General features: G+C 38.7%; 58 protein-coding genes (1 of these 58 cut by a window edge). 33 read left to right on the top strand and 25 right to left on the bottom strand.

What is annotated here, in order from left to right:
* Window positions 1-513, bottom strand: the start of a protein-coding gene (gene sbcB / locus K5Q58_RS12125; RefSeq protein WP_220754193.1) for an exodeoxyribonuclease I. It extends 900 nt beyond the left edge of the window; the window shows 513 of its 1,413 coding nt (coding positions 1-513); it begins with the start codon at window positions 511-513; the stop codon falls past the left edge of the window.
* A 632-nt stretch (window positions 514-1,145) separates the two neighbouring features.
* Between sbcB and K5Q58_RS12120 the strand changes: the two genes are divergently transcribed.
* The 4 genes from K5Q58_RS12120 (at window position 1,146) to K5Q58_RS12105 (ending at window position 5,338) form a co-directional block, all read left to right on the top strand.
* Window positions 1,146-2,738 (top strand): DUF1566 domain-containing protein, encoded by a 1,593-nt coding sequence (locus tag K5Q58_RS12120; RefSeq protein WP_259651330.1) that lies wholly within the window; start codon window positions 1,146-1,148, stop codon window positions 2,736-2,738.
* A gap of 238 nt (window positions 2,739-2,976) precedes the next feature.
* Window positions 2,977-3,864, top strand: coding sequence for a hypothetical protein (locus K5Q58_RS12115; RefSeq protein ID WP_220754192.1), 888 nt, complete (start codon window positions 2,977-2,979; stop codon window positions 3,862-3,864).
* Between the two features lie 98 nt (window positions 3,865-3,962).
* Complete coding sequence (gene rlmA / locus K5Q58_RS12110; protein WP_220754191.1) at window positions 3,963-4,853, top strand: 23S rRNA (guanine(745)-N(1))-methyltransferase; 891 nt, start codon at window positions 3,963-3,965, stop codon at window positions 4,851-4,853.
* A 278-nt stretch (window positions 4,854-5,131) separates the two neighbouring features.
* Complete coding sequence (locus K5Q58_RS12105) at window positions 5,132-5,338, top strand: cold-shock protein (protein WP_012155714.1); 207 nt, start codon at window positions 5,132-5,134, stop codon at window positions 5,336-5,338.
* 550 nt (window positions 5,339-5,888) lie between these two features.
* Here K5Q58_RS12105 and K5Q58_RS12100 read toward each other — a convergent pair.
* The 4 genes from K5Q58_RS12100 to K5Q58_RS12085 all read right to left on the bottom strand — a co-directional run bounded on the left by K5Q58_RS12100 (window position 5,889) and on the right by K5Q58_RS12085 (window position 9,311).
* Complete coding sequence (locus K5Q58_RS12100) at window positions 5,889-6,791, bottom strand: ABC transporter ATP-binding protein (RefSeq protein WP_220754190.1); 903 nt, start codon at window positions 6,789-6,791, stop codon at window positions 5,889-5,891.
* On the bottom strand, window positions 6,788-7,621 hold the full coding sequence (locus tag K5Q58_RS12095; RefSeq protein WP_220754189.1) for an ABC transporter permease: 834 nt from the start codon (window positions 7,619-7,621) through the stop codon (window positions 6,788-6,790). The genes K5Q58_RS12100 and K5Q58_RS12095 overlap by 4 nt, the downstream gene beginning before the upstream one ends.
* Before the next feature lie 109 nt (window positions 7,622-7,730).
* A complete protein-coding gene (locus K5Q58_RS12090) occupies window positions 7,731-8,399 on the bottom strand; it encodes a YceH family protein (protein WP_220754188.1) in 669 nt (222 codons plus the stop codon).
* A 78-nt stretch (window positions 8,400-8,477) separates the two neighbouring features.
* Window positions 8,478-9,311: a S1 RNA-binding domain-containing protein gene (locus tag K5Q58_RS12085; protein WP_220754187.1), complete on the bottom strand. Its 834-nt coding sequence runs from the start codon at window positions 9,309-9,311 to the stop codon at window positions 8,478-8,480.
* 579 nt (window positions 9,312-9,890) lie between these two features.
* Between K5Q58_RS12085 and speE the strand changes: the two genes are divergently transcribed.
* The 11 genes from speE (at window position 9,891) to K5Q58_RS12030 (ending at window position 20,096) form a co-directional block, all read left to right on the top strand.
* On the top strand, window positions 9,891-10,769 hold the full coding sequence (speE, locus tag K5Q58_RS12080) for a polyamine aminopropyltransferase (protein ID WP_220754186.1): 879 nt from the start codon (window positions 9,891-9,893) through the stop codon (window positions 10,767-10,769).
* A 26-nt stretch (window positions 10,770-10,795) separates the two neighbouring features.
* Window positions 10,796-12,709, top strand: a complete 1,914-nt coding sequence (gene speA, locus K5Q58_RS12075) for a biosynthetic arginine decarboxylase (protein ID WP_220754185.1) — start codon at window positions 10,796-10,798, stop codon at window positions 12,707-12,709.
* Between the two features lie 53 nt (window positions 12,710-12,762).
* Window positions 12,763-13,692 (top strand): adenosylmethionine decarboxylase, encoded by a 930-nt coding sequence (locus tag K5Q58_RS12070; RefSeq protein WP_220754184.1) that lies wholly within the window; start codon window positions 12,763-12,765, stop codon window positions 13,690-13,692.
* Between the two features lie 31 nt (window positions 13,693-13,723).
* Window positions 13,724-14,656 (top strand): agmatinase, encoded by a 933-nt coding sequence (gene speB, locus K5Q58_RS12065; protein WP_220754183.1) that lies wholly within the window; start codon window positions 13,724-13,726, stop codon window positions 14,654-14,656.
* A gap of 156 nt (window positions 14,657-14,812) precedes the next feature.
* Window positions 14,813-15,451, top strand: a complete 639-nt coding sequence (gene pdxH, locus K5Q58_RS12060) for a pyridoxamine 5'-phosphate oxidase (protein ID WP_220754182.1) — start codon at window positions 14,813-14,815, stop codon at window positions 15,449-15,451.
* 45 nt (window positions 15,452-15,496) lie between these two features.
* Complete coding sequence (locus K5Q58_RS12055; RefSeq protein ID WP_220754181.1) at window positions 15,497-15,946, top strand: YaiI/YqxD family protein; 450 nt, start codon at window positions 15,497-15,499, stop codon at window positions 15,944-15,946.
* Window positions 15,947-16,079: 133 nt separating this feature from the next.
* Window positions 16,080-16,670, top strand: coding sequence for a YceI family protein (locus tag K5Q58_RS12050; protein WP_220754180.1), 591 nt, complete (start codon window positions 16,080-16,082; stop codon window positions 16,668-16,670).
* A gap of 79 nt (window positions 16,671-16,749) precedes the next feature.
* Window positions 16,750-17,100 carry a DUF3802 family protein gene (locus K5Q58_RS12045; RefSeq protein ID WP_220754179.1) on the top strand — a complete coding sequence of 117 codons (351 nt, stop codon included), beginning with the start codon at window positions 16,750-16,752 and terminating at the stop codon, window positions 17,098-17,100.
* Between the two features lie 46 nt (window positions 17,101-17,146).
* Window positions 17,147-18,025, top strand: coding sequence for a RimK/LysX family protein (locus K5Q58_RS12040; protein WP_220754178.1), 879 nt, complete (start codon window positions 17,147-17,149; stop codon window positions 18,023-18,025).
* A gap of 347 nt (window positions 18,026-18,372) precedes the next feature.
* Entirely contained in the window at window positions 18,373-19,260 is an 888-nt protein-coding gene (gene galU / locus K5Q58_RS12035) for a UTP--glucose-1-phosphate uridylyltransferase GalU (RefSeq protein ID WP_220754177.1), read from the top strand.
* Window positions 19,261-19,397: 137 nt separating this feature from the next.
* Complete coding sequence (locus K5Q58_RS12030) at window positions 19,398-20,096, top strand: pseudouridine synthase (RefSeq protein ID WP_220754176.1); 699 nt, start codon at window positions 19,398-19,400, stop codon at window positions 20,094-20,096.
* A gap of 90 nt (window positions 20,097-20,186) precedes the next feature.
* Here the strand turns inward: K5Q58_RS12030 and hppD are convergent, their stop codons facing one another.
* Entirely contained in the window at window positions 20,187-21,227 is a 1,041-nt protein-coding gene (hppD, locus tag K5Q58_RS12025) for a 4-hydroxyphenylpyruvate dioxygenase (RefSeq protein ID WP_220754175.1), read from the bottom strand.
* A gap of 81 nt (window positions 21,228-21,308) precedes the next feature.
* Window positions 21,309-22,469: a homogentisate 1,2-dioxygenase gene (locus tag K5Q58_RS12020; protein WP_220754174.1), complete on the bottom strand. Its 1,161-nt coding sequence runs from the start codon at window positions 22,467-22,469 to the stop codon at window positions 21,309-21,311.
* 237 nt (window positions 22,470-22,706) lie between these two features.
* Between K5Q58_RS12020 and K5Q58_RS12015 the strand changes: the two genes are divergently transcribed.
* Together K5Q58_RS12015 and K5Q58_RS12010 are read left to right on the top strand one after the other, a co-directional pair.
* Window positions 22,707-23,618, top strand: coding sequence for a LysR family transcriptional regulator (locus tag K5Q58_RS12015; RefSeq protein WP_220754173.1), 912 nt, complete (start codon window positions 22,707-22,709; stop codon window positions 23,616-23,618).
* 1 nt (window position 23,619) lies between these two features.
* Window positions 23,620-24,078 (top strand): EVE domain-containing protein, encoded by a 459-nt coding sequence (locus tag K5Q58_RS12010; protein WP_220754172.1) that lies wholly within the window; start codon window positions 23,620-23,622, stop codon window positions 24,076-24,078.
* 129 nt (window positions 24,079-24,207) lie between these two features.
* Here K5Q58_RS12010 and K5Q58_RS12005 read toward each other — a convergent pair whose 3' ends face one another.
* A complete protein-coding gene (locus tag K5Q58_RS12005) occupies window positions 24,208-24,621 on the bottom strand; it encodes a YccF domain-containing protein (RefSeq protein WP_220754171.1) in 414 nt (137 codons plus the stop codon).
* A gap of 293 nt (window positions 24,622-24,914) precedes the next feature.
* On the opposite strand from K5Q58_RS12005, the gene K5Q58_RS12000 reads away from it, so the two are divergent.
* Window positions 24,915-25,928 (top strand): 1-aminocyclopropane-1-carboxylate deaminase/D-cysteine desulfhydrase, encoded by a 1,014-nt coding sequence (locus K5Q58_RS12000; protein ID WP_220754170.1) that lies wholly within the window; start codon window positions 24,915-24,917, stop codon window positions 25,926-25,928.
* Window positions 25,929-26,128: 200 nt separating this feature from the next.
* Here K5Q58_RS12000 and K5Q58_RS11995 read toward each other — a convergent pair whose 3' ends face one another.
* From K5Q58_RS11995 to K5Q58_RS11975, 5 genes are all read right to left on the bottom strand, one after another.
* Complete coding sequence (locus K5Q58_RS11995; RefSeq protein ID WP_220754169.1) at window positions 26,129-26,302, bottom strand: hypothetical protein; 174 nt, start codon at window positions 26,300-26,302, stop codon at window positions 26,129-26,131.
* A gap of 535 nt (window positions 26,303-26,837) precedes the next feature.
* Entirely contained in the window at window positions 26,838-27,533 is a 696-nt protein-coding gene (locus K5Q58_RS11990; RefSeq protein ID WP_220754168.1) for a ChrR family anti-sigma-E factor, read from the bottom strand.
* The gene (locus K5Q58_RS11985; RefSeq protein ID WP_374758502.1) at window positions 27,526-28,104 is read right to left on the bottom strand and encodes a sigma-70 family RNA polymerase sigma factor; all 579 of its coding nucleotides are present in this window, start codon (window positions 28,102-28,104) and stop codon (window positions 27,526-27,528) included. The genes K5Q58_RS11990 and K5Q58_RS11985 overlap by 8 nt, the downstream gene beginning before the upstream one ends.
* Window positions 28,105-28,478: 374 nt before the next feature.
* Window positions 28,479-29,027: an LON peptidase substrate-binding domain-containing protein gene (locus K5Q58_RS11980; RefSeq protein WP_220754166.1), complete on the bottom strand. Its 549-nt coding sequence runs from the start codon at window positions 29,025-29,027 to the stop codon at window positions 28,479-28,481.
* A 102-nt stretch (window positions 29,028-29,129) separates the two neighbouring features.
* Window positions 29,130-29,666: a lipocalin family protein gene (locus tag K5Q58_RS11975; protein WP_220754165.1), complete on the bottom strand. Its 537-nt coding sequence runs from the start codon at window positions 29,664-29,666 to the stop codon at window positions 29,130-29,132.
* Window positions 29,667-29,968: 302 nt separating this feature from the next.
* On the opposite strand from K5Q58_RS11975, the gene K5Q58_RS11970 reads away from it, so the two are divergent.
* The gene (locus K5Q58_RS11970; protein WP_220754164.1) at window positions 29,969-30,910 is read left to right on the top strand and encodes a chemotaxis protein CheV; all 942 of its coding nucleotides are present in this window, start codon (window positions 29,969-29,971) and stop codon (window positions 30,908-30,910) included.
* Window positions 30,911-30,997: 87 nt separating this feature from the next.
* Here the strand turns inward: K5Q58_RS11970 and K5Q58_RS11965 are convergent, their stop codons facing one another.
* Together K5Q58_RS11965 and K5Q58_RS11960 are read right to left on the bottom strand one after the other, a co-directional pair.
* Window positions 30,998-31,639, bottom strand: a complete 642-nt coding sequence (locus K5Q58_RS11965; protein ID WP_220754163.1) for a hypothetical protein — start codon at window positions 31,637-31,639, stop codon at window positions 30,998-31,000.
* 151 nt (window positions 31,640-31,790) lie between these two features.
* A complete protein-coding gene (locus K5Q58_RS11960) occupies window positions 31,791-32,150 on the bottom strand; it encodes a DUF2750 domain-containing protein (protein WP_220754162.1) in 360 nt (119 codons plus the stop codon).
* Window positions 32,151-32,368: 218 nt separating this feature from the next.
* Here K5Q58_RS11960 and K5Q58_RS11955 point away from each other — a divergent pair, with 218 nt between their 5' ends.
* The 3 genes from K5Q58_RS11955 to K5Q58_RS11945 all read left to right on the top strand — a co-directional run bounded on the left by K5Q58_RS11955 (window position 32,369) and on the right by K5Q58_RS11945 (window position 34,599).
* The gene (locus K5Q58_RS11955) at window positions 32,369-33,583 is read left to right on the top strand and encodes a lytic murein transglycosylase (protein ID WP_220754161.1); all 1,215 of its coding nucleotides are present in this window, start codon (window positions 32,369-32,371) and stop codon (window positions 33,581-33,583) included.
* A gap of 167 nt (window positions 33,584-33,750) precedes the next feature.
* Window positions 33,751-34,233 (top strand): peptidylprolyl isomerase, encoded by a 483-nt coding sequence (locus tag K5Q58_RS11950; protein WP_220754160.1) that lies wholly within the window; start codon window positions 33,751-33,753, stop codon window positions 34,231-34,233.
* Window positions 34,234-34,371: 138 nt separating this feature from the next.
* Window positions 34,372-34,599, top strand: a complete 228-nt coding sequence (locus tag K5Q58_RS11945; RefSeq protein ID WP_220754159.1) for a DUF3389 family protein — start codon at window positions 34,372-34,374, stop codon at window positions 34,597-34,599.
* A 25-nt stretch (window positions 34,600-34,624) separates the two neighbouring features.
* Here K5Q58_RS11945 and K5Q58_RS11940 read toward each other — a convergent pair whose 3' ends face one another.
* Window positions 34,625-35,629, bottom strand: a complete 1,005-nt coding sequence (locus K5Q58_RS11940) for a glutathione S-transferase family protein (protein ID WP_220754158.1) — start codon at window positions 35,627-35,629, stop codon at window positions 34,625-34,627.
* Window positions 35,630-36,109: 480 nt separating this feature from the next.
* Between K5Q58_RS11940 and ushA (K5Q58_RS11935) the strand changes: the two genes are divergently transcribed.
* The 4 genes from ushA (K5Q58_RS11935) to K5Q58_RS11920 all read left to right on the top strand — a co-directional run bounded on the left by ushA (K5Q58_RS11935) (window position 36,110) and on the right by K5Q58_RS11920 (window position 41,483).
* A complete protein-coding gene (ushA, locus tag K5Q58_RS11935; RefSeq protein ID WP_220754157.1) occupies window positions 36,110-37,822 on the top strand; it encodes a bifunctional UDP-sugar hydrolase/5'-nucleotidase UshA in 1,713 nt (570 codons plus the stop codon).
* A gap of 152 nt (window positions 37,823-37,974) precedes the next feature.
* Window positions 37,975-38,655, top strand: coding sequence for an alpha/beta hydrolase (locus K5Q58_RS11930; RefSeq protein WP_220754156.1), 681 nt, complete (start codon window positions 37,975-37,977; stop codon window positions 38,653-38,655).
* A gap of 337 nt (window positions 38,656-38,992) precedes the next feature.
* Window positions 38,993-40,696 carry a bifunctional UDP-sugar hydrolase/5'-nucleotidase UshA gene (gene ushA, locus K5Q58_RS11925; protein WP_220754155.1) on the top strand — a complete coding sequence of 568 codons (1,704 nt, stop codon included), beginning with the start codon at window positions 38,993-38,995 and terminating at the stop codon, window positions 40,694-40,696.
* Between the two features lie 325 nt (window positions 40,697-41,021).
* A complete protein-coding gene (locus K5Q58_RS11920) occupies window positions 41,022-41,483 on the top strand; it encodes an Hsp20 family protein (protein ID WP_220754154.1) in 462 nt (153 codons plus the stop codon).
* A gap of 206 nt (window positions 41,484-41,689) precedes the next feature.
* Here K5Q58_RS11920 and soxR read toward each other — a convergent pair whose 3' ends face one another.
* Window positions 41,690-42,145 (bottom strand): redox-sensitive transcriptional activator SoxR, encoded by a 456-nt coding sequence (gene soxR / locus K5Q58_RS11915; RefSeq protein ID WP_220754153.1) that lies wholly within the window; start codon window positions 42,143-42,145, stop codon window positions 41,690-41,692.
* Window positions 42,146-42,355: 210 nt separating this feature from the next.
* On the opposite strand from soxR, the gene K5Q58_RS11910 reads away from it, so the two are divergent.
* From K5Q58_RS11910 to K5Q58_RS11900, 3 genes are all read left to right on the top strand, one after another.
* Window positions 42,356-42,547 carry a hypothetical protein gene (locus tag K5Q58_RS11910; protein WP_220754152.1) on the top strand — a complete coding sequence of 64 codons (192 nt, stop codon included), beginning with the start codon at window positions 42,356-42,358 and terminating at the stop codon, window positions 42,545-42,547.
* A 90-nt stretch (window positions 42,548-42,637) separates the two neighbouring features.
* Complete coding sequence (locus K5Q58_RS11905; RefSeq protein WP_220754151.1) at window positions 42,638-43,054, top strand: VOC family protein; 417 nt, start codon at window positions 42,638-42,640, stop codon at window positions 43,052-43,054.
* Between the two features lie 90 nt (window positions 43,055-43,144).
* Window positions 43,145-43,558: a VOC family protein gene (locus K5Q58_RS11900; RefSeq protein WP_220754150.1), complete on the top strand. Its 414-nt coding sequence runs from the start codon at window positions 43,145-43,147 to the stop codon at window positions 43,556-43,558.
* A 139-nt stretch (window positions 43,559-43,697) separates the two neighbouring features.
* Here K5Q58_RS11900 and K5Q58_RS11895 read toward each other — a convergent pair whose 3' ends face one another.
* The 7 genes from K5Q58_RS11895 to K5Q58_RS11865 form a co-directional block, all read right to left on the bottom strand.
* Window positions 43,698-45,140 (bottom strand): DEAD/DEAH box helicase, encoded by a 1,443-nt coding sequence (locus tag K5Q58_RS11895; protein WP_220754149.1) that lies wholly within the window; start codon window positions 45,138-45,140, stop codon window positions 43,698-43,700.
* A gap of 205 nt (window positions 45,141-45,345) precedes the next feature.
* The gene (gene ilvN / locus K5Q58_RS11890) at window positions 45,346-45,840 is read right to left on the bottom strand and encodes an acetolactate synthase small subunit (protein ID WP_220754148.1); all 495 of its coding nucleotides are present in this window, start codon (window positions 45,838-45,840) and stop codon (window positions 45,346-45,348) included.
* Window positions 45,840-47,558, bottom strand: a complete 1,719-nt coding sequence (locus K5Q58_RS11885) for an acetolactate synthase 3 large subunit (RefSeq protein ID WP_220754147.1) — start codon at window positions 47,556-47,558, stop codon at window positions 45,840-45,842. The genes ilvN and K5Q58_RS11885 overlap by 1 nt, the downstream gene beginning before the upstream one ends.
* 410 nt (window positions 47,559-47,968) lie before the next feature.
* Entirely contained in the window at window positions 47,969-49,606 is a 1,638-nt protein-coding gene (locus tag K5Q58_RS11880; RefSeq protein ID WP_220754146.1) for a GGDEF domain-containing protein, read from the bottom strand.
* 3 nt (window positions 49,607-49,609) lie between these two features.
* Window positions 49,610-50,170 (bottom strand): cytochrome P460 family protein, encoded by a 561-nt coding sequence (locus K5Q58_RS11875; protein ID WP_220754145.1) that lies wholly within the window; start codon window positions 50,168-50,170, stop codon window positions 49,610-49,612.
* A 45-nt stretch (window positions 50,171-50,215) separates the two neighbouring features.
* On the bottom strand, window positions 50,216-50,866 hold the full coding sequence (locus K5Q58_RS11870; protein WP_220754144.1) for a hypothetical protein: 651 nt from the start codon (window positions 50,864-50,866) through the stop codon (window positions 50,216-50,218).
* The gene (locus K5Q58_RS11865) at window positions 50,857-51,834 is read right to left on the bottom strand and encodes a cytochrome-c peroxidase (RefSeq protein WP_220754143.1); all 978 of its coding nucleotides are present in this window, start codon (window positions 51,832-51,834) and stop codon (window positions 50,857-50,859) included. The genes K5Q58_RS11870 and K5Q58_RS11865 overlap by 10 nt, the downstream gene beginning before the upstream one ends.
* A gap of 16 nt (window positions 51,835-51,850) precedes the next feature.
* On the opposite strand from K5Q58_RS11865, the gene K5Q58_RS11860 reads away from it, so the two are divergent.
* Window positions 51,851-51,997: a hypothetical protein gene (locus K5Q58_RS11860; protein ID WP_156003252.1), complete on the top strand. Its 147-nt coding sequence runs from the start codon at window positions 51,851-51,853 to the stop codon at window positions 51,995-51,997.
* A 436-nt stretch (window positions 51,998-52,433) separates the two neighbouring features.
* Here the strand turns inward: K5Q58_RS11860 and K5Q58_RS11855 are convergent, their stop codons facing one another.
* Window positions 52,434-53,594: a Bcr/CflA family efflux MFS transporter gene (locus tag K5Q58_RS11855; protein ID WP_055023416.1), complete on the bottom strand. Its 1,161-nt coding sequence runs from the start codon at window positions 53,592-53,594 to the stop codon at window positions 52,434-52,436.
* A gap of 299 nt (window positions 53,595-53,893) precedes the next feature.
* On the opposite strand from K5Q58_RS11855, the gene K5Q58_RS11850 reads away from it, so the two are divergent.
* From K5Q58_RS11850 to K5Q58_RS11840, 3 genes are all read left to right on the top strand, one after another.
* Window positions 53,894-55,792 (top strand): choice-of-anchor I family protein, encoded by a 1,899-nt coding sequence (locus tag K5Q58_RS11850; RefSeq protein WP_220754142.1) that lies wholly within the window; start codon window positions 53,894-53,896, stop codon window positions 55,790-55,792.
* 256 nt (window positions 55,793-56,048) lie between these two features.
* Complete coding sequence (locus K5Q58_RS11845) at window positions 56,049-56,687, top strand: GNAT family N-acetyltransferase (RefSeq protein WP_080915900.1); 639 nt, start codon at window positions 56,049-56,051, stop codon at window positions 56,685-56,687.
* A gap of 85 nt (window positions 56,688-56,772) precedes the next feature.
* On the top strand, window positions 56,773-57,177 hold the full coding sequence (locus K5Q58_RS11840; protein ID WP_259651329.1) for a hypothetical protein: 405 nt from the start codon (window positions 56,773-56,775) through the stop codon (window positions 57,175-57,177).
* Window position 57,178: the final 1 nt, after the last annotated feature.

Here is a 57,178-nt window from a genome sequence, read left to right as displayed (position 1 = left end):
GTTTGCCTGTGTAAGGTGCTCTAGCTTAAAGCTAGGCGAGCCATCTTCTTTTAACGGCCAATTGATGCCTTCTGGTCTGAATGCATAACAAGCTCTTACTAAGTCAATGATATCCCAACGGCTATTACCGTTTTGCCATTCACGAGCATAAGGATCGATAAAGTTACGATAAAAACCATAACGACTTACTTCATCATCAAATCTTAATGAGTTATAACCAACGACACAGGTATTAGGTTGAGTAAATATTGCGTTAATACGCCCCATAAACTCAGTCTCAGCCATCCCTTTTTGGTTAGCAAGCTGTGGCGTTATACCAGTCACTAAAATGGCTTCCGGGGCAGGCAAGTAGTCTGTTGATTGCTTGCAATAAAAGTTTTCAGGTTCACCGATGATATTAAGATCTAAATCAGTTCGAATGCCTGCAAACTGAGACGGTCGGTCTTTTGCTGGGCTAACACCAAAGGTCTCATAATCGTGCCAGAAGAGTGTTGGTTGGTTATTTTTATTCATAACTGCTTTGGGTTATCCGTTACTTATTAAGGTTTGAGTCATTAACAGGCATTCAATCTTAAACACTATCTTGCGTATTGAATGGGTTTAAGTGCGTATATAAAATTGAGTTTAACTGATAGTAAACTTAAAAAGCACTGATTAAAATATGATAAACCTTTTGTAGAGCCATATCGAGGTTCTATAGGGTTAAGCGCTCAAACAAACAACATGATGTGACTTTTTTACAACGAGATAGATATGAATTAAATCTCGTTGTCATCAATATTGCCTACTGATTACTGAAGCCCATAAAACGTTCAATTTATCGTTTAACTTTACCTAACATATCAGCTCATACTGCAACCTAGATATCATTTCGTTCAGGCACTATTTGCTGGCCACAAAAAGAGTAAATTTTCATTTAAATGGCAAATCAATATTGTTAATTATCTCTATATCTCTATTTGCATCTATTTAATTCTATGAAAACGCAGATTTATCGCAGAAAAAGGCGCTGGTGTAAGGTTTTGTAAAACTAATAGTCACACTTGATTAACTTAGTATATTGGTCAAATAACTCTGTGATTCTTTATATATTAGTTATTTACAATAGGTACAAGTATTTCAACCCCGAAGAGGTAAACACCCTAATGGCAATATATGGAAAATTGAAGTCAGAACATTCATTGGCTATTACAGCAGTACTGATTTCAGCATGTTTGATGGCGGGGTGCGGTGGTTCAGATGACTCATCTGATAATGACCCAAATGATACAGTCACCCCAAGTAATAATATACCTGTAGCTGATGCGGGTTCTGATCAAATGGTTATTACCGGTTCGCTTGTGCAGCTCGACGGTCATTTAAGTTCTGATATTGACGGAGATACGCTCAGCTACCAATGGACAATCGATTCTGCGCCAGATGATTCTGTCACCCTAACAGATGCGCAAAATGTGATGGCTTCTTTTACAGCGAGCATTGATGGTGATTATGTTATTTCGTTAATCGTGAATGATGGTTCTGACAATAGCGTTGCCGACAGTATTATTGTCAGTAGTCAATCAAGCACTGTGACAGAGACTCTATACTCTATTGTCGATACTCATCAAAGCATTTGTTATAGCTCATCCTCGGGTGACGAAAATAAGTGCGATGGCAAAGGTTATGATGCTGATTACAATGGTCATCAACCTGATTACACATTGAGTAATGATGGCTTAATAGTGACAGATAATGTCACCGGATTAATCTGGCAACAAAGTTCAGATATCAACGAGGATGGTTTATTAAATTACGATGATAAATTGTTTCAGCCAGATGCTGTCGAGCACTGTGACAACCTGACATTAGCGGGGCGAAGTGATTGGCGTTTACCTAGTGTTAAAGAAGCATATTCACTTATTTTATTTAGCGGCAAAGACGCAAGTGATTATCAAGGGACTGACACTTCAACCTTAGTGCCTTTTATTGATCAAGTCTTTGATTGGGCTTTTGGAGATTTGGATTCAGGTGTTGATCGCATCATTGATGGTCAATATGCATCAACCACCTTATATCAAAGTACCACAATGAATGGCGATGCAACCATGTTCGGCGTTAACTATGTTGATGGACGAATTAAAGGTTACCCAAGCGATACCAAACCATTTTATGTTCGATGTGTTGCAGGAAACGAAGACTACGGACTAAATGATTTTGAAGTTCTAACTTCAGATACTGTAAGCGACCTTGCCACGGAATTAATGTGGCAAACAAGTGATAGTGATTCAAGCAATTGGGATGATGCAGTATCCCAATGTGAAACCGCGACAACAGCGTCTTTTAGTGATTGGCGTTTACCTAATGCAAAAGAACTTCAAAGCCTAGTGGATTATTCTATCTCACCAGATACCCATAGTAGTGCAGCAATTGATGCCGTATTTGATAGCAGTTCGTTTACTAATGAAGCTGGTGTAAAAGATTGGGGTTATTACTGGAGCTCAACGACACATGTGTCTAACAGTGGCGATGGAAGTAATGCTGTGTATGTGTCATTTGGTCGAGCTTTAGGCTATATGCAAAGTACCATTTTAGATGTACATGGCGCAGGTTCTCAGCGTAGTAACGATAAAGTCGATGTGATAACAGAACCCGGAGCACAATCAGCGACAGGTAGCGAAGGGGAGTTTTATTACAAAGGCCCTCAAGGCGATATATTACGTCTCAATAATAAAGTGAGATGTGTGCGAGATACTGAATAATTTAATTCGTAAATTCAACAGAGAACATTGTTTTTATTTGCTCGGCCTATCGAAGTCTATTTGGTCATTATACAAGCAAATGAGAACTCACCGGACTGAAGATATATATAAAGATTGATTATCTCGATGTTGTATTTTGGTTTAATAAATATGCAGTAAATCTAATGTAATGCAGTTAATAAGATGACGTAATTAAATTTGCTGGTTACAATCTAGAAAGGTATTCAGGAGTTCAAAAATGTACAATCATTTATTTAGTCAACCAGTTAAGTATCAAATCAATCAGGGGCAAACCTTATTGATTGCACTTGCAGAAGACGTGAGTGATTTTATTTTATTACCTGCATTAAGCCAGCCATTAGCAGAAATTATCATCTGCGAGTCTCATTGCGCCCAATCTGCGAGTTTTATTTTAACCTGCCAACCATTTTTTAAAGTTGAAGTGTTAGATGAGCGCCTTAACTTTCCTGCTGCCATTGACCCTGCAGTTATTGATGAAGCTGAAATTGAATCTGACACTGAATCAAGTCCTCAGGCTATAAATTTCACGTTTAACCGAGCCTTAGGCCAAGGGTTTCGTCTATACGCCAAAATAGGCATTGCACCAAGGATTTCTGCTCAGTCATTAAGAAAAGGTGTTGGTTTATCATTTGATGTTAAAAACTTATCGCAAAACTTGGTTAGCGTCAGTTACCAGCATTCAGTATGTGAATCGGTGAACCTTGAACAAGACTTGCGCCTGAACCAAGAGCCAAAAGAGCTTATGATGGCCAAAGCGATCCTTGCCAGAAACTTTGATTATGAAGAGCCACCTGCCACGTTAGCATTAAATATTAGCGAGATTGAACAGGTAAGGGCGGATATCAATTTGTATTTATCACAAACGCATCATAAAGTTCATGCGGTCATTGCTGCTCAACTGCTGAAACTCGATAATTTACTCAACCACAAACAACAGTGGCTACTGAGAACTTATAGTCAGTCTCAACAGCGAACCAATTACGCTACAGCAGCCAATGAGCTATCGAAAGATGTTGAAGATTTGCAGCGTAAATTAGAGTGCTTTACTTTATTAGCGCCAGCGGATGTGAGCCTAATGGTAGATAAGTTGACTGAAGAAACCTGACATTTCCCCGTTCATTGCGTAAAATCCTTGCCAATTCGTTTTAAGCAACTCTTTAATTAGAGTTCAACCATGCCTTTTATTATATATAGAGTTATTTGATGCAATATATTTGTCCTATATGCCGTACTTCTTTGTCACTTAATAATGCTAAGTCTTGGCAGTGTGAGAATCGTCATCAGTTTGATTGTGCAAAAGAAGGCTATGTCAATTTGCTACCGGTTCAAAAGAAAAACTCAAAAGATCCTGGTGATAATAAAACCATGATGTTTGCGAGACGGGAGTTTTTAAATAAAGGTTATTATCAAAAGCTCAGTGATAGAGTCAACGAACTCGCGATTCAATTCAGTTATTCAGAGGCTAAAACTACACAGCAAAAAATATTAGATATTGGCTGCGGTGAGGGCTATTACAGTCATCGTTTATTCAAAGCAATTATGGATAACGCTACGGCAAAGGGTGATGTTACCGTTGATACAAGTGCCGATGAACGCTCTGGACAGGGTATTGGATGTCACTTGCAAGGATTAGATATTTCTAAATCAGCGATTAAATACGCATCTAAACGATATTCTGATTTAGATTTTTGTGTTGCGAGTGCATATGAAATGCCATTTGCCGATGGTTTGTTCGACTTGTCCATGCGTATTTATGCGCCTTCTAAACTTGAAGAATTGCAAAGAGTGATTAAAAAAGGCGGCATTTTAATTACGGTTTCGCCTGGTCCAATGCATCATTTTGCCATGAAAAAAATCATCTACAGTGAACCTAAACCCCATGATGAGCCAAAAGCTGAGCTTGAGGGCTTTAATTGTTTGCATCAAGAAAGATTACAGTACCCATTAGAGTTATCAGACCCTATTGATATTGAAAACTTTTTAAATATGACACCGTATGCATGGAAACTAACTCAAGAGCAAAAAGCCCAAATTGCAGATCAAGGACTTAGCTGCGAATTAGACTTTAGTATTGAAATTCATCAACGTAATTGATTTGTCATCTAAATTTGCTATTTTACTTTTTGAATCTGATATTTAGTTTTTAGTTGTTATCTCATTCGCGAATTTTAAGCGTGGTAATAACTAATTGAATTAAAATGTTGATGTTAGTTGACATCCCCGTAGAAAGGTTCATAATCTATCGGGCTTGAAGGTTGGGCTTAGTTTATGTGTTTCAATACGACCAGTTTCGTCCTGTGAACATAAGTAAAACCGGCATTTTCAGCTCTACCGCCGTTAAGGCTTTATTTTTTATATACAGGATTTATATCATGTCTCAAGTTACTGGTGTTGTTAAGTGGTTCAACTCTGACAAAGGTTTCGGATTTATCGAGCAAGAGTCTGGTCCAGACGTATTCGTTCACTTCCGTGCTATCAACTCAGACGGTTTCAAAACTCTTGACGAAGGTCAAAAAGTTCAGTTCACTGTTACTCAAGGTCAGAAAGGACCTCAAGCTGAGAACGTAACTGTAGTTTAATTATTCCTAGCTTCGGCTAGATAATTAAATAAAACTGTAGTCTTTGACTACAGTTTTTTTTTGCCTTTAAAAAAGTTTCGATAAATACTTTAGTAAAACCTCTACCAACTCCTGCAGCTGTTCTGTCGTCCAATAACGCTCCATAAATTCAAAGTACCCCCTTAATAAAGCCTATACTGCGGTGTTTCCTACTATACGACGCTGAAACGGGTTATATGCCATGCTTATAAGCGTTAGTTATATGTGTTAGTTATGTGCGGTGGTTATAGAAATAGGCACTATCTGGCTAAGGCTCTCTATAAAATCAGCTAAAGTTAAAACTATATAGAGTTGGCTTAAGGTTTTTCAATTAAAGGGCGGAGGCGGCATTAGTTGAGAGTCATTGACCACTATTTATTTGTTAGCTTGCTATAGGCTTAGCTTGCTTAGTATCACGTTTATTCAATAGAAAATTCCAATAAAAAGCCCAGTAATAATACTGGGCCTTTAAACATTCTCTAACTTTTATGTCGAAACCATCTATCGCTGAATACTAGATAGCGAGCAACATTTAGTTGGAGAATAAGGTTTCTTCTAAACTTCTGCCTTTCATAATGGCTTTATATTGCCAGCCTTGTTCGCTAAATAACGCAAGCAGTGACGATTCCAGATTAAAACTATGATCAATGTGATGTTCAATAATGATTTGTTCGTCATTATTAATTTTAACATTGATGATTTTCGGCATGCTTTTCACTTTATCACTGAGTAATTGAATATCAGATTGCTGCATAGTGAGGGTTAAGAAGGCTGTTTCAGCATCAGCTTTCATTGAAACGGATTGTTGCAGCTGGCCTTGCTCAAGATATAACACCTGATCACAAAGTTTTTCTAACTCTTCTAAGTTATGTGAGCTAATGACAAAAGTAGTGGTAGCGGATAAATTCTTTACGATTTGACGGATCTTTTTGGCGTTAGCTGGGTCGAGGCCTGCTGTAGGCTCATCCAGCAATACTAATTTAGGTGAGCCCATCAACGCCTGAGCAATAGAAACACGCTTGCTCATACCATGGCTTAAGCTTTTGGGAAGCATTAAAGCTGACGAGGTCAGATCGACTAAATCTAAAACTCTTAAAGCCTCTTGTTTTGCTTGTTTGCCCGTCATGCCTTGCAACTTTCCAAAAAAGGTCAGTTGCGACACTATGGTAAAGTTTGGATCGAGCGCTGCATCTTGAGGTAAAGCTGATACTAAATTTTGTAGTTTTTGACTGCCAGGCTGTTCACCCAAAATGGTAATGTCACCGGCACTTGGATGAATATAACCACACAACAAACTAAATAGGGTTGTTTTACCTGCACCGTTAGGTCCCACAAGAGCAATAGGTGCACCAGTATCTAAAGATAAATTAATATTAGATAACGCAGCTTTGGCGCCGTATTGCTTCGATACGCCTTCACAAGTAATTAGCTTCATAGTGCACTCCGTTGCATGTAAATACGACCTGCAATTAATACTGCGAGCGTTTGAATCAAAGGAATGGGAGCGTACATCAACGAGCCTAAGCCTTGGGTATTTATCATCAGAGATAATTGCGAACCAGGCAGCACCCAGCTTAAAAATGACATTGCGGGTATTTGGCTATTAATGAGCATAATTAAAATACCACTAACTGCCCACAGAATGACTGCATAAATACTCGCTTGTCTAGCACTGTTGGCATACCAAGATAATACTGCCATTACCGCGGTATAAGGCAGTAATGCGATAAACACATTAATGAACACAGAAAAGCCACTTAATAGTGCATCAGCAAATAAGCTGGCATCTCGACTCAGTACCATTAGGATCGTGGCGATAATTGTCAGTAATAGTAAACAAGATTGAATCAGCATCTGACCTAAGAAGCGGCCAAAGAAAATACTATCGCGACTGACTCTTAATGTCAGAAACCTGAATGAACCACGGTGTTTATCTGAACTAAATTGGTCGGCGGTAATAAAGATGCTAAACATGGGGAACACATAAAGTGCAATACACCAAAAGACAGCAAACTCGGCGACTTTCCAGCTAAAAAGCTGGCTTAACGCATCTGGCCCATATATGCCTTGGACCAACTCTTTAAATCCTGGTTCTAGCATGTATACCGATGCACTTTGCACTGGATATAGCAAGATAATTGCCCAAAGGAGCGAGAATGCGATTAACGCCGCAATCCCTTTAGTATTGGTAAATCGCTTACTCAGTTCGTAACTGGCAATCAGCCAAGTCTGACGAAGTGAGGAAGAGCGAGGAGATGAGTCCATAAATAAAAAATATCCTTGAGAAAACGATGATGTGTCCGCCATCATACTTGATAGCGGACTCGATGAAGATTAATTTTTGTTAAGTCTGTGTTAACTTGAACATTAATGGTTAATCAAGAAGTTGTTCAAGCTCAGATAAACGCTGGGTTAAATCACTGACTTGAGCTTCTAGTGTATCAACTCGCTCAAGTAATGCATTCGTTGCCTCATTATTCACTGATTTACTTATCGGAGCGGCGCTGACTTCAAATTGAGTACTACCTTGCTCTAGAAATTGTTTATCTGAAAATAGTTGCGCATAACGGCTATCCCGACGGTTAGCTTCACGGGGTAATTGCACCACTAGAGGTTCATCGCGAGACGCTAAAGATTGTAATGCGGCTTCAACTTGCTGCGGACTATCAAATTCATGTAATCGATTGCAGCGTGTTTTCAATTCACCAGGGGTCTGTGGGCCACGAAGTAACAATACAATAAGCACTGCAAGTTGCTCACTAGAAAACTGAAGATCACTAAATTCGGTGTTACAAAAACGATGTTTGTATTTGACGACTCGACTGCCAAATCCTGTTTGCTCACTGATCAATCTTTTCTTGGTGAGATCATCTATGAGTGATTGTGTTTCTTGGTCAGTGAGACTCATAACGGGTTCACGGCTACTTTTTTGATTACACGCCATGGTTAAGGAATTGATTGAAAGAGGGTATTGCTCGGGGGTAGTAATTTCTTTTTCTAATAAACAGCCGATAATACGGGCTTCTTGATTGCTAAGTTCCATAAATTACTCCAAATAAAAAAGCATGGTTTGTTATAACAGAACCATGCTTTTTATCAAATAATTCAGGCTGGATGCAGTTTATTTAAGCAATCTGATGCCATCGTCTTGGATACTAATTTGTCCACCTTTGAATAAGCCACCAATACTTCGCTTGAAAGCTTTTTTACTCATGGCTAATTGATCATAAATAATAGCTGAGTCAGTCTTGTCATTCAGTGGCAAGAAGCCACCTGCACGGTGTAATTTGTTGATGATGGTTTCAGCATTTCTGTCTAAGTTCTTTTGATCGGCTTTTTGTAAAATCAAATCCACTTTGCCATCATCACGAACTTGTTTGATGTAACCTTTAATAGATTGACCGAAACTCAAACGCTGGAAAACTTCATTTTGGAACAATACGCCCCAATGAGCGTTATTGATAATGGCTTTAAAGCCTAAATCTGTGCTGCCACCAATGATTAAGTCGACTTCTTGTCCTGCTTCGTAATCAGCTGGCGTCTTATCTAAAAACTTATCGACTTTTGATGAAGCCATAATACGTTCATCTACATGGTTAGCATGAACATAAACTAGGTATGACTTACCTTCTTCGATGCTTCTATGTTGCTCACCGAAAGGAAGTAATAAATCTTTATCTAAGCCCCAATCTAAAAAAGCGCCAAAAGGACCTGTCGCGATTGCTTTTAAATAAGCGAACTCACCGACTTGAGCGTAAGGTTTTTGGGTCGTCGCAATAACAATATCTTCAGAATCAAGATAAAGAAATACATCAACCATATCGCCAACTTGGCAGTTTTTAGGGACGAACTTATTAGGTAGTAATACTTGACCTAGTTCTTGCGCATTCACATAAATGCCAAAACTGACTTGTTTAACGACTTCTAGGGAGTGACTCTTTCCGATTTGTATCATTTGCGGCTCTATTTAACTAAAGATAAGGAGAAAACTGGGTAATTATATACGCAATATCGATGCTTGTAACTGTGCTTATTTCTGCGTTTGATACTTGAGATAATAATCTCAAGCTTAAAAGCTTAGTTTGAAAATGGCTAGGTTAATAAACTATCTCAATTGAGCACAAATTATTTGCCAGAACTGTCTGGTTTTTAACAAAAAAAACATAACATTGCTGTTGCAGTTAAATAATGAATTAAATTTATACTAAAATTGCTTTTTCATCCTTGCATTATCACGGTTTGCAGGGTTTAATTGCGCCGCTTTTTTAATTGAACCAACGAATCCTAATATTCGTGATTTTAGATAAAAAGAACAGATTATATAGTTGGGTTGTGAGTGACCCCTTGCTTTTATGAAGTAAGGTTACAGATACTCGATTAAAACCATAGAAGCATTGATTGAATTCTGTCTAAATAGCATTGGCTCGAATTATGAGTTTTACTATAAAAAACAGTACAAGCTTAATGATTCACGTTTTTAACTTACATCTACGCTGTGACGGTCATCGAATTTATGGCAGCGTTGGACTTTGACATGCTAAACAAATCAAATATTTATTACGAAACATTGCATACCGGCTACGGTCAGTATTTTGAAGTTGAACAAGTTCTGTTTGAACAAAAAACAGAGCAGTGGCATTTAAGTATTTTTGAAAATACTAATTTTGGCCGAGTAATGGCACTTAATGGCGCTATTCAAACAACTGAAAAAGATGAATTTGTTTATCATGAAATGATGACTCACGTACCTATCCTTGCGCATGGCAGTGCTAAAAAAGTACTTATCATCGGTGGTGGTGACGGTGGAATGCTACGACAGGTATTAAAACATCAATCTATAGAGCAGGTTACTATGGTTGAAATCGATGCTAATGTAGTTGAAATGTGTAAAACCTATTTCCCTCAACATTCACAAGGTGCATTTGAAGATGCACGTGTTAATTTAGTGATTGATGATGGGATGCATTTTATTGAACATTGCCAGCAGCAGTTTGATGTGATTATTTCTGACTGCACCGATCCTGTGGGGCCTGGTGAAGTGTTGTTCAGCTCGGCATTTTATGAAAATTGCACTCGCAGTTTAACAGACAATGGTATTTTTGTCGCTCAAAATGGGGTGGCATTTATGCAACCCCAAGAGCTGCAAGATACAGTAAGGCGCATGAGTCCTTATGTAAAAGACTGCTGGTTTTATAATGCTGCAGTACCTACATATATTGGTGGCACAATGGCTTTTGCATGGGCGACTAATGATTTAACGGCTCGCGAGCAAGATTTAACGACATTAAAGCAACGTTTTGAACAGGCTAATATCAGCACTCGTTACTATACGCCTGCTTTACACATGGCAAGCTTTGCATTGCCTGCATTTGTTGAAAGTGCAGTAAAAGACGCTCAAAGCGTTTCTGCATAATCGGCTGAATAGACGGAATGAAGAATATGAAAGATTGGTCTATCGAAAACGCACGTTCTAGCTATAACGTAACGCATTGGAGCCAACAATACTTTGGCATTGATGATAGTGGTGAAGTCACAGTGACCCCAGACCCAAGTAAGCCAGATTGCACCATTGGCTTAAATGAGCTTGCCAAAGATATGGTTAAAGCCGGCGTTGCTTTACCTGTGCTTGTGCGCTTCCCGCAGATTTTACATCGCAGAGTCGAAAACCTTTGTGATGCATTTAATGAAGCTATTCAGAAGTACGAATATCAGAACGATTACTTATTGGTTTACCCAATTAAAGTGAATCAACAACAAACGGTTGTTGAAGAGATTTTAGCAAGTCAAAAGTCTAAAGAAGTCCCGCAGTTGGGCTTAGAAGCAGGTAGTAAGCCTGAATTGATGGCCGTTCTTGCCATGGCTCAAAAAGCCAGTTCAGTGATTGTTTGTAACGGTTATAAAGACAAAGAATATGTACGCTTAGCTTTGATTGGTGAAAAACTTGGCCATAAAGTCTATATCGTTATTGAGAAGATTTCTGAGTTAAAACTGATTCTTCAAGAGTCTGAAAAGTTAGGCGTTACACCACGTTTAGGCCTTCGTACTCGCCTTGCATTTCAAGGTAAGGGGAAATGGCAAGCAAGTGGTGGCGAGAAGTCAAAGTTTGGCTTATCAGCAGCGCAGGTTTTAAAAGTCCTTAATGAATTAAAACAGCTCGACATGATGAGTTCTTTGCAATTAATTCATTTCCACTTAGGCTCGCAAATCGCCAATATCCGCGATATTCGCCAAGGTGTAAGTGAAGCAGGGCGCTTTTACTGTGAGTTACGCAAGTTAGGGGCATTGATTGATACCTTTGATGTTGGTGGCGGCTTAGCCGTAGATTACGACGGCACGCGAAGCCAAAGCAATAACTCAATGAATTACGGCTTAACTGAATACGCTAATAACATTGTCAGCGTGTTGAGTGATATTTGTAATGAATATGAGCAACCAATGCCGCGGATTATTTCTGAGTCTGGTCGTCATTTAACCGCTCACCATGCGGTATTAATTACCGATGTGATTGGCACTGAATCTTATAAACCAGAAGACATTCAGCCACCTGAAGAAGATGCGCCACAACTATTACACAACATGTGGGAGTCGTGGACGGATATGAGTGAACGTCCAGATAATCGCGCGATTATTGAGATTTATCATGACACTCAAAGTGATATTGCTGAAGCGCATTCGTTGTTCTCTGTAGGCCAATTGACCTTGATGCAACGTGCTTGGGCTGAGCAAACCAATTTACGAGTTTGCTATGCATTAAAAAGCTTATTAAGTAATAACAACCGATTCCATCGACCTATTATTGATGAGTTAAATGAGAAGTTAGCGGATAAGTTTTTTGTCAACTTTTCATTGTTCCAATCAATTCCTGATGCATGGGGGATTGATCAAGTGTTCCCAGTATTGCCGTTAAGTGGTTTGGACAAACCGCCTGAAAGACGAGCTGTTATGCTGGATATCACTTGTGATTCTGATGGTATTGTTGACCAGTACGTTGATGGACAAGGTATCGAAACCACGTTGCCAGTGCCAGCTTGGACTCCAGAGAGCCCTTATTTAATCGGCTTTTTCATGGTTGGTGCTTACCAAGAGATCTTGGGTGATATGCATAACTTGTTTGGTGACACTAATTCAGCCGTCGTCCGTGTTGAAGAAAACGGTTTACCTAATATTGAATCAGTATTAGCTGGTGATACGGTTGCCGATGTACTTCGTTATGTAAACTTAGATGCTGTGGCATTTATGCGAACCTATGAAGAATTGGTGAATCAGCATATTGCTGAAGAAGAAAGAACCTCGATTTTGGAAGAGTTACAGTTAGGTCTAAAGGGTTACACCTATTTAGAAGATTTCTCGTAAAAAGTGTGTCAGCAGAGCCACATGAGTGGCTCCGCGTTTTTAGGTTTTGAAATATGTTTTTTGAAGGTTCGGAAAAAAAGATTGAAGTCATACTCGCTGACTCATCTAAAAAACTTCGCAGTTTTGGTCAACCCTTTTGGGCTGATATTGTGGCTTGCGCTAACGCTGAAATCCTCTCGTCAATCAGTAATGAATATTGCGACGCTTATTTATTGAGTGAATCGAGTTTATTTGTGTGGGATGACCGTTTTGTCATGCTTACCTGTGGCACAACCACACTTGCTGATGCGGTGATGTCGTTTATTGCTCATGTTGGTGAAGAAGCTATAGGCTTTGCCAGTTATCAGCGTAAGAACGAATATTTATCTCACCTGCAGTCGAGTTCGTTTCAAGATGATTTGAAAAAAATTCGTCAAACTATTACGGGTAATGCGTATCGCATTGGTCATTTAGACTCGCACCATCATTATATGTTCAGTTCTAAAAAGCCATTTATAGCCCCAGTAACGGACGTGACGAATGAGCTATTGATGTACCACATTAATGGTGAAGCAGCAGATTATTTGCGTGGTGTGAATCAATCTTCCCAAGGGATCCGTGATTTATTAGCACTATCAGAGTTATTCCCTGACTTTATTGTGGATGATTTTTTGTTTGAACCGTTTGGTTACTCAATAAACGGCATTAAAGGGCAGGAGTACTTTACGATTCATATTACCCCTCAAGAAAAAAGTTCTTATGTGAGCTTAGAAACTAACGTGAACTTAACTAATCACCCAGTCGATATTTACTCAAGATTATTAAGTAGCCTAAACCCTGGAAGTTGGGATGTCATTGGTTTTAATTCACCTAAAAACACTGAAGGGTTCCCTGCACATTTGTGTTTAGGCAGCTGCTCGCTTGCAACTGAACAAGGGTACGATGTCAACTTTAGTCATTATCAGCAACTTTGTCATGAAGTACTGATACCAGAATATTTGTAGTTATTGGCGTTCAGCCTTTACGGAGATTTTTATGAGCACTTTTGCTGAAAAAGCAGATTATTCATTGTATTCCAATGCATTTGGTTACTTACGTCAGCCACTTAACTTTAAGCCGATAGAAACAGACGCTGATGTAGTTGTGATTGGTTTGCCATTTGATATGGCGACAACAGGTCGCTCAGGTGGTCGTATGGGGCCTGATGCTATCCGCCGCGCTTCTGTTAACCTTGCTTGGGAAGAAACCCGCTGGCCGTGGGATTTCTCCATCAGCGAAACCATCAATATTGTCGATGCTGGCGATTTAGTGTTTGATTGCGGGGATCAAGAAGATTTCACTACAAGACTAGAAGGCTTTGCTACTCGAATCCTTGATAGTGACAAAGCATTATTAAGTTTTGGAGGCGATCACTTTGTCACTTTGCCATTACTGCGCGCACATTATAAAAAATACGGCAAAATGGCGTTATTACATTTTGACGCCCATACAGACACTTACAGTCAGGGCAGCAAGTATGATCATGGAACCATGTTTTTCCATGCGCCAAATGAAGGCTTAATAGCACCAGAAAACTCGATTCAGGTGGGTATTCGCACAGAATACAATACTGCAGAGCATGCTTTTAAAGTCATTGATGCCGCAACAGCCAATGATTTAACCGCGGCGCAAATTGTTGAGCAAATTAAAGCCCGTGTCGGTGATATGCCATTATACGTGACCTTTGACATTGATTGTTTAGACCCTGCTTATGCACCAGGTACAGGCACGCCAGTATGCGGCGGTTTAACCAGTGATAAAGCCATGAAAATCATCCGTGGTCTTCGTGGGATGAATATCGTGGGTATGGATGTAGTTGAAGTCGCTCCAGCTTACGATTCTGCAGATATTACAGCGCTTGCAGGTGCTACTTTAGGTCTTGAGTTGCTACACGTGTGGGCGGAAGGCAAAGGCTTAGTTAAAAAGTAATTTTAGCTGTGAGCTTTTAATAAAAAACCAACGATTATCGTTGGTTTTTTAATACCTTCTTTTTGCAATTAGCGCTTATAAGCATAATTATCAGCGATGTCATGATCATATATCAGTAACTGTGAGTATAATGACAGTAATTGAAGAGGTATCTAAATGAATGATTTAACTGATATCCGCCGTGAATATACTCAAGGTGGATTGCGACGAAATGATTTACCAAATAATCCAATGGACTTATTTACATTATGGATTGAGCAGGCAAAACAAGCTGAATTAACTGATCCAACCGCGATGTGTGTTGCCACTGTCGATGAGCATGGTCAGCCGTTCCAACGTATAGTACTCCTGAAAAAGTTTGATGATGACGGTTTTGTTTTTTTTACAAACTTAGAAAGCCGAAAAGCCACCCAGTTGGCAAACAATGCTAAAACCAGTTTATTGTTTCCTTGGCACCCTTTAGAAAGGCAAGTTGCCGTCACTGGCGAAGCTGAGCCATTATCTATGATAGAAGTGACTAAATACTTTATGAGCCGCCCAAAGGACAGCCAAATAGCTGCATGGGTATCGAAGCAGTCGAGCAAAATAAGTGCTCGCCAAGCTCTAGAAGGCAAGTTTAATGAAATGAAAAGCAAATTTGCTAAAGGTGAAGTGCCATTACCGAAATTTTGGGGTGGTTACCGAATAAAGGCCGAAAGCATTGAGTTTTGGCAAGGTGGTGAGCGTAGACTTCATGACCGCTTTATATATCAAAAAGCACCATCTGGTTGGAATATTGATCGTTTAGCGCCGTAATTGCATTGATTATATCGCTACAACACAAAGCTATTGAGAATATGAATGAGTAAAACAATTTGGGTCGATGCTGATGCATGTCCAAACCCTGTAAAAGAAATGCTATTTCGCGCAGCTGATAGAAAATCCATACCATTAATTTTGGTGGCGAATCAGCTTATTCGTGTGCCTGCTTCACCGAACATCTCAGTTGTTCGAGTGAGCTCAGGATTTGATGAAGCCGATAATTATATTGTGGAGCAGTTACATAGTGGTGACTTAGTGATAACCGGTGATATCCCATTAGCCTCTGACGCTATTGAAAAGGGCGCGATGGTCTTTAACCCTCGTGGTGATATTTATACTAATGATAATATAAAGCAGCGTTTAACTATGCGTGACTTTATGGAAGAGTTAAGAAGTAGTGGTGTGCATACCGCAGGACCTAATAGCTTTTCACAAGCGGACAAACATGCGTTTGCTCAAGCGCTTGATAAATGGCTAAGTCGTTTATAGCTGTTGTAGTAATTTAATGTTTAGCTGATACTCAGTTGCCATAAAGGATAATTAACTCGAAGTGGGGATAGTCTCCGAGTTAATAAATTTTAATCTATAATTTAACTGTTTTTATTCACAAAAGGGATTAATGATGAAAAAATGGCTCGCAGTATTACCTATAGCGTTACTGTCTACTTCTTTATTATCTTCAGCTGTTTTTGCAGCCGATTGGCAAGTTAAGCAGGGACACTCAAAAGTCAGTTTTATATCAGTGAAAAAAGGCGACATTGCTGAAGTTCATGACTTTAAGAAAGTAAGTGGCAGTTTAACCCCAGAGGGAGCGTTTAATTTATCGATTGATTTAGTGAGCGTCGATACCGGTGTTGAAATTCGTGATGAGCGAATGCAGACAATGCTTTTTGAGGTAGCTAAATTTCCCGAGTTAACGTTATCAGCGGTCGTTAACCCTAAGTTATTGGCAGATTTGAGCGTGGGTTCAACGTTAGTTACTCAAATTGATGGCACCATTGATTTGCACGGTAAAAGTCGGTTAAAAACATTTGATGTGCTAGTGGCAAAATTATCGGATAAAAAAATGGTGGTAAGCAGTATGTCGCCAGTGATTATTCAAGCCAACGACTTTGATTTAGTAGAAGGTGTGAATAAGCTCCGAGAAGTAGCTGGTTTAAGTAGCATTAGTTTAGCGGTTCCAGTGTCTTTTGTGCTTACTTTGTCGCAATAGAACAGTGTGTTAAGAATATTAAATTAGAAAATTCACAAGTGGCTTTTGTCAATCAAAAGCCACCTAATTAGGGGACATAATGGTCACTGATAAAGATGGCTATATTCATTTAATTCAATACCTAACTGAACATCTTGGCCTATTTGAAGCTTCTGAAGATAACAGCATTAATAGCCAAACAGTTATGGAATTATTTGAAGATCAACTATCAGCTCAAATAATTATGGTTTGTGGTCAAAACCCAAATTTGTCTTTCGCACAGCGTAATAAAGTCATCCGAGAGATTGATGCCATTGTGTATGATTTGGAAGAGATTTTAGCAAGTGTTGCCAGTCATAATGCGACACCAGAGCAAAGTGTCTTTATCACTGAATTTTCTGGGTTAATCAAAAACTTATTCGATAAAGAAATCGAACAAATTCTTAGATAAACTTCCTTCTAAACACCTTCATTCATTATATTTTTAGGATTATTGCATGTTCAAAACAATCGTTACTGCCACCTTATTCAGCTGCATTTCATTTTCGAGTATTGCTGCTGAAAAAGAAGTGTTAGGCCAAACTGAAATGATGTCTGTCAGTGCAAATGGAATTGTATTTGAAGCGAGAATGGATACGGGTGCAGTAAACTCATCTCTACACGCATTAGATATTAAAGTAGAAGGCGGTAGTGCTAAAAAAATGAAAGATAACATTGGTAAAAATGTATCTTTTACTACTTTCAATGAAAAAGGTGACAAAGAAACTGTTACTGCGGAAATTATCGGTACTTCCACTGTGAGTAATTCTCAAGGCACTGAAACCCGTTATGCAGTTAAATTGCCCATCACTTTCGGTGACAGCACCCGTAAAGTGAAAGTTAATTTGAAAAATAGAACCACAATGGATTACAAGTTACTTATTGGTCGTAACTGGCTTAAAGGCAAATATGTTGTTGATGTGTCTGAAAAGAAGTTTATCGGACCAACCGCAGGGATAAGCATTGTGGAGTCAGGGTTAATATTTGATACCCGCATCGATACTGGCGCGGTTGAAAACTCTTTGCATGCAGTGAATTTGCGAATTAATGATGAAGATAAAGCCAACATGGAAAACAATGTTGGTAAAGACGTCACGTTCACAACCATGAACGAAAAAGGCGAAACAGTTGACGTCACAGCCCGTATCCATAGCACATCGTTAATTCGTAATGCACAAGGTAGTGAAATCCGTTATATGGTGACATTGACCATTGGTGAGCCTGGTGAAGAGTTTAAAGTTGATGTGAACCTGCGTGATCGCAGTAAAATGACCTACAAATTACTCATCGGACGTAATTGGTTGCAGGGACATTATATTGTTGATGTGAACATGTAGTTCACTAATACTAATGAAATTAAGAAAACCGCATTATTGCGGTTTTTTTCATTTTAGTCGTCATTTACATAACGGCTAGGCTGGTTTAAAGTCGATTTTTCACAAGCATGTGATGGTGTTAAAAATTTGAATAAACTCAGCTCTTTCCAATTAGACTGAATATTCATCAATATGAGTGTTATTAAAACTGTATTTATTCGAGAAAATTGAATCGAGGTATTTCGAGTGTAGGTTAATTTAACTTTTGTGAATTTTGTTTTTGTTATCAACATACAAGCTGCTATTCTTTAAAGTAGTTTGCGTGAATGTTCATGCTGAAAGGCGCCGTTAGGGCTAATGGAGTTTATATGAAAGTTGTTATACCAGTCGCGGGTTTAGGTACAAGGATGTTACCAGCGACAAAAGCAATCCCGAAAGAAATGTTGCCTATTGTTGATAAACCGCTTATTCAGTACATTGTTGATGAATGTGTTAGTGCTGGTATTACTGAAATTGTTTTAGTAACTCATGCAAGTAAGAATGCCATTGAAAATCATTTCGATAAATCGTATGAGCTCGAATCTACTTTAGAGCAGCGTGTTAAGCGTCAGTTATTACATGAAGTACAATCTATATGCCCTAAAAATGTCACTATCATGCAAGTTCGCCAAGGTGAAGCGAAAGGCTTAGGCCATGCAATTTTATGTGCGAAGCCTTGCATAGGCGATAGCCCTTTTGCTGTAGTGCTTCCGGATGTGATTTTAGATGGTCACACAGCTGATCAACGTACTGAAAACTTATCTACTATGATTAGCCGATACAATGAAACAGGTGCCAGCCAAATCATGGTGGCGCCAGTGGATGAAAAAGATGTGAACAAATACGGTATTGCAGATTGTAATGGCGAAACTATTTTGCCTGGTTTCTCTTCAGCTATTGTTAAGATGGTGGAAAAACCTAAAATAGAAGAGGCTCCATCAAATCTTGCTGTAGTGGGCCGCTATGTTCTTTCTGAAAAAATTTGGGGCTTATTAGCTAAAACACCACCAGGAGCTGGCAATGAAATTCAATTAACTGATGCTATCGATATGTTGATTGAGTCAGACTCTGTTGAAGCCTTTAATATGTCAGGTAAGTCCCATGACTGCGGTGATAAATTAGGCTATATGAAAGCGTTTGTTGAGTACGGCTTACGAGACCCTAAATTAGGCGCCGATTTTTTAAAAGAAATTAAAAAATCATTAGCTGAATTTTAGAAAAGTAAAATTGATGGAGTAAGCTCAGTCTGGGCTTAATTTCAATATTATATTTACTTAAACGAACACATAACAAGGGTGGCTTAATTGCCATCTTTTTATTACCATTCTCGGCTTATCGATTGTTTAAGGCTGAAATGACAGAATTTATTGCCCCACCTTGTAAAGAAAAAATTTCAATTCTATATCAGGATGAGTATATCTTGCTGATCAATAAGCCAAGTGGCTTATTGAGTTTATCTGGTAAAAACCCATTGAATAAAGATTCTGTTCACTTCAGACTTGTCCAAGATTTTCCCACTGCTACTTTAGTGCATCGATTAGATTTTGGCACGTCAGGTATCATGCTGGTGGCGCTTAATAAATCGGTCAATGGCTTATTAACCAAACAGTTTCAAGAAAAAACGATTGTTAAGTACTATCATGCGACTTTGTATGGGCATGCTTCAAAAGCATTGGAAGATTCCGCTGTGATAAATGCAGCTATTAGCAAAGATACTGAAAATTTTCCTTTTATGAAAATCTGTCCTGAAACTGGCAAAACAGCCTTATCTGAAATTGAAATCATTGAACGAACGTATTTACAGGCGTTTGCTGATGGCAAATCTAACTTAACTCCTGTCACTAGAGTGAGATTTAAACCGATTACTGGGCGAACACATCAATTAAGAATTCACAGTCAGTATATTGGTCATCCTATTCTGGGCTGCGATTTATATTGCAATGAGGACTCACAGGCGCTCGCACCAAGACTGTTACTTCATGCAAGTAACTTAAGCTTTACCCATCCAGTGACATTTGAGCCTTTTGAAATCAAGTGCGAAGTGCCGTTTTAATTTTTAGAAATATGATTGTAGTAAATTAAAGCCCGTTACTTGTTTAAGTAACGGGCTTTTTTGTTTTTACTAAGCGGCAAATATTAAGGTTTACAGTACGCCACGCTTCATTTGATCACGTTCTATAGATTCAAATAATGCTTTAAAGTTACCTTCACCAAAACCTAGGTTATTCTTACGTTGAATGATTTCAATAAAGATTGGACCAAATAGGTTTTTAGTGAAAATTTGAAGTAAGTAACCATCGTCATCACCATCAACTAAAATTTGATGATGCTTGATACGATCTCGATCTTCTGTCACTTGTGGTAACTTATCGAAAATCGTGTCGTAGTATTCAGGGATAATATCCAAGGTCTTGATTGCTGTGCCTTCCATTGCATCAAGAGAGCCAACAATATCACGGCTTCTAAATGCTAAATGCTGAACGCCAGGGCCATTGTATTCACCTAAGTATTCATCAATTTGGTTGTTATTGTTGCCTTTACCTTCGTTAATCGGAATGCAGAAACTACCGTCTGGTGAACGAAGTGCATAAGAAACTAGTGCTGTTTGTGCACCGCTGATGTCGAAATAACGAACTTCAGTAAAGGCAAAAATGTCTTTATAAAAGTTAGCCCATTTTTCCATAGTGCCTTTATAAACATTGTTGGTTAGGTGATCGACTTCCATAAAGCCTTTCTCTTCAACAATCATTGGCTCTGCTAAGTCTTCAAAATCATTTTTATAGATATTTTGCGCATCACCAAACACATCAATAAAGTAAATTAAGCTGTCACCAATACCATAAATTGCAGGGTAGGCCATATCTTTTGCTGCATCATCAGCTGGCTTTGCTCCACGCGCTACCGCTTCGTTAAAGGCAAATTCAGCATCTTCAACACGCCAACCCATTGAGCAGATTGCTGGGCCGTGAGATTTAGCGAAATCTGCTGAGAATCCTTGCTTAGATTTATTCAGTAAGAAATTAATATCGTTTTGCTTGTAGTAAACAATATCGTTCGCTTTTGCTTTTTTAAGCATAGAAAAACCAAAGTCAATAAACACTTGATGCATAAAATCAGTGTCTGGGCTGGCAAATTCTGTAAATTCAATGCCTAAAAGACCAAGTGGGTTTGTTTCGCTCGCCATTGTGTTTTCCTTAATTTTATTTGCTTTGAGCGTCACTCTTTGGTGACGTTTTAATCGGTTAAAGCTGAATCAAAATACTGCTTATGATTCAATCCATGAACGGTTGTAGTCATCACTCATGCAGTTTCTAACATGAGTGGTTAAATTGAGTGGCGCAAAGGTGTCTACCATTACGGCATATTCATAGGTTTCTGTTTTGCCTATCGATGCTTCAGTTTTCCCTGGTTGTGGGCCATGAGGGACGCCTTTTTGATGGAGTGTCATATAACCAGCTTCAATACCCGTTCGACTCATGAAGTCACCATCGACGTAATACAGGACTTCATCACTATCGATATTATTATGGTAGTAAGGTGCAGGTATTGACTCAGGGTGGAAGTCATAAAGACGAGGCACAAAGTTACACACAACAAAATTGTTTGCAGTAAATACAATATGATCAGAAGGAGGTAAATGAATTTTCCCTACTTTAGGCGCATATTCTGTGATGTTAAATGCCCACGGATAAACACATCCGTCCCAGCCAACAAGATCAAAAGGGTGCCATTCAAGCGTGGTGACTTGATATTTGTCACCAAACTTGCTGACAAGATGGAACTCACCTTGTTCAACAATTGCTTCTGTTAAGGTTGGAGTTCTAAAATCTCGCTCGCAGTAGGGTGCTGATTCGAGCATCTGGCCATATTCATTACGAAAATGTTTTGGCACCTCAACCATTGAAAATGACTCGATAATAAATAAACGAACATTTTCGTAGTCGTTAAATTTAAGCTGATAAGTCGTACCACGAGGGATCACTAAATAATCCCATTGTTTAACGTCTAGTTCGCCATACTCACTGAGTAATTTACCTTCACCTTGATGCACAAATACGATTTCATCAGCGTATGCATTACGATAGAACTTAGCAGTATCTGTAGTGACTTTGGCGGTGTACATCGCCACATCACTGTTAAAAAAAATCTTATTCCGTGCACTGAAAAAGTTACCTTCACAGTCAGCTTGGCGAGAGTCGAGTTTATAGTTTTGAATTAATGTATCTTGCCAAGCCTTACCGTGCTCTAGTGAGTATGGAGCGACTTCTAACGCCTTCGTTGGCATATTATGGTGATATTTATTGGAGTAAATATTTGAAAAACCGTGGGTCGAAAATAACTCTTCACGGTACAACTCGCCTGACTCTTTCTTAAAAGCGATATGACGTTTAGCAGGTATCTGACCTTGCTGAACATAAAAAGGCATACTGACTCCTTAACCCTATTTACTCATTTATAAGCCTTGATTAGCTTGTTGCACGATTATTGTTAGTGTTTCTAGCGCAAAAGAATCAAATACTTTGTGATCTAGTTATCAATTTAGTTGCTAGAATGAACAAAAAAAAGAATAATAAACCACTTAACTCAATCAGATTTTTTGATGGTATCGATTTGTTTACAATAGTGTCACGGCAATTGGACAGAGCCTAAGCGTGAGGGATATATGAAAATTGATGTAGAAGCCTTTAATGTTCTGCAAGTACTTGTAGAAGAAGGTAGTTTTGCTAAAGCATCTGAGCGTTTGCATAAGGCTCAATCAGCCGTAAGTTACCAAGTGAAAAAGCTTGAGCAGCACTTAGGGGTACAATTATTTAACCGCGAGCAATATCGAGCCGAATTAACTCCAGAAGGAAAGGTTATCTTAGCTGAAGGCCAACGGTTACTGCAGCATTTATCCAATATTGAACACTTAGCGAGTCGCTTTAGTGAAGGGTGGGAGCCAAAGCTTGAATTAGTCATAGATGGTGCACTCCCAATGGAGCCTATTATGACTGCGCTGCAACGAATGTCTGAACATAATGTGCCGACTAAAGTACAGTTGAATATGGAGTTTTTAGGCGGAGTTCAACATCGATTTGAACGAGATAAAGCGGATTTGATGTTAGTTAAAGATTATACCGCCGCACCATATTTCTCTGCTAAACAGTTGCCCACTGTAACAAGCCTATTAGTATGTGCAGCGAAGCATCCGTTAGCCACTAAGCAATCAATCAGTTTAACTGAATTACAACAGCATGTTGAACTCACCATTGAAGACTCAGCACCGACTCAGCAGCGAGATGAGCTACAATTTGGCGGTGATAAAGTGTTTTACTTGTCAGGTTTTATCATGAAAAAAAATGCGTTATTAAAAGGGTTAGGCTTTGGCTGGATGCCGGCGTTTCTAATTAATGAAGAACTTGCTGCAAATCAGTTAGCGCTTGTAGATTTTGTTGGTGGTCATCGGTTTCGTTTTACGCCGCAACTTGTTTCAACACTAGAGCGACCTCTTGGTAGAGCAGGGCAGTTATTTACTGATTTAATTTTAGAAGAATTCGCATTATTTGATAAACTGCGCCAAATAGAGGGAGCATGATATGGCTTTTTGGTTAATGAAGTCTGAGCCAGATGAGTTCAGTATTGATGATTTAGCACATTGCGAAAATCAAACAGAAACTTGGGATGGGATCAGAAATTATCAGGCTCGTAATTTTTTACGGGATAAAGTAGATCTTGGCGATATTGTGTTTTTTTATCACTCTAGCTGTAAAGTGCCAGGCATTGTGGGTTTAGCCACTGTGTCGTCAGCGCCATTTATTGATCAAAGTGCTTTTGATCAAGCTTCAACTTACTTTGATGCGAATTCCTCTATTGATAACCCACGCTGGGTGGCTGTAGATTTGACTTTTAAAGCTAAATTTAGCCGTATTATAACGCTGACAGAGTTAAAAGCAGATCCTAATCTAGCTGAAATGGTGCTCGTCAGTAAAGGAGCAAGACTTAGTGTACAACCGGTTACTCAGCAAGAGTTTGATTACATATTGTCCCTTGAGTAAATGCATTAATATTGTCATTGATATTTAAAACTAAGTGATTAAAAGTGTATAAAAAAGGAACTCAATTGATTTCCTTTTTCGTTATTATCTAGCTATCAGCTTAATACTAACCACTTTATGTTATATCGGTTAATAGCTTTCTTTAGCTACAATGGTTTGACCAATAGGCGTAAGACTTAATAGTGCTAGTTTTACATGCTGTATCGCAAATGGGATACCTATAATGGTAACAAAACAGGCTAATGCATGGGTCAGATGGCCAATGGCTAACCATATTCCGCAGAATAGAAACCAAATCACATTACCCACCATACCTAATGGGCCTGTACCAAAGTCTTCAATTCCTGAAAGGTGTTTACGGTTTACATTTTCTTGACCAAATGGCCAAAATGCCATTTCACCAATAACGAAACATGCGCGACCAAAAGGAATACCAATAATACTGATAAAACATAAGATGCCCGCAAGCCACCAAGCAAGCCCCATCACAAAACCACCCATGATGAACCATGCAATATTAAATATTAATCTCAACACTGACATTGATAATCCCTTAATTTCGATTGAATTGATTATTAACCTAATCGTTAACTTATATACTGATAAGCGAGAAATATGCCAACTATAGAGAAGGAGTGTTTGAAATTACCGGTTTTTAATCGTAAGCTTCTGATTGTAAGACGTAAAATGTGTGTTTGGTGTTGGGGTTTTAAAGGCGGGTTAAGTTTTTAACACTATGTAAGTTCTGAGTGTAAAAGTTAGATATAGCGGTTTTCACTAAATATTAGGTAAAATACTCCTTTAAAGTTTTTAAATAAATTAACAAGTGAAAAGTTATGTTTGCTGCAACTCCTGTCGAGTCGATGATGTTTGCCGGTCGAGAAATATTTGTTAAAAGAGATGACCTTATTCACCCTGATTTTAGTGGTAATAAAGCGCGGAAGTTTCAATATTTTTTAGCTAATGATTTCCCTCACATCAGTAAAGTAGTGGGTTATGGCTCAGCCCAAGCCAATTCGCTCCATTCACTCGCTGTGCTGGCTAAAATGCGTGGTTGGCAACTCGATTATTATGTTGATCATATTGCTGATTACTTAAAGCAAAATCCTCAAGGCAATTACCTTGCTGCATTAAATAATGGCGCCAATATCATAGAGAAATCTGCGATAGACAAGCTGCAGGCTAAAGACTTTGAAAGTGCCACTGACTTTAAAAATGTTAGCATCTCTGATTATATTAATGTAGATCAAAACTTATCACTGGAAGAATATGTGGTGAGTTTATCTAAAAACGCATTGGCAAATGAGTTGTACATTCCTGAAGGCGGCCGCTGTGAGTATGCCTCTGTTGGACTTGAGCAACTTGGTAAGCAAATTTTAGATTGGGCGCAGCTGCACAATTGTATTGAATTAAATCTATTTCTGCCCTCAGGTACTGGTACTACCGCTTTATTCCTCCAGCGTTTCTTTATCAAGCAGGCAAGTAATAACAAGCCTAAAGTGAATGTACTGACATGTAGCTGTGTGGGCGGTGACGAATATTTAAAGCTGCAATTTAATCAGTTGACTGATAATAGTGCCTATCACCCAACAATAATTTCAAATGGCATTAAATATCATTTCGGTAAATTGAATCGGCAATGCTACGAAATGTGGCAACGAGCGTGTGAAACCGGAATTGAATTTGAACTGCTATACGACCCTGTGGGTTTTATTATGCTAGAACATTTTCTGATAAGCCCAGCAAGAGAGCCACAAATTGACAGTTCATTGCCATTGATGTATTTGCATCAAGGTGGACAACTGGGTAACCCAAGTATGTTGGCTAGATATAAACGAAAGTATGGTTGATTGAGCGTCCGTTGAAACTAGATTAAAGGGTATTTGAGAAGAATAAAAGTGAAGTATTAATATAAAGGGATTGAAAGAGGAAGGTTCTTTTCATATTGCTCAGTTCTAATAAACGTCCGGTATAGTGTGAGATGAAATACCGAGAAGCGATGTTTATTGAGTAACTGAGCAAATGAATAACGCAAGCGTTATAGAAAGTGTTACTTGTCAGCCGTAATCAACCATTTCATAAATTTTAACGCTTCTGTGCGCTTTGAAAAAGTTGTTTTAGTTTTACCTTGGCTGTCAGTAAAAGCTATTGAGTTTTTGTTTGATGATATTGAATTTACAGGGAAATTAACTGTAATTTCGTGACCATTAATGTTGTATGACATATGCCACACTCCTTGTTTGAAATTTCACCTTATGGTGAGTAAGTAATAACAATAATTATCCTTAAGCAGTTGTGTTGCGTAAGTTTGTGCTTATTGAAGCTAATGTGTGTGCTTAAGTTAGTTGTGCTCATTACACTTACAAGTAGGCTTATAGATTAATTTTTTTAATCGCCAACATACTTGCTTTGAATAGTTGAACATAGGCATATGACAAACTAATGACAATGTTTAACTTTGCAGGATGACTTGTAGTGTGGGTTTACAGTTGCGGTTATAACTAACAGAAGGGTAAACGAATAAATACAAGTTAACTTAATAACATAAAGGATAATATGCGTATATTTTTTATATAGCAATACATTTTTTTCAAAATAAAACAGTTTCAGACGAAAAGGTGAGCTAAATAGCTTTTTTTTGCATGTTAATTCACCAAAAAGTGTAAAGTCAGCGCAATAATTACCAGAACGACGGATTTTTTAGGTCCTTATTATCGGTTATTAATACACTGACAATACTTTAGTAGGTGTTTATTGAATTAATAAATCAATTCACCAATTGGGTTGAGTAATTTACTGATCCCTTTAGTGAAGTACAGTGGCGCATCCACAACGGTGTAACACAGGCAACCTTCAATCGTTTTAGGGCTGTGCTCATGTTCACTATTAAGCACCATAAAATCACCTGCGGTATAAGTGTTATATTCGTCACTAAACTCACCTGCAAGCAATAAGGTTAACTCTTCACCCTTGTGGCTGTGCTGCGGGATCTCGCCATTTTCAGCAATGTGTAATAAACTTGCCCTGGCTTTGTTTTCACCGGTATCTAGACGTAGGCGACTAACTTTACCAATTCCTTGCCATTGGTTAGCCACTTGCTGTCTAAAGGCGCGGGGTAACCTATAGTCTTGTCCTTTAACTGTAATATTGATTTTAGAGACAGTCGAATTTGTTTGTTGTGAGCTGTCTGCAACATCTAACTTGTCGTCCGTCATCATATCAGCCAGTAAGGCCTCTAAGTCTGAATCTAATTCAGCGTTGATTTGGCTATCATCTGAACTAATTGCCGATAAGGTAAAATTATCTTCAGTCGCTGCTAAGGTAAGCGAGGCTAACTTGGCTGCACATTCTGAACACAACTCACAATGTGCCGAAACTGCGATCGATAGCGACAGTGGTAATTCGCCTTGGGCATGGAGAGTTAGCAAATCTTGATTTGGGTGATATTTAATCATAATGTTTCTCCATGAAGCCTTTTAACTTTTCTAATCCAAGTCTTAGTCTTGATTTTACGGTACCTATTGGTACTTTTAATTTATCTGCCAGCTCTTGTTGAGTCAGTTCCTGCATGTAGATCCCTTGAACAACTTGCTTTTGTAATGGGGGGAGGTCATCAACATGTTTAAGTAAAGTGGCTGACAGCTTAAAGTCGTTTTCTGTTTCATCACTTTCATCAGATTCAAACAAAGGCCATATATCATCGCCAAAAGCGTCTTCACGGTTATTTTGTACTTTACGCAGCATATCAAAGCACTGATTTCTCATTACCGTAAACACCCAAGTGCTTACAGCAGCTTTGTCAGCATTATATAAATGGGCTTTGGTCCATACGCGCGTCATGGTTTCTTGAACCAGATCCATCGCTAGGCCTTGTTGACTTAATCTTTGCACGCCAAATGCTCGAATCTTTGGGGAGAAGTGTGCGAACAACTTCGCAAAGGCGGCCTTGCTACGCTGATTAGCAACTTGGTGCATTAATTCGGCAAGATATTGAGCTTCGTTGTCACTGGTATCTTCTGATTTCATAGCACTATGTTTTGCATTATTATTTTTAGATAACATGCCTTTATCATAGCGATTTTTTATAGGTTGTGATTGAAAATTTTCCATTTATTTTCGCTCGCATTGTCAAAAGAAGTCTCAAAAGAGAAAGCTTCAAGAAAGTCTTAACATTTTTGATTGTAACGTCATGTGCAAACAGCTTTGACTCACAACATCAATATGTCACTTATTGATTGATACGCGGCGGTTTGAGAAAAAGATCATAATGATTGGAGATTTATAAGAATATAGTTAGATTATCGATATGCTGTAATTATTCTTTGTCGATTTTAGTTCAATTTTTTATGAATTAGCTGAGTTAAGGCTGCCATTTATATAAGTAAAAATTAACAGCATCATTATTTAATGATGCTGGAGATTAAGTTTTGGGTCATTTCATGATTATGGCTGTTGATGCACTGGTATTTTTCTTCAGCTGAAATAGGCATAATTTCTAACCATCGCTGACAGACCCAAGAAATATTATCAAAATCACTTTCATTGTAGTGAGATAAATGTGTTGGGTATTGTTCGAGCAATTGTTGTAACGTTTCACTTAGATATTGTTGATGTGGCACAATGTTACTGCTTGGCCAGTCAGGGATTAAACTGACATTACCACGTTTAAGTCCATCGTCTTCAATCAAAATATCATTAACTTTAAAACGTTGTTGACCTTGAATGCTTACCCCAAGCAATCCGTCATCTAACATCTCAAAATCTATAATGTGTACCCAAGTACCAATCGGCATAAGCTCGTTATTACTGTTTAACATACATAAACCAAATCCATCACCAGATTTAAGCGATTCAGTGACTAAACGTTTATAGCGTGGTTCAAAAATCCTTAATTGCGTAAAGCCTTGAGGCAATAAACAAATTGAAAGAGGAAATAAGGGTAAAATCATAACTGCACCTATATGATGGAAGGCTCAAATATCGAGACAAGGTTTAAAATTAAATCAACTATGTATACGAGGTTTAGCCACGCTATGATCACTATTTACAATTTAGTTTTGTTTTACCCAAATCAGTTGTTCTTGCTCAATGCCTAATTGCTCCATTTTACTGATAAAACGTTGTTTAATATCAGTAGATAGTGTGTTGTTACGTGCAAGTATCCATGCGTATTCATTATTAGGGCCGATAACCAATGATGCTAGGTAATCACCTTGTTCATCTGATACTAAGTCATGAATTTGATACGCACCGTAAAATGGACCAAAGAAAGACACTTTTAAACGGCCAATATTATCTGACTCGATAAAGTAGGCTTTACCCTCGGCTTGCTGCCAACCAGATTTATCTTCTGAGTAACCTTTATTTATCACGACTACTTTGTCGCCTTCTACAGAGTAATTAGCAGTGACTTGGCTTAAACCTCGTTCGAATGAGTGATCTAAACGGGCGATTTCATGCCATGTTCCTAGGTAATTATCTAATTTAAAGTCGTTAACCACTTCAACTTTAGTGTCAAGCATAGTGCAGGCACTGGTGGATAAAAGTAATAAGGCTGAAGCGATGATTTTTATTGGTTGTTTGAGCATCTTATTTCCTTCAAAGCAGTTCATTAATAATTGGCTATCTAGATTAGTAAATTAAGATGTAGATAGTAACATTTCTTAAGTAAGCCAAAGAATCTGATATGGTTACATTTTTAATCTAATAACTAATGATACGTGGAACTCAGCCGATAAGATCTGTATTAAAAGAGGATTGTTGAATTTGTATGCTATCTGGCAATGTTTTCAACAATTGGCTGAATATTTTAGATAAAGGCTGCAGTTTTTGGGTCTAAACCATCTTATAATTTGATGAGAATCGATGTTGAGTTAACTGAGAAATAATAATGAAGAAAGTTCTTGATACTGTAGATCAACGCACTCAGTTAGTGGGTGAAAACCGGTTGGAATTACTACTGTTCAAAATAAGTGCAACTCAATTATTTGCGATTAATGTATTTAAAGTAAAAGAAGTCGTTAAGTTACCGCCTCTAAGCGCCTTACCAGGCAGTAATAATAATGTCAGTGGTGTTGCCAATATCCGCGGCATGTCTATTCCGGTAATTAACCTCAGAGGGGCTATTGGCTTTAGTCCTATGCCTGTATCTGAAGACTGTAACTTGATTATTACTGAGTATAACCGCAGTGTGCAGGGTTTTTTAGTGGGTAAGGTTGAGCATATTGTTAATATGACATGGAGCGACATTATGCCACCGCCTAAATCTGCTGGGGCAAATAACTATCTGACGGCCATCACTAAGCTGCAAGATAATAATGTTGAGCGTTTGGTTTCTATTATCGATGTTGAAAAAGTATTAGCTGAAATTATTGATTATGATATTAGCTTATCTGATGGCGTGTTAGATGAACATTTAGCCGAGCATATGCCTGGTAAAAAAGTGCTTATTGTTGATGACTCATCTACAGCTAGGAAGCAGGTTAGGGATACGCTCAGTCAATTAGGTATTGAAATTATTGAAGCTTCAGATGGATTACAAGCTTTGAACCTATTGCAGCGTTGGGCTGATGAAGGCAAAGACGTGGCTTCTGAGTTATTAATGATGATTACCGATGCAGAAATGCCAGAAATGGATGGTTATAAATTAACGTCAGAAATTAGAGCAGATAAGCGTATGGCGTCGTTATTCATTACGCTTAATACATCGCTCAGTGGCAGTTTTAACCATGCGATGGTTGAGAAGGTCGGTTGTGATGAGTTCATTTCTAAATTCCAGCCAGACTTATTAGTAGGTGTGGTTCAAACACGCTTAAAAGCCTTATTAGGCTAACCCTGTTAATCTTTAATAGGCTAACGACTCAATGATTAGCCTATTAAGTTTCAAGAATATCGTTTTCAGATTTATGATTATTGTTGGTTATTGTTCAAATTCCTCATGCACTTGCTGCAGTAATAACTTTTGATGTTCCTTAGTGATGCCAATGTTCATTCGACATAATCTAATGGCATAGGCAAACTTTTCTTTACCAACAATGTTTAGTATCTCGCATAACAGGTGCTTATTCAGTGAAAGCGTGTCGCAATAATGATTTATCGCTTTTGTGAGGGAATTAAAAGTGAGTCCATCGAACTCAAATTGAGCGCTGTAACCTTGCTCTATATCCACAGCATTAAGTACCAATGGCCAACCTCTAGCATTAATCCGGCCCTTAGCGATGTTGTACATCATCCAAGCGCTTTCTTTAAAGCCTGAAAGAATTCGGCAATCAAAACCTGATTCTTCAAGTTCTTCCTCAGTCCAATTAATCCCTATGGCTAAATCTTTGTGGTAAATCCGCATTAAGTCATCTTTAACGGCATCTCGGCAATCCCAAATTGATGTGAGCAAGTTCTTTTTAGCTAAACGTGCACATTCCGTGCAAGCAGGTAAGGTCAGTGAAGGGTGCGGCGTACTTGGTTTGGCGTAATAACTGAATACATCATTTGACGGCTCGGCGCAAAACCAGCATTGATGGCGGAGATCAAAAGGGATTTCAACTAATGGGGGTAAATGATTCACAAAAGACCTTTAATCAATTAGTACTTAATAAATATGATTCAATAAAAAAGCTGCCGAGTTTCGCAATAGATACGATTCCTCAATGCAGCTTTATTTCAAACAGTCGTTTTATACTCACATTGATTACTTAAAATCAATGTATTCTAACCAATTATTCAGCTTCTACGTCAACTAATTCTTTAGCTAAAACGATAGGGTCGACTTCGATACACTCTTCATCAGCTATCCAATCTAAACCGACTAAAACACCATCTTCGTTTAAGTCACCAACCCAGTATTCTAAAAACTCATTTAGGCTGATTTTAACGGCTTTGTATTCAGCCCACTCTTCAGTGCAATGGCTTGACGCAGCAGATTCTGTTGACCATAAAGGCATAACATCAGTTTCTTCAAATTCAGAAGAGTCACATACAACCCAACCTTCGCCCGTTTCATCCGCTAAGCCCCATAGGACTTGATGTTCTTTAACGTTCTCAATAAAGCTTGTAACAGCAGGGGTTTGTTCAATCATGATTAGTCTCTTTGATGAATTCAATTAACATAACGATTATACGGTAACTCTAATCAATACAAAACACTATTAAGCTAATGTGACAAGATCAATTTAAACATGAACTGAAATTAACCTTATAAACACATATTTTCAATATTTAAGACTTAAAGCCTCTTGTTTCCTGAATCGCTATCAGTCACGATGTGAACAGTCATTATTTGTAGAAGTATTCATTTATGGTGAGTGTTAAAGTGTCCCCAGTTTTAAAGTCAGTGTTATTACTTTCTAGTTGCTTTGTAAGTCTTCAATCTATTGCAGCGCCTGACAATTTTTCTCAATGTGTTGATAACCTTAAAATCAAAGCTCGTAGTGAAGGTTTATCTGAACAAACCATTAATACTAGCGTTGCTAGTCTCAAATTTATTCCTCGCGTCATAGAACTCGATAATCAGCAGCCTGAATTTAGCCAAACTTTCGGTAATTATTTTAATAAGCGTGTTACAGACTGGCGCGTCAAAGAAGGGCGCCGTTTATTGGCAGAAAACCGTGAGTTATTAGACAAGTTAACAATTAAGTATGGTGTTCCTGGGCAATATATTATTTCCTTTTGGGGTCTAGAAACCAATTTCGGTGGCTACAAAGGGAAAATGTCAGTGCTCAACTCTTTAGCCACATTAGCGTGCGATCCTCGACGTAGTGATTACTTTACTAATGAGTTAATGCAGGCATTGAAACTTAAAGAAAAGTATCAGTTCGATGATGCCACTATGGTGGGGTCTTGGGCTGGCGCTATGGGGCATACTCAATTTATGCCAACTAATTATGCCAAATATGCCGTTGATGGTGACGGTGATGGTAAAGTTGATTTGTGGAATAGTACAGCAGATGCTTTAACCTCGGCAGCTAACTTTTTACAACAATTAGGTTGGAAGCCCAACGAGCGTTGGGGGCGAGAAGTAAGCCTACCTGAAAATTACGATTACCAATATTTAGGCCGTAAACATCCGCAATCGTTAACCAAGTGGTCAGAACTTAATATCACTCAAACAAGTGGTAAAGCGCTGTCTACGCCAGATATGAATGCGTCATTGTATGTGCCGTCTGGTCATACGGGGCCTGCTTTTTTAGGGTATGACAATTTTGACGTAATTATGCGTTGGAATCGTTCAGAGTTTTATGCCATTGCCGTCGGGCATTTAGCTGACCGAATCAATGGTGCTGCGCCACTGGCAGTAAGTGCCCCAGAGCATGGTATGTTTAACCGTAGCGATATTAAAGTCATGCAAGCAAAACTGAATGAGTTAGGTTTTGATGTTGGCAAACCAGATGGCGTTTTAGGGCGTAATTCGATTGCTGGTGTGCAAGCTTTTCAGCGCAGTAAAGACCTTGTTGCTGATGGTTTTCCAGATGAAAAAACCTTTACCGCTCTGGGTATGACATTAAATGAGTAAGTAAGGGGATAATCAAAAATCTGACTCGATAGCGGTTAACCTCTCCCTCAAGCTCTTTATTGTAGATTCACAGCAATGCCGATTTAATACGGCTTTTGCTGGCAGCTTGTTAGACGATTTGTTAAGCTGCGGCAATTATTGAAATCGAAGTAAATTAAGGACATTCGATGACAGCTCAAGATAATATGGTAGTACGTTTCAACTACACGCTTCGTGATGAAAAAGGCGAAGTAATTGAGACTAATGAAGGTGGATCACCTATTGCTTACTTACATGGCCATGACAACATGATGCCAGGTATTGAAGATGCGATTACAGGCAAAGAAGCGGGCGCTAAGTTTAGCGTGACACCTCCAGCTGCTGCTACTTACGGCGAACGTATGGAAGCAGCTGAGCAGCGCGTTTCTGTTAAGCACCTGCAAGGCGCTAAAGTATGGAAAGCGGGTATGCCTGCAATTGTTAACACTGAACAAGGCCAGCGCCAAGTGACAGTGGTTAAAGTAGGTAAGTTTATGGCAACCATCGATACTAACCACCCTTTATCAGGCCGTGAATTGACCTTTGATATTGAAGTGGTTGAGATTCGTGAAGCAACTGATGAAGAAATTGCTCACGGCCATTCACATGGTGAAGGCGGTCATCAGCATTAATTTTGATTAATAATCAATGATTAAGTGACAATTTTAAATGATAACAAGTTTCTGTTTAAACCCAAATTCTTGTTTTGATCCCAAGTGAATATCACTTGGGATTTTTGTTTTCAGCTCAGTTAAATCGGAAATGTATTAATGATTATTGAATTTTCACAAGGCAAATTAGTCGTCACTCCTTTTGAAGTGCAATGCCGTTTGAATGTGAATAATATTGTATTAATTGCAATGGTTGATGACATCAAATGTATTGCTGACAGATTACTACTTATTGCCGATGCAGGCGCGGTGCGTTGGAGTATTCAGCTCGACAATAACCAGCAATTTTATGAAGTCTTAGAAGTGATAGGTATTGCTCCTGAGTAACGCTATACTCAGGTGCAATTGACGTTTATAAACTAGCTCGATGGTGTGGGCGCATATAGTCAATAATAGGGCCTGCGGGAACCACTTGAGTTGGGTTTATTTGCTGGTGACTGAAATAATAATGTTGTTTGATATGTTCGAAATTAACGGTTTCTGCGATACCGGGTTGCTGATATAAATCGCGCACATAAGCTGATAAATGTCGGTAAGATTCAATCGTACGTATATTGGTTTTAAAATGGCCAACGTATACACAATCAAATCGTATTAATGTGGTAAATAGCCGCCAATCCGCTTCGGTGATATCTCTACCTGTTAAGTATCTTTGCTGACTAAGTCGTTTATCTAAAGTGTCTAAGGTTTCAAACAGCGGGTATACTGCCTCTTCATAAGCTTGCTGGCTTGTCGCAAAGCCTGAACGATAAACACCATTATTGATATTTGCATAAATAATGTCATTGAGAGCATCAATTTCGCTGCGTAATTGATCTGGATAGTAGTCATCTTCATTACCAGTTATGTGATTAAATGCAAAATTGAACATTCTAATGATTTCAGATGATTCATTACTCACAATGGTATTTTGCTGTTTGTCCCATAAAACTGGCACAGTTACACGACCGTTGTAATCGGGTTTCGCTAGTTGGTATATTTGATACATAAAGTCTTTATTGAATAAGGGCTCGTTCTGAGCTCCGGCAATAGAATGAGCTGTTTGTGACTGGTTCGGCCCTTTAAATTCCCAGCCATTAGTCAACATATGTGGCTCAACGACAGTGATATCAATATGATTGGTAAGTTGCTTTAATTGTCTAAAAATCAAAGTACGGTGAGCCCAAGGACAGGCCAGTGAAACATATAAATGATATCGAGCAGACTCAGCTTTAAACCCTGAGGTTCCATTAGGTCCAGCAGTACCATCTTGAGTAATCCAATTTCTTAATTGAGCTTCTTCCCTCTGGAATTTACCGCCATTTTCTTTCATGGCATACCATTGATCAACCCACTGACCATTCTGTAATAACCCCATACTAACCCCTACGCTTGAATGCTAGAAATTAATCATAGCAATGAAGTAAATCGAATAAAATCTCATAAATTTGTCAGTTTCATTCGATTAAGTGAAACGGTTTAATCGTTGAGTAAAATCGAACTACATCATGGAGTGGAAAAGTCAAACTGTGACTTAGCTCCAGTTGTGAGATTTTTTGTGGATGTTCGTATTAAAAGACAATCTAGTTGGAAGCTTGTTTCGATTTATTTTATGCGTAAATAAAGGCTTAACTCAGTTTTTAATTGATTGTTTTGATTAACGAGCATGCTAATGCGCAGCCCCAAAAACATTGTCTTTGTTGTTAATGTAATTATTTGTATAACTTATTGTTATTATTGAGTTAAATGTCACACTTTGTAATGAAAATGACATAAAACTAGTCCAGTGTTTGCTACCATTCTGCGTAGAGCTGGGTAGCTCGTAAATATAAAAATGAAATTGATTAGGGGTTAGATCATGAAAAACACATTATACAAAGGATTAGTTGCTACAGCCGTTATTGCTGCATTGTCTGGTTGTAGTAGTGACGATGATAAAGATCAAACAGCATGTGAAGCTGCAGGCGATGCTTGTACTAGCTTTACCGTCATTCATACCAATGATAACCACGGTCGCTTTTGGGAAAACAGCGATGGTGAATACGGTATGGCTGCACGTAAAACTGTTATCGACCAAATTCGCGCAGAAGTCGAAGGTCGTGGAAACGAAACGATTTTATTATCAGGTGGTGACATCAATACAGGTGTTCCTGAATCTGATATGCAAGAAGCGATTCCTGACTTTGTAGGGATGAATTTACTTGGCTACGATGCGATGGCAGTGGGTAACCATGAGTTTGATAACCCGCTAAGCACGTTAGATATGCAAGCGACTCTTGCTAACTTCCCAATGCTTGCTGCAAACATTTACGATAAAAATGCTGAAGAACGTTACTTTGAACCATACCGTGTTTTCGAAATAAACGGTCTTAAAGTGGCTATCATTGGTTTCACAACCGTTGATACGCCTAAAATCGTTAACCCTGAAAATGTTGATAACTTAGAGTTTACTGATCCACAAGTTGAGTTACCAAAAGTATTAGCTGAAATCGAAGCGAACGAAGAAGTTGATATGGTGTTTGCTGTAACGCATATGGGCCATTATGCCGATGGTAACCACGGTACTGAAGCCGCTGGTGATGTGATGTTAGCGCGCTCTGTAGAAGAAGGTCAATTACACGCAATCATTGGTGGTCACTCACAAAATCCTGTATGTATGGAAGGTGACGAGTACGCAGATTTTGCACCTGGTGATGAATGTAAACCTGATCAGCAAAACGGCACTTACATCATGCAAGCACATGAGTGGGGTAAATACGTCGGCCGTGCTGATTTTGAATACATGGACGGTGAGCTAACGTTAGCAAACTACTCGTTAATTCCAATTAACTTAAAAGAAGAAGATGATAACGGTGAGTTAGTCTTTATCACTGAAGAAATCGAAAAAGATCAAACGGTTTACGATATGTTAAAGCCATATCAAGAACGTGGCCAAGAGTTACTTGATGTAGTGATTTCATACACTGACGGTAAGTTAGAAGGCGACCGTGAAGTGGTGCGTGTTGAGCAAACTAACTTAGGTAACTTACTCACTACAGCTTACTCAGAATTTGTGACTAACAACTTCAATGTTACAGCTGATTTTGGTGTGATGAATTCAGGTGGTATTCGCGCATCAATTGCTGAAGGTGATATCTCTTACCGTGACGTATTAACTGTACAACCATTTGGTAACTTTGTTGCTTACGTGACAATGACAGGTAGCGAAGTAAAAGATTACTTAGCTAACGTAGCAGTTAAAACTGGTGGCGGTTACCCACAATTGAATAATGTTGCTATGGATGTTCAATGTACTGAAGGTACTGTCGATATTGCTTCATTAGGTGGTCGTGCATTTGATGAACAAGAAAACTACACATTCTCAGTGATCCATTTTAGTGCTGCAGGTGGTGATGATTACCCAATCATCAATCAACACCCGAACTATATTGATACTCAGCTAGTAGACGCTGCAGTATTCCGTGAGTACTTTGTTGCTAATCCTGAGATATCAGTAGAAGATTATGCGCCAGTAGAAGGTCAATTAAACTTTTACCGTGATGGAACTCTCGTTAAAAGCTGTGCTGAATAAAAGGTGCTGATCGCAGCTCTTTATTTAGAGAAACGCAGTTAATTAAAAAGGTAGCTTAGGCTACCTTTTTTGTTTTTCATTCTTAAGTTAGCGGTTAACGGACTAGATTGTTTAAGTTAAGATAGCCGCAAAAAATTAATAGGGAATAAATCATGTCGTCTGCAACTACTGCACTTGAACGTATTACTGTTGAACCTACTACTTTAGCCACTGCTTGTGTGATTTGGTTACATGGTTTAGGTGATTCGGGAGCTGGCTTTGCACCAGTGGTGCCTTTATTGGGTTTACCACAAGATCACAGCATTCGATTTGTATTTCCTCATGCACCAGAACAACCCGTAACCATTAACGGTGGTTACATCATGCGCTCATGGTACGACATTAAAAGTATGGACTTACACGATCGTGCGGACATTAATGGCGTATTAGCATCAGAAAAAGCAGTTAAGGCGCTGATTCATGAGCAAATAGAAGCAGGTATTGCCGCTGAGAACATTATTCTTGCAGGCTTTAGCCAAGGCGGCGTGATGAGCTTATTTAGTGGCTTACGTTTTGAGCACAAACTTGCAGGTATTATGGCTTTATCTTGTTACTTACCAGCAGGTGAAACCTTACCAGATGATTTGCATCCAGCTAATGCTAATACGCCTTTGTTGCAACATCATGGTGAGCAAGACGAAGTCGTGCCATTATTTGCAGGAAAAATGGCCTATAATGCGTTAAATAAAGCCGGTTATGCGTCGACTTGGAAAACTTTCCCTATGCCGCACAGTGTTATTCCTGAACAATTAAATGAGATTGGTGAGTGGATTGCAAGTAAGTTAATTCGTTAATTGTTTTGTAATTAGTATAATTGTACGTTGTTGCGAATAGATTGGTGGCAGCAATAAAAAACGTAAAATAAAGGGCTTGGCGTTAGTGTATTAAATAACACTAACGCCAAGCCCTTTTTTATTTGTCTTATAAGCCTAAAGGTTATGCGTGTGTGTTCTAAATTGTGCATAATTACGCCTTATTTTTATATATTAAACTATTGTTATTTAAGGAGTTGGATTCAAAAAAATGACATGTAATGATGTTATTTTGTTAATATGTTTGACGACTAATGTGAATGTGTCAAATGCATCAAGATTTAAAATCTAAGAACGCAGATAGAATACGGATAGAATAATGATAATAAATATTCCGCCAAGGTCAGTGATATCACTAACCTTAAGTTTGGCTGTAGCCACAATTAGCTTCCTTACATTAAGCGGTTGTGAGCAACGTCCAGCATGTACAGATGATAATTGCACTAAATTTACTGTGCTACATACCAATGATAACCATGGCCGTTTTTGGCACAATAAAGCGGGTGAAGCCGGAATGGCTGCGCGTTTTACGGTAATTGATGGTATACGCAAACAGGTCGCTGCTGAAGGTGGTCATACACTGGTGTTATCAGGCGGTGATATTAACACCGGTGTACCAGAATCTGATTTACAAAAAGCAGTACCTGATTTTATTGGTATGAACATGATTGGTTACGATGCCATGGCCGTTGGTAACCATGAATTTGATAACCCTTTATCTATTTTAGATGAGCAAGCGGAGCTGGCTAACTTTCCAATGTTAGCGGCAAATATTTATCGAAAAGATACTCAAGAGCGTTATTTTGAGCCTTACAAGATGTTTACCTTGGGGGATTTGAATGTTGCGGTAGTGGGTCTGACGACACATGACACACCTAAATTGACCAATCCGTTACATACCGAAACGCTTACCTTCACTAATCCTATTGCAGAAATGAAGCAGCTTATTCCACAAATAAAGGCAAATGAAAAAGTCGATCTTGTGTTTGCTGCAACGCATATGGGCCATTATGAAAATGGCGAATTTGGTAGTAATGCACCAGGTGATGTCACTATGGCTCGTGAGCTTGAAGAAGGCATGCTTGATGCTATTATCGGTGGACACTCCCAAAACCCTGTGTGTATGAGTGGTCGCAACAGTGAGTATGATAAACGCTTTATGCCGGGGGACTCATGTCGCCCAGATAAGCAAAATGGCACCTATATAATGCAAGCTCACGAATGGGGACGTTATGTAGGCCGTGCAGATTTTGAGTACATTAATGGCAAACTTTATTTAGTCGACTATCAATTAATTCCTATTAACCTTAAGCGTATGGCTTTTGGTAAAAAGCTAGCTTGGCCAGTTGCTGAACCAATAGAGAGAAATGCCAAAGTAGAAGCTGCTTTACTTCCATATCAAGAAAAGGGCAGTGCTGAACTTGATGTGATTATTGGTCGTGTTGACGGCTTATTACAAGGTGAGCGTAAAGTGGTTCGTGCGCAGCAAACTAACTTAGGTCGGTTAATCGCTAAAGTACACAGTGAAAAAGTACGTGCTGATTTTGGCATTATGAATTCAGGTGGTGTAAGGGCATCCATTCAAGCAGGCGAGGTCGCATATCGTGATGTATTAACGGTACAACCTTTTTCAAATACCATAGGTTTTGCTGAAATGACCGGTGAAAAGCTGGTTAAATACTTATCAAAAGTAGCGTCTAATACGCGTACTAGCGGAGCTTATGCACAGTTTTATGGTATTGATATGACAGTGAAATGTCGCGATCAAGATGTTGAGATCCATAGCATAAACAACAAGCCTTTTGATATTAACGAAACTTATACCTTCTCGATCCCAAGCTTTAGCGCCGCAGGTGGTGATAACTATCCTAAGATTAATATTTTAGAAGCAGGCTACGTGGATGCTATTGAACTTTATGATTATATTAAGACGCAACAGCAAATTAATATTGAAGATTATGAGCCAAATGGTGAAGTCAAGTTTGTTCAGTCTAAGAGCAGTTTAGGGTGCAGTATTTATTAATACTAACTTTTAGTTAAGCCACTAATGATGGTTGTAAAGTGACACTGCAATACTCAATATAGTTAAAGGCAACCGTAAGGTTGCCTTTTTTTTAAAATAATTTTCTATTTAAGTTATTGAATTTTAGTGGTTAAAATATATTGATAAAATAAAAATGAAATTAATTTATCAACTTTACTTGAAAACGAAAATATCGCTCTCATATCTAGTTATAAGTTAGGCACGCTCAATAGAGGGCTTAGCTTCCATTACGCCGTAAGGGTAATGACAACCGCCAAAAATGGCATATTATTTTTTACATATTGCTTTAGACAAGGGTATGAACATGCGTAAATTTAACTTAACTCCAGATTTAACTCCTCTTTACCGCAGTGCGATTGGTTTTGACCGTTTAGCTAAAATGGCAGAGCACGCCGCAGTACAAAATGGTAACACTGGTTACCCTCCTTACAACATCGAATTACTAGGTGAAAACCGTTATAGCATCACAATGGCTGTTGCAGGTTTTACTATGGACGAACTTGATATCACTAGTGAAGGTGACAAGTTGCTAGTCAAAGGCAGCAAAGTAGCTGCAGTAAACGATGAGCGTAAATATTTACATCAAGGTATTGCTGAGCGCGGATTTGAGCGTACATTCCAGTTAGCTGATCACGTTAATGTGGTTGGTGCAGGCTTAGAAAATGGCCTATTAAATATTGAACTGGTACGTGAAATTCCAGAAGCATTAAAGGCACGTAAGATTAAAATCAATACTGCCAATGCGACCAATACTATCGAGAGCTAAGGTTCTCATTGCTATCTCTTATTATTGATAAGAGATAGCGAACTTTAAAGACATTAGTTTTTATCGTGCTTCCTATCTCCCAATACACTCATCATGTATCTAGTCGCACGAAGTTTCACATCTTCCCTGATTATTTTGCCCAACGAGAATCTATTTCCTTGTTGGGCTTTTTACGTCAGAAGTCTAGTTTTTAAATTTACAGACTATTAATCATCATTAAAGGCTTTATCAAGAATTACAGAGCCAACACCTTCAATACCCAAATTGTCTTCAGGGTTGTAAATAGGGCAAGACTTCATTGATAGACAACCACAACCGATACAAGCATTTAGAGAATCCCTCAAATCGGTTAAATAATTAATCCGTTGAGTTAACTGTTTGTTCCATGACTCAGACAATTTAGCCCAATCATCTTTATTCGGTGTACGTTCATTGGGTAAATAACTAAATGCATGTTTAATTTCTTGTAAACTCACGCCCATTTTTTGTGCCGCTTTAATCACTGATATTCTTCTGATCACGTCTCGGTGGTATCGGCGCTGGTTCCCTTGATTACGTAGGCTTTTAATCAAACCTTTATTTTCATAAAAGTGCAGGCTGGATACCCTAACACCGCAACGCTTAGCTACTTGACCGACACTTAAATCCATTTCATCCAGCATCTGTTATCCCTATATATTTTTACAAACCCTTCTGTATTAATTTCTTTCTTAGATTGAAGTTAGTGAAATCATTGCTTTAAAAATTGATTTCAAAAACAAATTTAAAAAAACTCAAAATACCGCTTTACCTCAACCTAGGTTGAGGTTTTATAGTAGCTCTATCTTATATAGCAAGCAAGTTAGCCCTTATATCAAGACAAGGAGGCAAGCATGATTCAGCTGATAATCAATCAACAAATGATGGATCAAATTGTAAAAAATAAAGCCAATAAAAGAGCTAATAACAATCAGGTTCTGGATAGAACTGACAGCTATGCAGTATTAAAAGCCAATCAACGAGACATTGCTGCAGTGATAGCCAAAAGTCGCATTTTGTTTAATAACACAATGGCACTGAAATAACCCAAGTAGAACGAAGTGAAATAACCCAAGTAGAGCGAAGTGAAATAAAAAACGTACACAGACTAATTAATAAAATTAAAGGAATAAACTATGCGATTAGAACATTTAAATTTAGTGGTGAATGACTTAACTGAGACTCTGGCTTTTTATCAAGCTGCTTTTCCTCATTGGACTGTTCGTGGTGGCGGTGAGGGCGAGTGGCATGGAGTGCAGCGTAAATGGATTCATTTTGGCGATGATAATAACTATTTGTCACTTAACGATAACGGTAAAGGAACAATGAGGCCAATAGAAGGATACGATCTCGGCCTTGCTCATTTTGCTTATGAGGTGTCAGATCTCGACAGTTTACGAAACAGAATGGAAAAAGCAGGGTTTGAAATCGCTATTGTTGGTGGAAAAGATGCTAACTACGACAGTGTTTATTATAACGATCCCAACGGTTATGAAGTTGAGTTTGTTCAATATACAACAGATATTCCGAGTGAAAGAAATCAATATCATTAAGTTAGCATTTAACTTTAAAGGAAATCGTGGAACTGCCATTTAGTTAGAGTAAAAGGTAGGACTATAAACATAAGGCAATAAAGGTAAAAGATGCGATTGAATCAAATTACATTGCCAGTAAATGATATGGCTCAATCGTGCGAGTTTTATCTGTTGTTAGGGTTTACTCAAATTGTCAGCACTGCTCAAAGTGGTAACCATTACGCACGTTTTGCTTGCCCTGAAGGTGAAGCGACATTTTCATTGTCATTAAAGCAATCAGAATTACCTGCAAGAGAATGTAATAATTCCAGTGTGATTTACTTTGAGCATCAAGCGCTGGATGAATGGGTAGCAGACTTGATACATAAAGGGATTCTGTTTGAGCAACTTCCAGTTGATGAGGCATATTTATGGCGTGAGGCTATTTTATTTGACCCAAGTGGAAATAAAATCAAGCTGTATTGGGCTGGTGAAAACAGACTCAATCCGCCATGGCGAGTTGATATCCAAGCAAGCAGTTAACTTATGTATGTGACAGTTCATTGCACAAATTCAATAAAAAAGCCTACTGAAAAACGCAGTAGGCTTTTAATTTATCCTAATTACACATTAAATCTGATATGCATGGAGATTGGCTTAGTAAGCTAGTTGTTCAATTATATTATTGCTTCCATGGGTTTTCGTTGCCACTACCATTAGGTACAGAACTTGCTTTGTTATCCGATGAACGTTCATTGCGTCGATTTTGTGATGAGCCATAACTGCTTTTAGAAGCATTGGATTCGTAATGTGACCGTGAAGACCCACTGGCTTCTTCTTGGTTAAACTTTTTGGCTTTATTTTTGTTGTAGTGGTTATTCTTTGGTTTGTCAGACTTACCACGAGACAATTTAGGCTGTTCTTGATCCGATTTTGGCTTTGGCGTTTTAGGATTCTTAGGCACAAAATCTAAAATTGAAATAGGTACTTCTTTTCTTGGTGCAAAACCTTCAATCTCTTTACGTTCAATAATATGGCCTAAACGTCGCTCGATGGCACAAAGGTTTTTAAAGTCATCCTTGGACACTAAAGAAACAGCAGTACCTTGCGCTCCAGCACGTCCCGTTCGGCCAATACGGTGAACATAGTCATCAGCTGGGAAGGGTAAGTCGTAGTTAATTACCAATGGTAAATCATCAATATCAATACCACGAGCTGCTACCCCCGTTGCGATTAAGTAAGTAATTTTGCCTGCTTTAAAATCAGCTAAGATTTGTTCACGAATAGGCTGACTTCGTCCGCTATGGAAAGACTCAGCATTAATGCCGCGTTTTTCTAGTTGGCTTACAAGTTTCGCTGCGCCGTGCTTGGTTTCGATAAAAATTAATGCTTGTGTCCAGTTATTTTCTTGGATCAAATGACTTAATAACGCAGACTTTTTATCTTTATCAACGGTCACTAACCATTGATCAATTTTAGGCTTGGCATCAGCATCAGTTTCAACAGAAATTTGCACCGGCGTTTTCATTGCCGTTTTAGCTAAAGCGCGAACTTGATTGGAAAGCGTTGCTGAAAACAGCATATTTTGGCGGTCATCAGGCAACAACTCGATGATGCGATTAATGTCTTCAATAAAGCCCATATCGAGCATTCTGTCGGCTTCATCTAGGACTAAAACTTCTAATTCATCAAAATTAACTGCACGTTGGGTGTATAAATCTAATAAACGACCAGGCGTGGCAACCAAAATATCAATACCTTCAATAAGGCGCTGCTTTTGTTGTTTGCTATCAACGCCACCGTACATCACCATTGAATTGATGGATAAATGCTTACTGTATTGCTGAATATTTTGTTCTACTTGCACGACAAGTTCACGAGTTGGAGCAAGTACCAGTGCTTTAACTCGTTTACCACGGACTTTACGAGGCTCTTTAAAGCGTTCAAGTATCGGCAATACAAAGCTGGCCGTTTTACCTGTACCTGTTTGCGCTGCAGCAATGATATTTTTACCCGATAAGGCCACTGGAATTGCTTTTTGTTGAATTGGAGTCGGTGCACTGTAGCCTAATTCATTAAGAGCAAGTGTAATAGGTTCGCTTAATCCAAGCTTGGAAAATGGCATGTGTTATCTCAGGTAAAATGTCAGTAATAGCAGTAAATTTAGTTGATATAATTACTGCTTTGAAAAGCAGATTATTATAGCAGAGTGGATAAAGTATAGGGTAGTTGAGTTTATGGCTAAGAATTATAAAAGGGAGCAAATGCTCCCTTTATGTTTTAAGATTTAAAGCTTTTAAAGCAATATACACTGTTAGTTATTACAAGGTTTAGGCTTTCATGGCCTTATCACCTCGCGCTAGACCCACAACGCCAGAGCGTGAAACTTCAATCACTTTAGTGACTTCGGTAAGTGCACTAATAAAAGCATCAATTTTTTCACTGGTACCCGCCATTTGAATGGTATATAAGCTTGAGGTTACGTCAACAATCTGTCCGCGGAAAATATCAGCTGTACGTTTGACTTCTTCACGCAGCTCACCCTGTGCTTTGACTTTGACTAATGCTAACTCACGTTCAATATGCGCATTTTCGGTAATGTTGGATACTTTTAATATATCAATGAGTTTATGTAGCTGTTTTTCAATTTGCTCATGAACATTGGCTTCGGCATTGACTGTGATATTCAGTCTAGAAAGTGTGGTGTCCTCAGTTGGCGCCACGGTTAAACTTTCAATGTTGTAGCCACGTTGAGAGAATAAGCCAACCACACGAGACAATGCACCTGGTTGGTTTTCAAGTAATACAGAAATAATACGACGCATTAGCTTCTCTCCGTTTTGCTTAACCACATATCTTTCATTGATTCACCACGAATTAGCATTGGGTAAACGTGCTCTGTTTCATCGACACTGATATCAACAAACACGAGTTTGTCTTTCATTGCGAGTGCTTCAGCTAATTTTGATTCAAGCTCATTTGGATCGCTAATAGTCATACCTACATGACCATAGGCTTCTGCAATCTTGGCGAAGTTAGGTACAGAGTCCATGTATGAATGCGAATGACGGCCTGAATAAATCATATCTTGCCATTGCTTCACCATACCTAAAAAGCGGTTATTTAGGTTGATGATTTTTACAGGCGTATCGTATTGAAGTGCTGTTGAAAGCTCTTGAATGTTCATTTGGATTGAGCCATCACCAGTGACACAAACAACGGTTTCATCTGGCATCGCCATTTTAACGCCCATAGCTGCAGGTAAACCAAAGCCCATGGTGCCTAGACCACCTGAGTTAATCCAACGACGTGGTTTATCAAATGGGTAGTAGAGTGCTGCAAACATTTGATGCTGGCCGACATCTGATGTGACGTAAGCATCGCCATCAGTTAATTTATGTAATGTTTCAATGACCTGTTGAGGCTTAATTCTATCTGATGACTTGTCGTAAGCTAAGCTATCTCGTTGACGCCACTGATTGATTTCTTCCCACCATTGGTTAATGGCTTCTTCGTCATTAGATTTTTGTGTTTCATCAAGTAGGTTGAGCATACTGTCGAGAATGTTTTCAGCAGAACCAACAATGGGAATATCGACACGCACCGTTTTAGAAATCGATGATGGATCGATATCAATATGTAAGATTTTTGCGTTAGGGCAATACTTTTCAACATTATTGGTTGTCCGATCATCAAAACGAACCCCAATACCAAATATTAAGTCACTATTATGCATTGCCATGTTAGCTTCATAGCGACCATGCATCCCTAGCATGCCTAGACATTGTGAGTGAGTGCCAGGAAATGCGCCTAATCCCATTAAGGTATTAATAACAGGAATATTGAGGCGTTCTGCAAGTTGTAGAATTTGCTTGTCGCACTCTGAGATAATTGCGCCACCGCCAACATATAATACGGGCTTTTTAGCAGCGAGAAGGGCGTGTAAGCCTCGGCGGATTTGGCCTTTATGCCCCGAGGTTGTTGGGCTGTAAGAGCGCATGTTTATGCTTTCTGGATAAACATATTCATGTAAAATTTCAGGATTTAAACAGTCTTTTGGTAAATCGACCACCACAGGACCTGGTCGACCTGTTGAGGCTATATAAAAGGCTTTTTTAATTATCTCAGGGATTTCCTGAGGATCCTTCACTAAAAAGCTGTGTTTAACGATTGGGCGTGAGATACCAATCATGTCACATTCTTGGAATGCATCATTGCCAATCAAGTTGCTATGAACTTGACCAGATAATACCACCATTGGAATGGAGTCCATGTAGGCAGTAGCGATTCCGGTAATGGCATTAGTTGCCCCCGGACCAGATGTTACAAGAACAACACCAACATCACCCGTGGCACGGGCATAACCATCAGCCATGTGTACAGCGGCTTGTTCGTGTCTTACAAGGATGTGTTCGACACCTGCAATTTCATGCAGTGCATCGTAGATATCGAGAACTGAGCCACCTGGGTAGCCAAAGATGTGTTTTACGCCTTCATCGATTAACGAGCGCACAATCATACTTGCGCCGGATAATTTTTCCATTGCTAAATCCTCTTAAGTTACCGTTGTGGGTAAACAGTATCTTGTTACAACGACGGTAATCGTTCTAAAAATGAAGTTTGAACGGTAATTCAAACTCGTCTATCTCAGTGGACAATAACCACATAAGATAATGAACTTATTCAAGGTTGAAACTTTTCTAAGATTCAATGAAGTAAGATAATTTCATCATATTTATTTTTGGCGTTGATACAAGAGGATTTTAAAAATAGTTTGCTAAACTTGAATGAAATTCATGATTATTTAATAAAATTGATTGTTTAGTCATATTAACGAGATATAACCGTCAAAAATTACATTTTATTGAATAGTGTTAGAAGAAGTAACTTCGACTAGATTTGTCGTCGTAAGCAAATTCGTTGGTTGAAGCTTAACATTGTGAGGTCACGGCTTTATTTAAATTGGGCGTATTGGTTTTTGCCATTCTCTTTAGCATGGTACATGGCGGTATCCGCTTGTTTAATGATTGCTTCCATTCTAAATTTAACTTTCTTGTGTAATGGCAGTTGCGGATGTCTAGAATATGAAAAACCAATACTGGCACTGACTTGTAATACTTGTTCTTTATAGTGGTAAGGTTGACTGATTGTTTTGCATAAGTTTTCAGAGATTTTCTCAATACTATTAATATGATTAATGTCATTAAGTAACACTGCGAATTCATCACCACCTAGGCGGCAAACGATGTCTGAATTACGCACCACATTTTTCATTCTTTTTGCTACTTCAATCAAAATAAAGTCACCCGCATCATGGCCGACATTGTCGTTTACGGCTTTAAAACCATCAAGGTCAATATACAGTAAACCAAAAAAGTGACTGTTTATATCAAGGTTATCTTCTCTTTTTGAGTGGCGTTTAGAACGGGTTTCTTGATCTAAAAACATTTTAAATAATCGGTCATCAAAAAAGGCCCGATTGGCCAGTTTTGTTAAAGTATCATGGTGCGCTTTATGGAACAGTTTACGCTCGCTTTCCTTATGAATTAAGATATCACTCAATAAACGTTTATTTTTAAAAGATAAAAATATCACCAAAAGTGTAATCACTAACGCGACTTGTATTGAGAAACGAATAGTATTTTCAGCTTCACTGATTTGCTTCGACAAGGCGAGGTTACTTTCATGTATTCGAAGTTGTTGCTTGGTGACGAGAGCCTCTAATTCTTTTGTGAGCTCTTTGAGTGTAGGTGTGATGCTCTGCTTCATTAATTGACGATCGGCTCGCCAATTATTGCCTGCATGAATGTTAATCGCTTGAACAAGCGCTGCTTGATACGCCGCGGTATTTGCTTCAAATTCATCCAATAGGTCGAGTTGATCGTCATCCATTTCATAGCGACGTTTCTCTAATGCTTCAAATGATTGATTAACACCTGTTTTAAATAGCGCAATTTCATCTATGGTTGGCAATTGCCTAAAGGCCAGATAGTTTCTGACTTCACTGACGAGCATAATCCAGTTATACCTAAGGTCTTCAATCAAAGGTAAGATGCTTTGCTGTTCATTAATTGCAGTTGCCAGCAATAAGTCATTAACGATTTGATTCATATTGATGGCAATAGGCTCAAGTTTTGACGATGCGATCCCAATTGCAGGCATATTTTTATTGTTGTTTTGAGCTAACTCCAGCATTGATAAATTATGAGTTATGATTTTGTCTACTAACTGCCTAATTCGTAATAGTTGTTCAGAATCATCCAATTCGGGGTTTAAGTTTGTTAAGTTAACCAGTTCAGTTAATGTGGAATTGATGTCATTAACCTTTTCCCTATATAGGTTCATGTTGTAATCATCTTTCTCAATGAGGTAATTCCCTAATACACTCAAACTATGGTAAAAATGTGAGGTTAATTGCATTGCGCTAAGCATTTTAGGTTGATATTGCGATGTTACTTTGGTGAGTTTTTCTTGGGTTGAAGAAAAGCTCACAAGTGAAACTAACGTGATAGAAAGTAGCACTAAGACAAGAACAATTGTGGCAGCGATGGCTTTTTGTTTGAGACTAAATCGAGTTAACATATTCATCATGGATTAATTTGTGCCACTGTAAAAATTTGAAAATATAAAGTCTCTATCTGCAACGTTTTGGTGACAACCAGCACATTGTTGCTTCACCGTTTTATTTTCACGGCTCCCCTTGAGCATTTGTTGCCCATTTACTGAAAATTGCATGTACTCCCAGTTTCCCCCTTCAGCGTCGTATCCTTGGGGGTGCTTAACCATTACTGTGATGGATTTGGGAGCAGCAGGTTTGCCATTAAGCATTTGATAATTTTCTTTAATAAAAATGGTGCCAACTGGATAAGTGAAATACTCAGGCTGGTTATCTTCATCTTCTGGGTCGTCAAACCAGGCACTGAATTCTAGAAAGTTATTGCGATAAGTACGTTCTCCATGATTAGTGTAAATTACAACGAACTGTTCCCAATGCAAACCTGAGTGTTCAAAACCAGTCAGTCTACGCCATTGCTGTTGATAATTTTCTGAATCAGGAATGAGTTGGTGATCGAAGTTAAATATATCGACTTGATAAGCTCGAGTGTTGTCTATTTCAGTTTGTGAAGCGACCCAAGTCGAAGTGGTAAGCGTCAACAATATTAGGGAAACCTTTATAAATTGATATGATTTCATGGCGGCCTACTTTTGATTAATGGTAAGAAGACCACGGACTTTACCTTTTTTGGTAATCTCAGCTGTCCAGATAGAACCTGATGTTAACTCGACGGTAAGTAAGTCATATTTGGGAATGCTAAAGACGACTTTGTTTGAGTCTGCTGGCACATTTTTGATGCTAAAGGTATATTCTTGTGTCCCTTTTTGAAATTCAAGAATTTGATGAAAGGGCGTATCTATTGCTGCTAGGTAAGTTCTCATTTTAGGGTGAATTTTACAGCCAACTCTCACGATACTGTTTTTATCCCAATCGACCTTTATTTTCTTTTCTCCTCCAGGCGACATTAATCCAACATCAAATTTTGCGGATTGACTTGTGTCATTGGCAAATACGTTGTGTTCAACATCATCTGAATTTTTAAAGGTCACTAGGTTACCCGCATTAACAACAGCCATCTTGCTAGTGAATTGTTTATCAACTTGATCGATAACCGGCGCATATTGGTCTGATTGACTTGCTGGCACATACACAATTCCAACCATTGGCGGCTTTTTAATAAATGATATTGTGCCAGTAATTTCAGTCGCGTAAGCGGCTGGCAAGGCAAGCATATTGGCGAGTAGAATAGTTAACAAGTATTTCGTCATTGCCGTTTTTGAAGGGTTCATTTCCATATGTTTTCTCCCTTATGCATCTCATTTGGTGATATCTGAACCTGTGTCATGCTTGGCGGACGCGCTATAAGAACTGGATCAGTTAAGGCTGATAAAAAAGCAATTAAGTCACGAATTTCTGATTGAGACAGACTTAATGGTTCCATTAGCTTGTCTTTATTTGGACCAGATCCGCCGCCATCATTATAAAAAGTCATTACGGACTCTAAATCAGGCAATGACCCATTATGCATATAAGGCGCGGTTAAGGTGATATTGCGAAGAGTCGGTGTCTTAAATCGGTATGCCAGAGAGTTATCTTTAATGACATTGGCTCTGCCTTTATCCTCAAATGCAATACCTAAACTATGAAAACTGTCGTCGGTAAAATTTGCACCGTCATGGCACTCAATACATTTCGCTTTTCCTTCAAATAAAGCTAATCCGTTTTTTGCTTGAGGACTTAGTGCGTTTTCTGCTCCCGCGAGGTATTCATCAAACGGAGAGTTGTTGGTAATGATGTTGCGCATAAACGCCGCTAAAGCTTGGCTAATTAAATGAGGAGTGATGTTGGTTTGCTGGTAAACCTGTTTAAATTTTGATTGATAGAATTGGCTCTTAGCGATTCTTTTTAATAAAACTTTCTCTGATAAATTCATTTCTGAAGGGTTATAAATTGGCATAAGCACTTGATGTTCAAGTGATGATGCTCGTCCATCCCAAAATAGGCTGCTTGACCAAGCTAAATTGTATAAGGGAGGGGTGTGTCGCGTTAATGGTTTGCCGTCATGACCTGCACTTAATTTTAATCCGTCACCAAATCCGTTATCAGGGTTATGGCAAGTTGCACATGAAATGGTGTGGTTTCCCGATAACTGTGGGTCAAAGAAAAGGTACTTGCCAAGCATGATCTCTTCGGCACTTGGAGGCATATCGACTGGGTATTCAATATCATCAATATCTGGTGTTGATAAAGGCTCAGCGATCACGCTAGCACTCGTCAGCATGGACAGTGTGATTAAACAAATTGTTGAAGCTGACAAACGTCTTTTAAGCTTATCAGTTAATAGCCGTTTTAGTACCGAATGTATGATGGTTATTACTCCGTTAATGTCATCATGGGCTGACGTGCTTACTTTGTGTCATCCTTAAATGTTATTAGCAGCTCTGCACTAGCATTCGCACTTCAATGTCACTATGGATTGAGTGTCATTTTGACAATAGCTTAATCCATTCTATGGTGTGCAATTCACTGCCGTTTCTTGTTCATTCATTAACATATCACTAGTCAGTCTAGTAGAGTTCTGTGAATTAGCTAAAGATATGATTGTTTTTTTTACTTCAAGACAAATCTCGATATTTGAGTGCTTTAGGCTCGATTTGAATGACGAATACATGGCTGGTGACAGGCAAATGACGGAGTAAAACGTGGTGGTTTTGATAGGCCAATTAGGGAAATGACTTCCTCTACAGTTCCAATGAAAGTAGAGGAAGTTAATTGAAGCGTATGATTGTTTAGCGAGTCTCAGTATGAGCTAACGTTTTATTCTTGGTCGTTAGCTTATTAACTGTCGTTTTCGCAAGTCGTTTATGGGTTATAAGGTTGCGTGCGTTGATATAGCAAACAGGCCATGACCATCACCACTGAAATCAGCATCAATGCAGAGAATGGAACAGCGGTGCCAGTATAAAAGAACGCAAGTAAAGGACCAGCTAAAGAGCCAAACCCAAAACGTAATGTTCCAATAACCGCAGTGGCAGTACCCGTTTCTTTTTTAAACTTCATCAATACAATGGCATCAGCATTGACAGACATGATACCTAAACAGCCCATTAAAGGGATCAGCATTGCAACAGTGTAGTGATAACTTAAATCGACAATATTGACGATTAATAATCCTGTGGCAGCTAATGAGCCAAAAACTGTTGCCACAAATAACATACGGCTTGAACCATATCGAGTTACGATTCTAGAATTGATTATATTTGCCAGCATGAGTGCACCGACGTTGGTACTAAATAAAACAGCAAATAAGGTTTTATCGAGTCCGAATACTTCCATATAAATAAATGGTGAAGCAGTTAAATAACAAAAAAACGCAAATGAGGTTAATACACCACATGTGATGTTTACTTTGACCCCTTGGCGAGTTAATACGGTTTTATATGCAGCAAAGAAAGATTGCTTACTTCGTGTATCAGCCGCTTTATCACTGGGCATTTTTAGCTTGAACAAGACAATCAGTAGCAAGGCAATTGCATAGCAGCTTTGACTGAGAAAAATTAACGGCCATTCACCCAGCTCCAGTATCAAGCTACCTAAAGAGGGAGCTAATAATGGTGCGAGCATCATGATTAAGCTGACATATGACATCCCTTTAGCGGTGTTATCACCATATACCTCTTTGATATAACCCGGAACCACCACTGTGGCAGCTGCGCCAATAAATGCTTGCACAAAACGCAATGCTAAAAATACTTCGATTGAGCTACATATTGAAATAAAGAAGCTGATTACGGTAAATCCGCTGAGACCAAAAATAACTAGTGGTCTGCGGCCAAAACGATCAGCAAGCGGGCCGAATGTAAGCATGCCTAATGCATACCCAGCAAGATAGATACTCAATGACTGCTGCACAGTGGTAACGTGCGTTGAGTATGTTTGAGCGATATTCGACATGGCAGGTAGATACATGTCGATAGCGAGTGGCGTAATGGCCACAATTGCAGCAAGCATTGGAATTAGCATTGCTAAATTCGGCGTTTTTGGCGCAGTAGTATTGTGATGCGTGTTTAAAGACTGGCTCACTCTAACCTCAGTTTATTGAAAGAATTGGGAAATATGAAGTAGATGAAGAATTAAGTGTTTAAATTTTATCATGAGAACTTGCTAATAGAGCGAAATAATTTTTATGAACTTGTATCAATTTATTTACTGGTTAATACCAGGTTTTTGTCACAATACCTTAACAGTCTCGTCGTTTGATTGTCATTGAGTTTGCGTAGCTTACATGAAATTTTTATAACAAGTACGCAACAGGAACGAACATGAAAACAGCAGTTTTACCTTTAGTCGCAATGATGTCTGTAATGACTTTATCAGCGTGTGATGGCGATGATGGCAGTAATGGACAGGACGGCAGTAATGGAATCAATGGTCAAAGTTCATTATTACTAGCAAATGAGCTACTGACTGGACATGCACAATGTCCTTTTGGCGGACAACAGATTGAGACTGGCTTGGATGTCAACGGTAATGGAATACTGGATGTTGACGAAATTGATTCTGCACAAACTCAAATCATGTGTCATGAGCAACAAGGTGCATTATCAGCAGAATTAGTTGGACGTTATCAGTCTGGTATTTTTGGACAAAGTGCTGCTGAAATTGTTGATTACCATACACAAAGTAGACTTGTTTTTGTGGTTAATGCTCATAGCGGCCAGGTTGATGCGTTAGATATTTCAGTGCTATCTACAGAAGGTGATAACACTGTAATGACAGCTGATGATATAGCAGCGACTAATTTAGATAATTTAACTAAGGTGTTTAGTTTAGATGTAGCTACCGATGTAGAAATAACAGGCTTAGGTAATGTAAATAGCATCAGTATATATGACGACTTGTTAGCTGTTGCAGTTGAAAGGGCCGATGAGTTAGGGAATGCGACTCAAGGCAATGGCGTTATAGCCTTTTATCGATTATCAGCAACAGGAGAAGCCAGTTATATTAAAGCGGTTACCGTTGGTGCTTTGCCAGACAACCTCGTATTTAGTCATGACGGCGCTCTTGTCATCGTAGCAAACGAAGGTGAGCCCAATAGTGATTATAGTGTTGATCCACAAGGTTCAGTTGCCGTAATTACAATTGCTGATAATAGTCCTGCAGATAGTGCGACAATCATTGATTTTAATGACTTTGATGCTGGTGGTACGCGCCATGATGAAATGAGCGAATTGATTAAGTTAAATGGTCCTGGCGCTTCGGTATCACAGGATCTTGAGCCTGAATATATTGCTGTTTCATTAGATAATAAATATGCCTATGTTAGCTTGCAGGAAAATAACGCCATTGCGGTGATTAATTTAACTGATAATACTGTTGAGCAGATTAATGCCCTAGGTCTTAAGCATTATGGTGATGTAGGAAATGAAATTGATGCAAGTGATAAAGATGATGCTATTAATATCCAAGCTTATGAAGGTGTTTATGGTATGTATCAACCAGATACGATCGCTTCTTATCAATGGAATGAACAAACATTTGTGGTCAGTGCTAATGAAGGAGATGCCCGTGATTATGATGGCTTTTCTGAAGAGGCACGAGCGGAAGATTTACTCTTAGATGCTAATCATCCTCAAGTCGCTGCAGCTCAAGATAAAACGCAATTGGGCCGACTAAAGGTGACAACGACAATGGGGGATGATGATGGCGATGGAGATATGGATAGAATCGTTTCTTATGGTGCTCGCTCATTTTCTATTTGGACTCATGATGGTCAATTAGTCTTTGATAGTGGTAGTCAATTTGAGCGTATTACCGCTGCAATTTTAGCTGACAACTTCAATAATCATAATGAAGAAAGTAAAGGTGACAGTCGAAGCGATGATAAAGGACCTGAGCCAGAAGCATTAGCTATTGGTCAAATTGCAGGTAAACAATATGCATTTATCGGCCTTGAGCGTACGTCTGGTTTTATGATTTACGATATCAGTAATCCTTTTGATGTTCGATTTGTCGATTATGTTGTTAATCGTGATTTTGATATTGAATTTGAAATAGACGGCAGCGACATTTCTGGTCAACCAGAATTAGCAGGCGATCTTGGCCCAGAAGGAATGAAATTTGTTAGCCCTGAAAACAGTCCAAATGGTTTGCCATTATTGATAGTTGGCAATGAAGTGAGCGGAACGACGAGTGTTTATCAACTATCTTTTGCGCAATAAGTATCTAAAAGCATTGGTATTACAGTCGTTAACGATTATGCCGTAATTGAGGCGTCCATTTGGTTAGTCAAAGGTCAATATTGATTTATTGGCCTTTTTACGTTTCAACTTAGTAAATCTTGTCCTTTTAGGTCGCTAACACACTAATCGAAAACAATAATTATGTTTCTGTACTGATAAAGATGATTTTTTTCTGATTCAGATCATGTATTCTGTCATTGTGTGACTAAGTTAACTATTTGGTAAGGGAGTAAGAATGGCAAACATAGACAGTCATAGTGTGCTAACCGGCGACCATGTCATTTTAGAACCGCTAAGTATCGATCATGTTGCTGCTCTTAGTTTAGCAAGTGCAGATGGCAACCTTTGGGAGTTATGGTTTACCTCGGTTCCACACCCAGACGAAATGAAAGCTTATGTAGAGAAAGCGCTACAACAAGAAAAACAAGGTGAGTCATTAGCGTTTGTGGTCAGGGATAAAACTTCAGGTGAAATTATTGGCTGTACTCGAATTTGTCATTGGGATCAGCCTAATCGTCGTCTAGAGATTGGCTACACTTGGTATGCTAAACGTGCCCAACGAACGTCAGCCAATACCGAAACCAAGTTATTGTTATTGGATTATGCTTTTAATACGTTAGATGTCATGGCAGTGGAGTTTAGAACACACTGGCATAACCAAGCATCAAGACAAGCCATTATGCGCTTAGGTGCTAAACAAGACGGTGTGCTGAGAAACCATAAAATTCTTAAAGATGGCACAGTAAGAGATACGGTTGTGTATTCCATTATTGATACTGAGTGGACAACGGTTCAAAAGCATTTAAAGCACCGTTTAGATTATTATCGTCAGCAATATGCTAATGCGATGCTTAATACAGAAATAAACTACTAACTAAAACAAGTAATTAAATATCGTTAGCCTTGTGAATCTAAGGTAATGATTGTCTTGTAGAAATAAAATACGTAAAGGAAATTTCATGGGCAAAAAAGGATATATGTTATCTGCCGCTGTGTTGATGACAGCAAGTTTTCAGGCAAGTGCGCAAGATAAGGCTGAAGCGGCGTTTAGTAATGAGTTAGTTCAATGTGCAGCTTATTATGAAATTGCCTCTGGTGTGATCATGGGAATGGATGCGCCGCAGATGCAAGCTGTGGGTTCTCGATTAAAAACCTCAGGTGAAGAAGCTGAAAAATTAGCTGGGCAATATATGGCTGCAGATGCTGTGACAACCGCAGTCGCTGAAGCCAAAGAGCAACAGATTGCAAGTTTAGGTGGCTCAAGTGGTTTAGGCCCTTTAATGGGAAAATATAAAGATCTATGTAAAAAAGTCGTCTTAGATCCGCAATCACGCCTAGAATATTGGGCTATGGTTACTATATAAT

The sequence above is a fragment of the Shewanella sp. KT0246 genome, assembly GCF_019654955.1.
Classification (GTDB): domain Bacteria; phylum Pseudomonadota; class Gammaproteobacteria; order Enterobacterales; family Shewanellaceae; genus Shewanella; species Shewanella goraebulensis.
The sequence above is the reverse complement of the archived record's forward strand: the minus strand, read 5'-3'. Positions and strand labels throughout refer to the sequence as shown.

What these genes read in the sequence shown, in the direction of transcription:
- K5Q58_RS12120 (WP_259651330.1), top strand. Translation starts at nt 1,146, where the DNA reads ATGGCAATATATGGAAAATTGAAGTCAGAACATTCATTGGCTATTACA.
- K5Q58_RS12115 (WP_220754192.1), top strand. Translation starts at nt 2,977, where the DNA reads ATGTACAATCATTTATTTAGTCAACCAGTTAAGTATCAAATCAATCAG.
- rlmA (WP_220754191.1), top strand. Translation starts at nt 3,963, where the DNA reads ATGCAATATATTTGTCCTATATGCCGTACTTCTTTGTCACTTAATAAT.
- K5Q58_RS12105 (WP_012155714.1), top strand. Translation starts at nt 5,132, where the DNA reads ATGTCTCAAGTTACTGGTGTTGTTAAGTGGTTCAACTCTGACAAAGGT.
- K5Q58_RS12100 (WP_220754190.1), bottom strand. Translation starts at nt 6,791, where the DNA reads ATGAAGCTAATTACTTGTGAAGGCGTATCGAAGCAATACGGCGCCAAA.
- K5Q58_RS12095 (WP_220754189.1), bottom strand. Translation starts at nt 7,621, where the DNA reads ATGGACTCATCTCCTCGCTCTTCCTCACTTCGTCAGACTTGGCTGATT.
- K5Q58_RS12090 (WP_220754188.1), bottom strand. Translation starts at nt 8,399, where the DNA reads ATGGAACTTAGCAATCAAGAAGCCCGTATTATCGGCTGTTTATTAGAA.
- K5Q58_RS12085 (WP_220754187.1), bottom strand. Translation starts at nt 9,311, where the DNA reads ATGATACAAATCGGAAAGAGTCACTCCCTAGAAGTCGTTAAACAAGTC.
- speE (WP_220754186.1), top strand. Translation starts at nt 9,891, where the DNA reads ATGCTAAACAAATCAAATATTTATTACGAAACATTGCATACCGGCTAC.
- speA (WP_220754185.1), top strand. Translation starts at nt 10,796, where the DNA reads ATGAAAGATTGGTCTATCGAAAACGCACGTTCTAGCTATAACGTAACG.
- K5Q58_RS12070 (WP_220754184.1), top strand. Translation starts at nt 12,763, where the DNA reads ATGTTTTTTGAAGGTTCGGAAAAAAAGATTGAAGTCATACTCGCTGAC.
- speB (WP_220754183.1), top strand. Translation starts at nt 13,724, where the DNA reads ATGAGCACTTTTGCTGAAAAAGCAGATTATTCATTGTATTCCAATGCA.
- pdxH (WP_220754182.1), top strand. Translation starts at nt 14,813, where the DNA reads ATGAATGATTTAACTGATATCCGCCGTGAATATACTCAAGGTGGATTG.
- K5Q58_RS12055 (WP_220754181.1), top strand. Translation starts at nt 15,497, where the DNA reads ATGAGTAAAACAATTTGGGTCGATGCTGATGCATGTCCAAACCCTGTA.
- K5Q58_RS12050 (WP_220754180.1), top strand. Translation starts at nt 16,080, where the DNA reads ATGAAAAAATGGCTCGCAGTATTACCTATAGCGTTACTGTCTACTTCT.
- K5Q58_RS12045 (WP_220754179.1), top strand. Translation starts at nt 16,750, where the DNA reads ATGGTCACTGATAAAGATGGCTATATTCATTTAATTCAATACCTAACT.
- K5Q58_RS12040 (WP_220754178.1), top strand. Translation starts at nt 17,147, where the DNA reads ATGTTCAAAACAATCGTTACTGCCACCTTATTCAGCTGCATTTCATTT.
- galU (WP_220754177.1), top strand. Translation starts at nt 18,373, where the DNA reads ATGAAAGTTGTTATACCAGTCGCGGGTTTAGGTACAAGGATGTTACCA.
- K5Q58_RS12030 (WP_220754176.1), top strand. Translation starts at nt 19,398, where the DNA reads ATGACAGAATTTATTGCCCCACCTTGTAAAGAAAAAATTTCAATTCTA.
- hppD (WP_220754175.1), bottom strand. Translation starts at nt 21,227, where the DNA reads ATGGCGAGCGAAACAAACCCACTTGGTCTTTTAGGCATTGAATTTACA.
- K5Q58_RS12020 (WP_220754174.1), bottom strand. Translation starts at nt 22,469, where the DNA reads ATGCCTTTTTATGTTCAGCAAGGTCAGATACCTGCTAAACGTCATATC.
- K5Q58_RS12015 (WP_220754173.1), top strand. Translation starts at nt 22,707, where the DNA reads ATGAAAATTGATGTAGAAGCCTTTAATGTTCTGCAAGTACTTGTAGAA.
- K5Q58_RS12010 (WP_220754172.1), top strand. Translation starts at nt 23,620, where the DNA reads ATGGCTTTTTGGTTAATGAAGTCTGAGCCAGATGAGTTCAGTATTGAT.
- K5Q58_RS12005 (WP_220754171.1), bottom strand. Translation starts at nt 24,621, where the DNA reads ATGTCAGTGTTGAGATTAATATTTAATATTGCATGGTTCATCATGGGT.
- K5Q58_RS12000 (WP_220754170.1), top strand. Translation starts at nt 24,915, where the DNA reads ATGTTTGCTGCAACTCCTGTCGAGTCGATGATGTTTGCCGGTCGAGAA.
- K5Q58_RS11995 (WP_220754169.1), bottom strand. Translation starts at nt 26,302, where the DNA reads ATGTCATACAACATTAATGGTCACGAAATTACAGTTAATTTCCCTGTA.
- K5Q58_RS11990 (WP_220754168.1), bottom strand. Translation starts at nt 27,533, where the DNA reads ATGATTAAATATCACCCAAATCAAGATTTGCTAACTCTCCATGCCCAA.
- K5Q58_RS11985 (WP_374758502.1), bottom strand. Translation starts at nt 28,104, where the DNA reads ATGAAATCAGAAGATACCAGTGACAACGAAGCTCAATATCTTGCCGAA.
- K5Q58_RS11980 (WP_220754166.1), bottom strand. Translation starts at nt 29,027, where the DNA reads ATGATTTTACCCTTATTTCCTCTTTCAATTTGTTTATTGCCTCAAGGC.
- K5Q58_RS11975 (WP_220754165.1), bottom strand. Translation starts at nt 29,666, where the DNA reads ATGCTCAAACAACCAATAAAAATCATCGCTTCAGCCTTATTACTTTTA.
- K5Q58_RS11970 (WP_220754164.1), top strand. Translation starts at nt 29,969, where the DNA reads ATGAAGAAAGTTCTTGATACTGTAGATCAACGCACTCAGTTAGTGGGT.
- K5Q58_RS11960 (WP_220754162.1), bottom strand. Translation starts at nt 32,150, where the DNA reads ATGATTGAACAAACCCCTGCTGTTACAAGCTTTATTGAGAACGTTAAA.
- K5Q58_RS11955 (WP_220754161.1), top strand. Translation starts at nt 32,369, where the DNA reads ATGGTGAGTGTTAAAGTGTCCCCAGTTTTAAAGTCAGTGTTATTACTT.
- K5Q58_RS11950 (WP_220754160.1), top strand. Translation starts at nt 33,751, where the DNA reads ATGACAGCTCAAGATAATATGGTAGTACGTTTCAACTACACGCTTCGT.
- K5Q58_RS11945 (WP_220754159.1), top strand. Translation starts at nt 34,372, where the DNA reads ATGATTATTGAATTTTCACAAGGCAAATTAGTCGTCACTCCTTTTGAA.
- K5Q58_RS11940 (WP_220754158.1), bottom strand. Translation starts at nt 35,629, where the DNA reads ATGGGGTTATTACAGAATGGTCAGTGGGTTGATCAATGGTATGCCATG.
- ushA (WP_220754157.1), top strand. Translation starts at nt 36,110, where the DNA reads ATGAAAAACACATTATACAAAGGATTAGTTGCTACAGCCGTTATTGCT.
- K5Q58_RS11930 (WP_220754156.1), top strand. Translation starts at nt 37,975, where the DNA reads ATGTCGTCTGCAACTACTGCACTTGAACGTATTACTGTTGAACCTACT.
- ushA (WP_220754155.1), top strand. Translation starts at nt 38,993, where the DNA reads ATGATAATAAATATTCCGCCAAGGTCAGTGATATCACTAACCTTAAGT.
- K5Q58_RS11920 (WP_220754154.1), top strand. Translation starts at nt 41,022, where the DNA reads ATGCGTAAATTTAACTTAACTCCAGATTTAACTCCTCTTTACCGCAGT.
- soxR (WP_220754153.1), bottom strand. Translation starts at nt 42,145, where the DNA reads ATGCTGGATGAAATGGATTTAAGTGTCGGTCAAGTAGCTAAGCGTTGC.
- K5Q58_RS11910 (WP_220754152.1), top strand. Translation starts at nt 42,356, where the DNA reads ATGATTCAGCTGATAATCAATCAACAAATGATGGATCAAATTGTAAAA.
- K5Q58_RS11905 (WP_220754151.1), top strand. Translation starts at nt 42,638, where the DNA reads ATGCGATTAGAACATTTAAATTTAGTGGTGAATGACTTAACTGAGACT.
- K5Q58_RS11900 (WP_220754150.1), top strand. Translation starts at nt 43,145, where the DNA reads ATGCGATTGAATCAAATTACATTGCCAGTAAATGATATGGCTCAATCG.
- K5Q58_RS11895 (WP_220754149.1), bottom strand. Translation starts at nt 45,140, where the DNA reads ATGCCATTTTCCAAGCTTGGATTAAGCGAACCTATTACACTTGCTCTT.
- ilvN (WP_220754148.1), bottom strand. Translation starts at nt 45,840, where the DNA reads ATGCGTCGTATTATTTCTGTATTACTTGAAAACCAACCAGGTGCATTG.
- K5Q58_RS11885 (WP_220754147.1), bottom strand. Translation starts at nt 47,558, where the DNA reads ATGGAAAAATTATCCGGCGCAAGTATGATTGTGCGCTCGTTAATCGAT.
- K5Q58_RS11880 (WP_220754146.1), bottom strand. Translation starts at nt 49,606, where the DNA reads ATGATGAATATGTTAACTCGATTTAGTCTCAAACAAAAAGCCATCGCT.
- K5Q58_RS11870 (WP_220754144.1), bottom strand. Translation starts at nt 50,866, where the DNA reads ATGGAAATGAACCCTTCAAAAACGGCAATGACGAAATACTTGTTAACT.
- K5Q58_RS11860 (WP_156003252.1), top strand. Translation starts at nt 51,851, where the DNA reads ATGGACAGTGTGATTAAACAAATTGTTGAAGCTGACAAACGTCTTTTA.
- K5Q58_RS11855 (WP_055023416.1), bottom strand. Translation starts at nt 53,594, where the DNA reads ATGCTAATTCCAATGCTTGCTGCAATTGTGGCCATTACGCCACTCGCT.
- K5Q58_RS11850 (WP_220754142.1), top strand. Translation starts at nt 53,894, where the DNA reads ATGAAAACAGCAGTTTTACCTTTAGTCGCAATGATGTCTGTAATGACT.
- K5Q58_RS11845 (WP_080915900.1), top strand. Translation starts at nt 56,049, where the DNA reads ATGGCAAACATAGACAGTCATAGTGTGCTAACCGGCGACCATGTCATT.
- K5Q58_RS11840 (WP_259651329.1), top strand. Translation starts at nt 56,773, where the DNA reads ATGGGCAAAAAAGGATATATGTTATCTGCCGCTGTGTTGATGACAGCA.